This is a genomic window from Mycobacterium timonense, assembly GCF_025821985.1.
In the GTDB taxonomy this organism is placed as follows: Bacteria; Actinomycetota; Actinomycetes; order Mycobacteriales; family Mycobacteriaceae; genus Mycobacterium; species Mycobacterium avium.
On sequence record NZ_JACKSY010000104.1, the window covers coordinates 569,162 to 626,437 of the forward strand.

Genomic DNA, 57,276 nt, shown 5'->3' on the forward strand with positions numbered 1-57,276 from the left:
GTGGGCCAGCGGCGCGGGCAGGCCGGTCACCGCCGCGCACAGATCGGCGTCCAGCGCCAGGCGCAGCCGGTCGCCCAGGATCGCCTGATGGGCGGCGGCCAACCCGGACGACAACGTCACCGACGGCGCCCAGTCGAACACCTGCCCCACCGAGAGGTCGTCGAAGTACGGTCCACCCTCGCGAATTCGCGCATACCCGTCACTGGTCACAACGCCACATGCTGGCAGGCTGTGGAATCGAGGGTCAATCCGGATCGGACCCCAACGTCGACTTGTGGGCGCCAATTCGCGGGTTTTCGCCCGGCAAGTCGACGTTCGGCGCGAATCGGTGAGGTGGGCACAGGTGAATGACGAAGAGGACATGCTGGTCGCCACGGTGCGGGCGTTCATCGACCGCGAGGTCAAACCGACCGTGCGCGAGGTGGAGCACGCCGATGCCTATCCCGAGGCGTGGATCGAGCAGATGAAGCGGATCGGGACCTACGGGCTGGCGGTGCCCGAGGAATACGGTGGTTCGCCGGTGTCCATGCCGTGCTACGTGCGGGTCACCGAGGAGCTGGCGCGCGGCTGGATGAGCCTGGCCGGGGCGATGGGCGGGCACACCGTGGTGGCCAAGCTGCTAACGCTGTTCGGCACCGAGGACCAGAAGCGGGCCTACCTGCCGCGGATGGCCAGCGGCGAAATCCGGGCCACCATGGCGTTGACCGAGCCCGGCGGCGGCTCGGACCTGCAGAACATGTCGACCACCGCGCTGCCCGACCCCGACTCCGACGGCCTGGTGATCAACGGGGCCAAGACCTGGATCAGCAACGCCCGCCGTTCCGGCCTGATCGCCCTGCTGTGCAAGACCGACCCGAAGGCGACGCCGCGGCACAAGGGCATCTCGATCCTGCTCGTCGAGCACGGGCCCGGCCTGACGGTGTCGCGGGACCTGCCCAAGCTGGGCTACAAGGGCGTCGAGTCCTGCGAGCTGTCCTTCGACAATTTCCGGGCGCCTGCGACGGCGGTGCTGGGCGGTGTTGCGGGCCAGGGTTTTTCGCAGATGATGAAGGGTCTGGAGACGGGCCGCATCCAGGTGGCCGCCCGCGCGCTGGGGGTGGCCACCGCGGCGCTCGAGGATGCGCTGGCCTATGCCCAGCAGCGGGAGAGTTTCGGGCAGCCGATCTGGCAGCATCAGTCGGTCGGCAATTATCTGGCCGACATGGCGACCAAGCTCACCGCGGCCCGCCAGCTCACCCGCTATGCCGCCGAGCGTTACGACAGCGGCGAACGCTGCGACATGGAAGCCGGGATGGCGAAACTGTTCGCCTCCGAGGTCGCCATGGAGATCGCGCTGAACGCCGTGCGCATTCACGGCGGCTACGGCTATTCACAGGAATACGACGTCGAACGGTATTTTCGTGACGCGCCCCTGATGATCGTCGGCGAGGGCACCAACGAAATCCAGCGCAACGTGATTGCCCGGCAACTGGTGACCCGCGGCGGGATCTGACGGCGCAATCGGGGCCGACCCGCAAAGTTTGGGAGTATATTTGCCTGACTTCTGAACCGAAGGGAAAGGCAGCAGCCATGACTAATCCCCCCGCGCCGCCCGGAGGTTCGCCGGAATGGCAAGGCCAGCAACCGGAATGGCAGCAGCCGGAAGGCCAAGGCCAGCAACCGCCGTGGCAGGGCCAGCCGCCGCCGGCCTGGCAGGCGCCGCAGCCGGGCGGCTGGCCGGGCCAGCAGCCCGGGTCCTGGCCCCCGCCCCAGCCCGGCTGGCAGGTCGCGCCGGAGCCGGAGAACTATCTGGTCTGGGCGATCCTGTGCACCGTGCTGTGCTGCCTGCCGTTGGGGATCGTGTCGATCGTCTACTCCACCAAGGTCTCCGGGCTGTGGGCGCAGGGCCGCTACGCCGAGGCGCAGGAGGCGGCCAACAACGCCAAGAAGTGGGCCATCATCGGTGCCATCGTGGGCGCCGTCGCCGCCGTGATCTTCGTGCTCATCTACGTCGTCGCCGGGGTTTTCGTGGTCTCGCACCTGCCGTCGACGACCACCACCACCTATTCGGGCTTCTGACGTCAAACGGGGTCGTCGTCCTCGCGTAAGTGTAGGAACGGGACCGACAAAAACCGCCGCCCTGTGGCCACTCCAAGCCACAGTGACACAACGGATTACGACGAGGCCGTTGCCGCTTCCACCTCGTCCACCAGCCCCCAGGACAACGCGGTCGCGGCGCCGACCGTGCGGCCCGACAGCACGAGATACGCCGTGCGCCAACGCCCGATCCGCCGGGTGATGCTGACGGTGCCGCCCGCGCCGGGGATCAGCCCCAGCGCCAACTCGGGCAGCCCGAACACCGCGTCGTCGCGGGCGCTGACCCACCCGCAGAACGCCGCCATCTCCAGTCCGCTGCCCAGCACCCGGCCGTGCACCTCGGCGCGGCACGCCCGGCCGAACCGGGCGGTCAGCGCGTCGAGCACCAGCGCGGGGCTGTGCCGGGTGCGCGCCAGGTGCGCGCTGGCCGGATCGGCGAAGGTGCCGAATTCGGCGAGATCCCCACCGCTGCAAAAGGACGGGCCGTTGCCGCTCAACACGATTCCGGTCACCGACGGGTCGAGCTGGGCGACCGCCAGCGCCTCCAGCAGCGCGGCGCGCGCATCGGTGGAGAACGCGTTGTGCCGTTGCGGGCGGTTGAACGCGATCCGCAGCACGTCGCCGTCGCGCCGGGCGAGCACCGGGTCGGTGATCTCGGGCATGCGGGCCGGCCCGCGCTCGTCGAGCCAGCGCGCGAACTCCGGGCCGGCCTGCAGCGTCGAATACGCCAGCGACTCAGTCAGCAGCCCTCGCGCCGCCGGCCCCGCGGGATCCACCGCGCGCAACACGTCGTCGCAGATCGCGCTGGCGTGCGGCCACCGCCGGCAGCGTGCCGTCAGCTCGTCCAGCGACGTGGACACCGAATCGACGGTGACGGCGCGACGGTCCGTGCAGGCGTCTTCGGTGAGGGTGAAAGTCGCTGCCTCGAGCCAGAATTCGGACCTGGCGATCTGGTCAGCCGATCCGACGGCGACGATCACGCCCGGTGGTGAGGCGGGGCCGTCCTGCGGCGCGCTGGAGAGGTCGACCACCCGCAGCATCGGTCACACCGAATACTTCTCGATCAGCCCGTTCTTGAAGAGCTTGCCGGTGTCGGTGCGTGGCAGCTGCTCCTCGAATGCGATCGCTCGCGGACACTTGTAGTGCGCCAACCGATCCCGCAGCCACGACAGCAGCTCGGCGCCGAATTCGTCGGTGGCGTCGCCGGGATCGACGGTCTGCACGGCCGCCATCACCCGCTGGCCCATCTCGTCGTCGGGCACCCCGAACACCGCGGCGTCCAGCACCTTGGGGTGGGTGACCAGAAGGTTCTCCGCTTCTTGCGGATAGATGTTCACCCCGCCGGAGATGATCATGTGGTGGCGCCGGTCGGTCAGGTACAGGTAGCCCTCCTCGTCGACGTAGCCGACGTCGCCGACGGTGACCCAGCCGTGCTTGTCGCGGGAGGCGGCGGTCTTGGCCTCGTCGTTGAGGTATTCGAAGGAATACCCTCCGCTGAAATAGATCTCGCCCGCCTGCCCCGGTGGCAGCTCGTTGCCGTTCTCGTCGAGGATGTGGATCTCGCAGGCCATCGGTTTGCCCACCGAACCGGGATGGGCCAGCCACTCCTCCGCGCTGATCAGCGTCGAGCCGATGGCCTCCGAGGAGGCGTAATACTCGTCGATGATCGGGCCCCACCAGTCGATCATCTGCTTCTTGATCTCCACCGGGCAGGGCGCCGCCGCGTGCATCACCCGCTGCAGGCTGCTCAGGTCGTACGAATGACGAACGGCTTCAGGCAGTTTCAGCATGCGGGTGAACATCGCCGGGACGAACTGGCCGTGCGTGACCCGGTGCCGCTGGATGGCGTCCAGGCAGCCCTCGGCGTCGAATTTCTCCATCACCACCGTGGTGATGCCGCCGGCCTGCGCGCTCATCGACCACACCGACGGCGCGGTGTGGTACAGCGGAGCCGGGCTGAGGTAGATCGACTCGGGCGTCATCCAGAAGCCGACCAGCGCCGACATCATGCCTGGGGCTTCGGCCGGATGGACATGCGGCAGTTCGCGTTTGATGCCCTTGGGCCGTCCCGTGGTTCCCGACGAGTACTGCAGCAGGTCGCCCTCGAGCTCGTCGTCGATGGGCGTATCGGGTTCGCCGGCAACGCATTCCGGGTAGCGCTCCCAGCCGTCGAGGTCGCCGTCGGCCATCAGCAGCAGATCCGGCAGACCGCCGGGCAGGTGCTCGCCGAGCCGCGCGCAGGTGTCGCGCAACGCCGCCGAACCGACGATCGCCCTGGCCGAGCTGTTGTCGACGATGTAGGCGGCCTCGGCGGCGGTCAGATGGGTGTTGATCGGCACGTAGTACAGGCCGCTGCGGCGGGCCGCCCACATCACCACGTGAATGTGCTCGTTGTTCTCCATCAGGATGGCGACCGTGTCGCCCTCGCGCAGACCCGCCTTGCGGAACCGGTGGGCCAGCCGATTCGCGCGCGCTTCCAGGTCGTCGAACGTGACGACCGTGCCGGACGGGTAGAGGATGACGGCGGGCTTGCCGGCGCCGAGATACTCGCGGATCTGCATGCGCAGACTGTACCGCCGGCAAACTTGACGGGTGTCAAGTGGTCGGGGCCCAGTCGGCGGCCCGGTCGGCGAGCCGGTCGGCGAGCCGAAGACGGCGCCGATACCTACACTGTCGTCGACGTCAAAAGCTAGCCTTGGCGGGTACGCCGCTTTCGCCGGAGGTGGGGATGACCGCCGAGCAGGTCTCGCAACCTCCCGCATCTGGATCGAGCCGCTTCGCCGTCTACGACTACGTCGACGGGATGGAGCGTCTGGTGCACGCGGTTCAGGAACTGTCCCTGGCGCGCAGCCTGCCGGACATCCAGCGCATCGTCCGCTCCTCAGCGCGCGAGCTCACCGGCTGCGACGGCGCCACCTTCGTGCTGCGCGACAACGACCGGTGCTACTACGCCGACGAAGACGCGATCGCGCCGCTGTGGAAGGGCAGCCGCTTCCCGATGACGTCGTGCATCAGCGGATGGGCCATGCTCAACCGCGACGCGGCGGTGATCCCCGACATCTACCGCGACCCGCGCATCCCGCACAACCTGTACCGCCCCACCTTCGTCAAGAGCCTGGTGATGGTGCCGATCCGCAAACTGGACCCGATCGGCGCGATCGGCAACTACTGGGCCGAGCCGCATCAGCCGTCCGAGCATGAGGTGCGCCTGCTGCAGGCGCTGGCCGACTCGACCTCGATGGCCATGGAGAACGTCGCGATCTACTCGGAGATGGAGCAGCGGGTGCGCGACCGCACCGCCGCGCTGGAGCGGGCCAACGAGGAGATCCGCCGGCTGTCCGTGACCGACGAGCTGACCGGGCTGAACAACCGTCGCGGCTTCTACCTGCTGGCCGGGCAGAAGCTCAGCGGCTCGCACCGGCTGGGCCACGCCTGCGTGCTGGCCTTTCTCGACGTCGACGGGCTCAAGCAGGTCAACGACGAGCAGGGCCACGACGCGGGCGACATGCTGATCAAGGACGTCGCCGAGGTGTTGCGCAGCATCCGGCGCGAGTCCGACATCCTGGCCCGCATCGGTGGCGACGAGTTCTGCGTGATGGTCACCGAAAGCGACCAGGACAGCGCCCCGCTGCGGGAGCGGCTCGCCGAAGCGTTCGCGGCTTTCAACGCGACCGGTGACCGGCCCTACCGGCTCTCGGCCAGCGTCGGCCTGGTGCGCGCACCGGTCTTCGACACCGCCAGCGTGGACGAACTGCTGGCCCGCGCCGACGAGCTGATGTACGTCGAGAAGAAGGCCCGCCGAACCGCCGGCTGAATCGGGCTGAGCCGGGTCAGCCGGCTTCGGACAGCCGCTGCTTGAGCGCCTCGAACTCGTCGCGGACGCCGGTCGGCAGCTTCTCGCCGACGAACTCGAACCACTCCTCGATCTGCGGCAGCTCCTCGCGCCACTCGTCGGGGTTGACCGCCAGCGCCTTGGCGACGTCGTCGACGCTGACGTCCAGGCCGTCCAGGTCGAGGTCCTCGGCCTTGGGCACGATGCCGATCGGGGTGTCCTGGCCGCCCGCCTTGTGCTCGATGCGGTCGACGATCCACTTGAGCACCCGGCTGTTCTCGCCGAAGCCGGGCCACAGGAAGCCGCCGTCGTCGCCGCGGCGGAACCAGTTGACGAAGAACACCTTCGGCAACTTGGACTCGTCGGAGTTCTTGCCCAGGTCGATCCAGTGCTGGAAGTAGTCGCCGACGTGGTAGCCCAGGAACGGCAGCATGGCCATCGGGTCACGGCGCACCGTGCCGACCTTGCCCTCGGCGGCGGCGGTCTGCTCGCTGCCCATGGTGGCGCCCATGAACACGCCGTGCTGCCAGTCGCGGGCCTGGGTCACCAGCGGCACCGTGGTCTTGCGGCGGGCGCCGAACAGGATGCCCGAGATCGGCACACCCTGCGGGTCGTCCCACTCCGGCGCCAGGATCGGGCACTGCGACATCGGCGTGCAGTAACGCGAATTCGGGTGTGCCGCAGGCGTGTCCGTCTTCCCGGCGTACCAGTCGTTGCCCTTCCAGTCGATCAGGTGCTCGGGCTGGCCCTCCAGGCCCTCCCACCACACGTCGTTGTCGTCGGTGAGCGCCACGTTGGTGAAGACGGTGTTGCCGGCCTCGATGGTCCGCATGGCGTTGGGGTTGGACTTCCAGTTGGTGCCCGGCGCGACGCCGAAGAAACCGAACTCGGGGTTGACCGCGTACAGCCGGCCGTCCTTGCCGAACCGCATCCAGGCGATGTCGTCACCGAGCGTCTCGGCCCGCCAGCCCGGGATGGTGGGCTGCAGCATCGCGAGGTTGGTCTTGCCGCACGCCGACGGGAACGCCGCCGCGAAGTAGTACGCCTTGTTCTCCGGGGAGATGAGCTTGAGGATCAGCATGTGCTCGGCCAGCCAGCCCTCGTCGTGGGCCATCGCCGAGGCGATGCGCAGCGAGTAGCACTTCTTGCCCAGCAGGGCGTTGCCGCCGTAGCCCGAGCCGTAACTCCAGATCTCGCGGGTCTCCGGGAAGTGGGTGATGTATTTGGTGTCGTTGCACGGCCACGGCACGTCCTTCTGGCCCGGCTCCAGCGGCGCCCCCACCGAGTGCAGCGCCTTGACGAAGAACCCGTCGTCGCCCATCTTCTCCAGCGCGGCCTTGCCCATCCGGGTCATCACCTTCATTGAGATGACGACGTACTCGGAGTCGGTGATCTCCACACCCAGCTTCGGATCCTCGGCGCCCAACGGGCCCATGCAGAACGGCACCACCCACATGGTGCGCCCGCGCATGCAGCCGCGGTACAGGTCGGTCATGATGGACCGCATTTCCGTGGGGTCCATCCAGTTGTTGGTCGGCCCGGCGCCGCTTTCCTCTTCGGTGCAGATGTAGGTCCGCGACTCCACCCGCGCCACGTCGGACGGGTCGGACAGCGCCAGGTAGGAGTTGGGGTGCTTCTTCTCGTTCAGCTTCTTCAGCGTGCCCGCCTCGACCAGCTCGGCGGCCAGCCGGTTGAACTCCTCGTCGGAGCCGTCAGCGAAAACCACCCGGTCGGGCTGGGTCAGCTCAGCGACCTCCTGCACCCATGACAGCAGGCCCTGATGGTTCGTGGGTGCTGTGTCCAAACCGGGAATGGTCGCTGAGGTCATCGAACTCTCCTGCTTCGTTGCGTATCGGGCTGATGCTCGGTATGCCTTCGCCCACAAAATTAAGGACTTGGTGGCGTTAACTACAGGTTATCGTGAGGAACTTGTCGGGGAAGTCTCGGGCAGGTATAAGCCTTCTCACAACAACGATTCAGAAGCTCACGGCCGGTCGCCATCTTCGCTCCTCGAAGCGGGTTTTTCGGTTTTCTCACCGCCGGCATCTTCGGCGGGACTTCCGCCCGGTTGTATACCCGGTTCGCCGAGTTCTGCACGCACGGCTTCGAGCGCGGCCGTGACCGCCGGCATCTCCCGATCCCGCGCGGCCGCTGCCCGGGCGGCGGCCAGGGCGTGCTCGCGCAGCTCGGTGTCGATGGCGCTGACCGACGCCGACACCGCCGCGTTCTCGGCCTCGTCCTGGGCCAGCAGCGCCTTGCTCAGCACCGACTCGGCCACCAGCACCCGGGTGGCCACCAGCTCCTCGACCACCGAACGCAGCGACGCCGTCGCGTCACCCGCCCAGCGGTCCAGCAGCGCCCGGTCCCGCAGCAGGCCGCGGATGTTGATCACCAGGAAGGTGAGCGCCACCGAGATCAGCACGCACACCACGGCGGCCGCCACCGCCAGTGCCGGGCTGAGCCGGGACGCCAGCCCGCTCATCAGCCGGCTCAGCGTCAGCGCCACCCCGAGCCCGAACCCGACGCCGAGCAGGATCATCAGCCAGGTTTCCTGCCGGCGTGATTTCAGCGGCGGCGGCGAGACCTCCACCGCCGGCAGCTGCTCGAGGGCCGGCAGGTCCACCGCCACCCCCACCGCCTGCGCGGTGTCGGCGAGCTGCGTGTCGGTGCCGTCGCTGACCTCGGCGACCACCTCGGCCAGCCGGTCGCGGGTGTGCGCCTCGAAGCCGGACAACTTGCCCCGGGACAGGCCCGCCGCGTGCTCCTGCAGCTCGGTGCGCACCGACGCGCACCGGTTGCGCGCGGAGTGCGACAGCGCCACCCGGGCCTGCTGGATCTGACCGCGCAGCGTGATGCTGCGCTCGGTTTTGGCCTGGCGCCGCTGCTGCAGCGCGGTGCTGCGCTCTTCGCGCAGCGCCTCGACCCGGGCCCGCCGGCCGGGGGCCTCGACCTCGCGGTCGAACCGCCGCGCCACCGTCCGTAAGCGGGATTCCCACGCCCGCAACCTGTTTCGCCGGGCCAGATCGGCGTCGTCGAGTTGCGCCGCGACGGTCTTGGCCAGGTCGTCGACGTCGGGTTCGCCGACGTCGGGCAGCGCCGCCGCACCCACCCAGGGCACCCGGGCGTAGCGCGGCGCGTGCGCGGCCAGGGTGTCGCGATTGGCGGCGAGCACCTCACGCCAGCCGCGGTGCACGTCGATCTTGGACACCACCCCCACCACCGCGTCGGTGTGTTCGGTCGCGGCGTCCAGCAGCGCGCAGTCCGAGGGTGTCAGGTGCGCGGCCGCCGACACCACGAACACCACCGCGGTCGGCACCTCGCCGGGCCCGAGGTCCGTCGACTCGACGAACTTGTGCTGCGGCAGCCGCTCCTGCAGCGCGGCGGCCACCGCGGTGACCCCGGCCATCCACGGCCCGGTCACCAGCACCGCGTCGCTGCGGTGCACCGCCGGCGGATCCAGCCCCGGGCTGACGGCTGCCACCAGCGCGTCGACCGCGGCGGCCGGATTGTCGCCGCTCACGCCGGGTCCTCCCGTTCGACGGGCAGTTCGACGGGCCGTTCGCCGGGCAGCGTGGCGCAGGCCTGCGACCACAGCCGCAGCGATCCCCGTGCGATGTCGGCGCCGCACGCGCGGTGCAGGTCGCTGCCCGACGCCCGGCTGTAGCGCTGCCAGCGCACGGCTCGCGCCAGATGACCGGACGGATCGCCCGGCGCCGCCTCCCCGGCCACTTCCCCGGCCATGTCGCCGGCCATGTCGAGAGCCGCCGCCATTCGGGCGACCACGGCGTCGTCCCGGGACAAGAAGCCGCTGATCCGCTCGCCGAGCGCGGCCCCGCCGACCGCCAGCGCCTCCAGTTCCGCGACGGCGCCCAGCACCCGCCGGTAGCGCACCTCGGCGCCCAGCGCGCCGATCTCGGCCAGCACCGCGTCGACGCCGCTGATCCGGCGCAGCATGGTGCGCAGCTGTGCCGGCCCGGCGCCGCGGCGGATCGCGGCGATCGCCAGCGCGGTGCCGAACAGGTCGAGGGTGTCCAGCAGCCGCTCGCGCGCCGCGGCCGGCACGTCGACCCCGGCGTCCAGGAATCCGGTGATCGAGCCGTCGAGGCAGGCCGCAGGGTCGGCGGCCAGCGTGCGCAGCGCCGCCCACAGGTCGTCGCCCAGGTCGTCCAGCGCGGCCACCGCGAGCAGGCCGATCGCCGGCCGGATGGGAACGCCGATCAGCGCGGACAGATCGGCGCACCGGGCCCGCGCCGCCGCGATCGGCCCGTCGCCGCCCCGGCCGGACAGCGAGCCCACCAGATCGGCCTTACTCAGCACGGCCAGCACCGGGTGACCGGCGGCGCGCGCGGTCGAGATGGCCTGGGTGTCTTCGGGCTTGGCCACCTCGGCGGTCACGTGCACCACGACGTCGGCCGCGTCGGTGGTCACCGCGATGCCGGTCGCGCGTCCGGCCCGGTCCAGGGCGCGGGCCAGCGTGCGGCGGCCGACCCCCCGGCGGCCGCGAACCACCACCCGCAGCGGCGCGGCGGCGCGCTGCGCGATCGCCGTCACCCGCGGGTCGGCCTCGGCGGCGGCAAACCGTGCCAGTTCGTCGACGAAAATCTGGTGTCCTTGTCCCCTCATATCCCGCCTGTCCGGTCGAAAATGACCCGATCGCCCGATCGATCGGCCGCTACCGGGTGCAGCGCCGGGGCCGGGCGGCCCCACCGAATGGTGGCACTCACGTCGTCAAGATGCGAGCCACCGTCTATGAGTTACCAGCTCAAGGCAACTGTTGGGTATCAATCCGGACCAGGGGCGGCTACATCCGGGGTTTATGGGCCACCATGGACAAATGCATGCGCAGCACGGGGTGACGATGCCTGCCGACTCACCGACCGGGCAACCGGACCGCTCCGAGCAGCGTTATTTCCCGGCCACGGCGTTCCGCACCCGGCGATCCACCCTGTCCGATGCCCAGCGCCAGACCTGGGACCGCCGCTGGCCCGAACTGGGCCTGTCGGTGGGCCCGGCCGAGGATCCCGACCGCCCCGGGCCGCCGCTGGACACCGACGCCTGGTTCGGCCGCAAGGCCCCGGTGGTGCTCGAAATCGGTTGTGGCAACGGCACTTCCACGCTCGCGATGGCGAAGCAGGAGCCCGGCGTGGATGTGATCGCGGTGGAGGTCTACCGGCGCGGCCTGGCGCAGCTGCTGTGCGCGATCGACCGCGACAACGTGACCAACATCCGGCTGATCCGCGGCAACGCCCTCGACGTGCTCCAGCGGCTCATCGCGCCGGCGTCGCTGACCGGGGTGCGGGTGTTCTTCCCCGATCCGTGGCCCAAGGCGCGGCACCACAAACGAAGGTTCCTGCAGCCGGGCACGGTTGGCCTGATCGCCGACCGGCTACTCCCTGGTGGTGTCCTGCACGTCGCGACGGACCACGCCGGCTACGCCGAGCACATCGCCGACGTCGGCGCGGGCGAGCCCCGGCTGCGCCCGGCCGACCCGGACAGCCCGCTGCCGATCTCGGTCGCCCGCCCGACCACCAAGTACGAGACGAAGGCTCAGGACGCGGGAAGTGCGGTCACCGAATTCATTTGGCTTAGACGGTGAACGGCTTCGACGAGATGAGTAGGCGATGAGGTATGAGCCTGACTGAAGCGACCGCCGCGGGCGCCGAACCCGTCGCGCCGCCGGCGGTGCTGTCCGGTGACGCGCTGGGCGGCTTCCCGCCCTCGGGCGGACGGGTGCTGCTGGTGTGGGACGCCCCCAACCTCGACATGGGGCTGGGCTCGATCCTGGGCCGGCGCCCCACCGCGCTGGAGCGCCCGCGGTTCGACGCCCTGGGGCGCTGGCCGCTGGCCCGCACCGCCGAGGTCAGCGCCGAACGCCCGGGCGTCGTCGTGGAACCGGAGGCCACCGTCTTCACCAACATCGCGCCGGGCAGCGCCGAGGTCGTCCGGCCCTGGGTGGATGCGCTGCGCAACGTCGGGTTCGCGGTGTTCGCCAAGCCCAAGATCGACGAGGACAGCGACGTCGACCGCGACATGCTGGCCCACATCGAGCTGCGGCGCACCGAAGGGCTGGCCGCGCTGGTGGTGGCGTCGGCCGACGGTCAGGCGTTCCGTCAACCGCTGGAGGAGATCGCCCGCAGCGGGGTCAGCGTCGCGGTGATCGGATTTCGCGAACATGCGAGTTGGGCGCTAGCGTCGGATACCTTGGACTTCGTTGATCTGGAGGACATCTCCGGTGTCTTCCGGGAGCCGTTGCCGCGGATCGGCCTAGATTCGCTGCCTGACCAGGGTGCGTGGTTGCAGCCGTTCCGGCCGCTGTCCGCGCTGTTGACCGCGCGTGTGTGACACTGGAAAACCGATGCGTGGGTCGCTGCAGACTAAGTCGATCCAGTAAGGAGCTTGCGTGTTCGCCTGGTGGGGTCGAACTGTGTACCGGTATCGGTACATCGTGATCGGGGTCACGGTAGCTCTGTGCCTGCTCGGCGGCGTTTTCGGCATCAGCCTGGGCAAGCACGTCACCCAGAGCGGCTTCTACGACGACGCCAGCCAGTCCGTCAAGGCGTCGGTGCTCGGCGACCAGACCTACGGCCGCGACCGGACCAGCCACGTGGTGGCCACCTTCACGACGCCCGACGGGAAAACCGTCGACGACGCGGGCTGGCGGGACAAGGTGGTCGCCGAGCTGAACAAGTTCAAGGCCGACCATCCCGACCAGGTCGTCGGGTGGGCCGGCTGGCTGGCGGCGCCGGACAGCACCAACCCGGTGATCAAGGGCATGGTCAGCGAGGACAAGAAGCACACCTTCGTGTCCATCCCGCTCAAGGGCGACGACGACGACACCATCCTGAACAACTACAAGGCCATCGCCCCGGATATGCAGAAGCTCAACGGCGGCGCCGTGCAGCTCGCCGGGCTGGAGCCGATCGCCAACGCGCTGACCGGGACCATCGCCACCGACCAGCGCCGCATGGAGGTCCTCGCGGTGCCGATGGTGGCGGTGGTGCTGTTCCTGGTGTTCGGCGGCGCGGTCGCCGCCGGCCTACCGGCCATCGTGGGCGGTCTGAGCATCGCCGGCTCGCTGGGCATCCTGCGGCTGGTCGCCGTGTTCGGCCCGGTGCACTACTTCGCCCAGCCGGTGGTGTCGCTGATCGGCCTGGGCATCGCGATCGACTACGGGCTTTTCGTGGTGAGCCGGTTCCGGGAGGAGATCGCCGAGGGCTACGACACCGAGGCCGCGGTGCGAAGAACCGTGATGACGGCCGGGCGCACGGTGACGTTCTCGGCCGTGCTGATCATCGCGTCGAGCGCCAGCCTGCTGGTGTTGCCGCAGGGCTTCGTGCACTCACTGACCTACGCCATCTTCGCCGCGGTGGGCCTGGCCGCGCTGCTGTCGATCACGTTCCTGCCGGCCTGCCTGGGCATCCTGGGCCGCCACGTCGACGCGCTGGGGGTGCGGACCGCGTTCCGGGTGCCGTTCCTGCGGAACTGGAAGTATTCGCGGGCCTACCTCAACTGGCTGGCCGACCGGCTGCAGAAGACCAAAACCCGCGAAGAGGTCGAGGCCGGCTTCTGGGGCAAGCTGGTCAACTGGGTGATGCGCAAGCCGCTGGCGTTCGCCATCCCGATCGCCGTGGGGATGATCCTGCTGGTCATCCCGCTGGGCAACCTCTCGTTCGGCGGCATGAGCGAGAAGTACCTGCCCCCCAACAATCCGGTGCGCCTGGCCCAGGAACACTTCGACAAGCAGTTCCCCGGCTACCGCACCGAGCAGCTGACCGTGGTGATCCAGAGCGACAACCACAGCAAGGTCACCGACCAGCAGGTGGCCGACATCCGCAACCGGATCTCGGGGATCGGCGGCTTCACCGACAAGACCTGGCAGGAGCGGCCCTGCCCGACCATCGCCGGGAACCCCTGCATCCCCGGCCCGAACGGCACCACGGTGCCCAAGGACGGCTCGGTGCGGGTGATCCAGAACGGCCTGGCCAACCGCAATGATGCCGCCAAGAAGATCGCCGAACTGCGGGCGGTGAACCCGCCGAAAGGCCTGAACCTGTATGTCGGCGGCACGCCGGCACTCGAGCAGGACAGCATTCACAGCCTGTTCGACAAGGCTCCGTTGATGCTGGTGCTGCTGCTGGGCGCCACGCTGCTGCTGATGTTCCTGGCGTTCGGGTCGGTGGTGCTGCCGATCAAGGCGGTGTTGATGAGCGCGCTCACGCTGGGATCGACCATGGGCATCCTGACGTGGATCTTCGTCGACGGTCACCTGTCGGGGGTGCTGAATTTCACCCCGACGCCGCTGATGGTGGTGGTGATCGCGCTGGTCGTCGCCGTCGGTTTCGGCCTGGCCACCGACTACGAGGTGTTCCTGGTCTCGCGGATGGTCGAGGCGCGCGAGCGCGGCATGTCGACGGCCGAGGCCATCCGGATCGGCACCGCGACCACCGGGCGGCTGATCACGGCCGCCGCCATGGTGCTGGCCGTGGTCGCCAGTTCGTTCGTGTTCTCCGATCTGGTGCTGATGAAGTACCTGGCCTTCGGTCTGATGGCGGCGCTGCTGCTGGACGCGACCGTGGTGCGGATGTTCCTGGTGCCCTCGGTGATGAAGCTGCTCGGCGACGACTGCTGGTGGGCCCCGCGCTGGGCCCGCCGGCTGCAGAACAAGATCGGGCTGGGCGAGATCGACCTGCCCGACGAGCGCAAGCGGCCCACCCTCAACGGCCGGCCCGCCCGTCCGCCGGTGGCGGCCAGCCTGGTCGCCACGGCGCCGCGCCCGCCGCACGACCCCACCCACCCCGCGGCGCCGGAGCCGTCGCGGCCGGCGCGCCCCGCTCCCGCGGAGCCGCGGCCCGCGCAGGAACCGGCCGCGAGCACCACCCGCATCCCGGCCCGGCCCAACCAGCCGACCGAGGCCCAGACGACCCGCTTCGCCGCGCCGGGAGCGCCCGGCCGCCAGCGGCCGGCCGAACCGCGCCCGGCCCCCCCGCAGCGCCCGCCCACCCAGGCGGCGCCGCCGTCCGGGGATCAGACCCGCGCCATCCCGGTGCCCGGCAACCGGCCCGACGACGGCGACAGCGACGCGGACGCCGCCGAACCCACCACCGCCCTGCCGAAGATGCGCGCGGAAGGTTCGGGCGGCAGCGAGTCCGATGCGGCCGGCGACCAGGCGAACGCGCGCGGTCAGGGCGAGAACGGCGACCCGGCGCGGCAACGCCGCCGCGCCGGCGGCGGGCTGTCGGCCCAGGACCTGCTGCGCCGCGAGGGCCGGCTGTGAAGGCCTGAAAAACCCTCAGCCGGAACCGTTTTCGGGTTTGTCCGGCTCTGCCTGCAGGATGGTGTTCTGCTCGTCGGACTCTTCTTCCTGCTTGACGGCCTCCGCGGACGGGTTGGGCGCCAGCAGCACCTGGAAGGCGTTGTTGAGGAACGCGACCGTCGGGACGGCCAGCAGGGCGCCGACGATCCCGGCGAGCACGCCGCCGGTGGAGATGGCCAGCACCACCGCGAGCGGGTGAATCGACACCGCGCGGCCCATCACCAGCGGCTGCAGCAGATGCGCCTCGATCTGGTTCACCGCCACCAGCAGGCCCAACGTGATGAGCGCGTACACGATGCCCTTGGCCAGTAGCGCCACCACCACGGCCAGGAAGCCGGCGACGACCGCACCGACCAGCGGGATGAAGGCACCCAGGAAAACCAGCGACGCCAGCGGCAGCGCCAGCGGGATACCCATGATCGCCAGTCCGGCGCCGACCCCCGCCGCGTCGGTCAGCGCCACCAGAAAGGTGGCCCGCACGTAGCCGATCAGCGACCCGTAGCCGGCGCTGCCGGCCTCGTGCACCCGCTCGCGGGCGTGCGCCGGAACGATCTGCACCACGTACCGCCAGATATTGCGCCCGCCGTAGAGGAAGAAGATCAGCGTGAACAGCACCAGCACCGCCGCGGTGACCAGCTCGGTGACGGTGGCCGCGGTGGACAGTGCGCCGCTGGTCAGCTTGGCCTGGTTGTTGTGCAGCGCCTCGATGGCGGCGTTGCCCGCGCTGTCGATCTGCTCGCTGCGCAGATGCGCCGGCCCGTTGATCAGCCAGCGGCGCGTCGACTCGATGCTCTGGGTCACCTGCTCGGTCAGGCCGGGCAGCCCGTCGATGAACTGCAGCACGACGAAGGCCAGGATGCCGCCGAGGATCGCGAAGCCGCCCAACAACACCAGTGCCACCGCGCCACCACGGGGCAGGCCGTGCCGGTCCAGCCAGTCCACCACCGGCACCAGCAGCGCGCTCAACAGCAGCGCGACCAGCACCGGGACGACGATCACCTCCAGCTTGGCCAGCACCCAGAACAGCGCCAGCGCGGCGGCCAGGATGACGAGCAAACGCCACGCCCAGGCGGCGGTCTTGCGGACTATGGGTTCAACCGACGCGTCGTCGACGTTTGCTGACATTTCGCCAGCCTATCCGCAGCGACGCCGCGTCAAACCTGACCGCGGGCGTCTGCGCGTCGCTCGGGGCCGTCGCCGCCGGCACGATCCGGTCACGACCCCAAAACGTCCCTGACACACTCGGCGACGTGCAGCGATCCCCGCGCCACCTGCACCGTTACCCTAAGTCACGTGCCGCACGACGCACCCGCCCACAATCTCGACCTGCCGCGCGAGCAGACCTCGCGCGGCAGGTACTGGTGGGTTCGCTGGGTGATCCTCGGCGTGGTGGCCATCGTGCTTGCCGTCGAGGTCTCGCTGGGCTGGGACCAGCTGGCCAAGGCGTGGATGAGCATGTACGAGGCGAACTGGTGGTGGTTGCTGGCCTCGGTGGTGGCCGCGGCCGCGTCGATGCACAGCTTTGCTCAGATCCAGCGCACGCTGCTCAAATCGGCGGGGGTGCACGTCAAGCAGCTGCGCTCGGAGGCCGCCTTCTACGCCGCCAACTCGCTGAGCACCACGCTGCCCGGGGGGCCGGTGTTGTCGGCCACCTTCCTGTTCCGTCAGCAACGGCTGTGGGGCGCCTCGACCGTGGTGGCGTCCTGGCAGCTGGTGATGTCCGGTGTGCTGCAGGCGGTCGGGTTGGCTTTGCTGGGCCTGGGCGGCGCCTTCCTGCTGGGCGCCAAGAACAACCCGTTCTCGCTGCTGTTCACCCTGGGCGGCTTCGTCGCGCTGCTGCTGCTGGCGCAGGCCGTCGCGTCCCGGCCGGAGCTGATCGAGGGCATCGGCAGCCGGGTGCTGGCGTGGGTCAACTCGGTGCGCGGCCGGCCGGCCGAGACCGGTTTGGACAAGTGGCGCGAGACGCTGATGCAGCTGGAATCGGTGAGCCTGGGCCGGCGCGATCTCTCGGTGGCGTTCGGCTGGTCGATGTTCAACTGGATCGCCGACGTGGCCTGCCTGGGCTTCGCCGCCTACGCCGCCGGGGACCACGCCTCGGTGGCCGGGCTGACCGTGGCCTACGCGGCCGCCCGCGCGGTCGGCACCATACCGTTGATGCCGGGCGGGCTGCTGGTGGTCGAGGCGGTGCTGGTGCCGGGGCTGGTGTCCAGCGGGATGTCGCTGCCCAGCGCGATCTCGGCCATGCTGATCTACCGGCTGATCAGCTGGCTGCTCATCGCCGCGGTCGGCTGGGTGGTGTTCTTCTTCGTATTCCGCACCGAGAACATCGCCGACTCCGACGACGAGCCGATCACCGGCCCGCTGCCCGTGCTGCCTACACCGGGCGGCCCGCCGGACCCGACCGACACCGCCCTGCAGGGGCCGCTGCCGCCGGACCGGAGTCCGGCCGATCCGAATCCGGACAAAGACGTCTAGCGCCGCGCGTGGCCGCTCGCCGAGCGTGTGGCCTATGCAGCAAAAACGACCGGAAGCCCGACGTAAGGCCCACGGTCGACGGCCGTCACCCGACGGTGTTGCCGCGCGGCGGCCCCGACAGCGGGCCGGCCGGCTGCGGGACGGCGGGCGGGGTGCCCGCCGGACCTGCCGCGCCGCCCAGCGGGGAGGCGCCCGCCGGGTTGCCCGGCAGCGCCGGCAGCCCGCCGGCGGCGCCCTGCGCCTGCTGCACCATGCCCAGCGCCTGCGGGATCGAGATCGGCAGCTTGCACTGCAGCGACAGGCTGGTCAGCGGCTGCGCGATCGACGTCATGTCGCCGGCGACCTTGGGGTTGGCATCGAAGTAGGACTTCAGCCCGTTCACCGACTGCGGCCCGGCCTGCTGCTGCAGCATGCTGGTCATGGCCTGGTTGGTCTCGGGATGCGCGTCCAGGTAGTCGCCCATCGACTTGGACACCGAGCCGATCGTGCGGGCCACCTCGCTGGCCGCGCACGGGTCGTTGGCGCCGGTCGCGGGCGGCCCGGCCAGCACCGCGACGGCGGCGCCGGGCAGGGCGGCGGCGATCAGCCCGGCGAAAATTCTGCGGCGCCGTCCAGCGGAGGCTGACGTCATGGCTAACTCCTTACGGTTTGCGGCGGCCGCCGAAGATCGGCGCCCCGCAAACGGCTGCGATGAACGGCCCCGCTGATCGCCGGATCTGATCGCCGGCTTCCCCGCATTCCCCGGGGCTCGCCGGGCCAACCGACATCGTGCCATCGCCGAGATCACCGCTGCCAGCCGGAACTGCGGATGTGACCGAAATCCCGCCCGATCACCGGTTCACAACGTCTTCGCAGCGTCTTGGCAACAAGGCTGTCGCCGCAGCTCAGGAACCAGATAAGCCAAGATAATCCACAGCGTGCTGCGGTATCGTCGCGAGCACGTTACGCGAGAACCGGGGAGCGACGAAATCCAGCAGTTAATGATGCGCCTGAGCCGCAGCCTGCGTAAGTACCGCTGGTTGGTCTTCGCAGGCTGGTTGTTGGCGTTGGTTCCCGCGGTCTATTTGGCCCTGACCCAGTCCGGCAACCTCACCGGCGGCGGTTTCGACGTCGCCGGTTCGCAGTCGCTGGCGGTGCACGACCAGCTCGAGGATCTCTACCACGACCAGGGCGGGTCGTCCCTGGCGCTGGTCGCCGCCCCCCGCGCCGACGCCAGCTACCAGGACATGAACGACGCCGTCGCGCAGCTGCGCCGGATCGCCGCCGAAGTCCCGGGCACCACCGAGATCCCCAACCCCACCCAGCGGCCCCCGCAGCCGGACCGGCCGTACGTGCTGTCGGTGCGGCTGGATTCCCGCAACACCAGCGACGTGGCCAAGCAGCTGCGCACCAAGGTGGGCATCAAGGGCGACCAGCCCGGCCAGACCGCCAACGGGCGGGTGCGGCTCTACGTCATCGGGCAGGGCGCGCTGAGCGCGGCCGCGGCGGCCAACACCAAGCACGACATCGCCGCCGCCGAAAAGTGGAACCTGCCGGTCATCCTCATCGTGCTGCTCGCCGTGTTCGGGTCGCTGGCCGCGGCGGCCATCCCGCTGGCCCTGGGCATCTGCACGGTGGTGGTGACCATGGGGCTGGTCTATCTGCTGTCCGCGTACACCACCATGTCGGTGTTCGTCACCTCGACGGTGTCGATGTTCGGGATCGCGCTGGCCGTCGACTACTCGCTGTTCATCCTGATGCGCTTCCGCGAGGAACTGCGCAGCGGCCGTCAGCCCCGCGAGGCCGTCGACGCCGCGATGGCCACCTCCGGGCTGGCCGTGGTGTTGTCCGGGATGACCGTCATCGCCTCGCTGACCGGGATCTACGTGATCAACACCCCGGCGCTGAAGTCGATGGCCACCGGCGCGATCCTGGCCGTCGCGGTCGCGATGCTGACGTCGACCACGTTGACCCCGGCCGCGCTGGCCACGTTCGGGCGGGCCGCCGCCAAGCGGTCGGCCCTGCTGCACTGGTCGCGGCGCCCGGAAAGCACCCAGTCGAAGTTCTGGAACCGGTGGATCGGCTGGGTGATGCGGCGGCCGTGGATGTCGGCGCTGGCGGCGTCGCTGGTGCTGCTGGTGATGGCCGCGCCGGCCGCGTCGATGGTGCTGGGCAACAGCCTGCTGCGCCAGTTCGACTCGTCGCACGAGATCCGGGCCGGGGTGGGCGCGGCGGCCCAGGCGCTGGGCCCCGGTGCGCTGGGCCCGATCCGGGTGCTGATCAACTTCCCCGACGGCGGGGCCGCGTCCCCGGAACACAGCCACACCGTCGGGGCGGTCCGCCAGCGGATGGCCCAGGCGCCCAACATCGTCTCGGTGTCGCCGCCGCAGTTCGCCGAGGACAACGGCAGCGCGTTGCTGTCGGCCGTGCTGTCGGTGGACCCCGAGGACATGAAGGCGCGCGAAACCGTGGGCTGGATGCGCGCCGAGCTGCCCAAGGTGTCCGAGGCGGGCACCGCGCGGGTCGACGTCGGCGGCCCGACCGCGCTGATCAAGGACTTCGACGACCGGGTCTCGGCGACCGAACCGCTGGTGCTCGGCTTCGTCGCGCTGATCGCGTTCGTGATGCTGCTGGTCTCCATCCACTCGGTGTTCCTGGCGCTCAAGGGCGTGCTGATGACGTTGCTGTCGGTCGCCGCCGCTTACGGCAGCCTGGTGATGGTGTTCCAGTGGGGGTGGCTGCGCGATCTCGGGTTCGCCCAGATCAGCTCGATCGACAGCACCGTTCCCCCGCTGGTGCTCGCGATGACCTTCGGGCTGTCGATGGACTACGAGATCTTCCTGCTGACCCGCATCCGGGAGCGCTTCCTGCATTCCGGCAACACCCGCGACGCGGTGGCCTACGGCGTCAGCACCAGCGCCCGCACCATCACCAGCGCGGCGCTGATCATGATCGCGGTGTTCGTCGGCTTCGCGTTCGCGGGCATGCCGCTGGTGGCCGAGATCGGGGTGGCCTGCGCGGTGGCCATCGCGGTGGACGCCACCGTGGTGCGCCTGGTGATGGTGCCGGCGTTGATGGCGATGTTCGCCCAGTGGAACTGGTGGCTGCCGCCGTGGCTGTCGCGGGTCCTGCCGTCGGTGGACTTCGACCGGCCGCTGCCGGAGGTCGACCTGGGCGACGTCGTGGTGATCCCCGACGACATCTCGGCGCTCACCGCGCCCAGCGCCGACCTGCGGATGGTGCTCAAGTCCGCCGCCAAGCTCAAGCACCTGGCGCCGGACGCCATCTGCGTCACCGATCCGCTGGCGTTCACCGGCTGCGGCCGCACCACGGCGGCCGGCGCGGACCCGGCCCGGGGCCTGGGGCCCGGGCAGATCCCGCACCAGGTGGCGCTGCGCGAGGAGAAGGTCGGCGTCGCGGCGGGCCCGGGCGAAAAGACCGGCAGCAACGGTCACACCAACGGTTCGGCGGGGGCCAAGAAGCCGGCCGCGCGCAATGGGCGCAACGGCATCGCCAAGGCCATCGCCGGGGCCGACCGGCCCGTGCACCCGGTGACGCTGTGGCGGGGACGGCTGTCGGTGGCGCTGGACGCGCTGCAGACGGACCCGGACAGCGGGGCCGACCGGCCGCGGTTTCGGCGGCGCAGCCCGGTGGAGACCACCAATGTGCAGCTGCCCACCGGCGACCGGTTGCTGGTCCCGACGGGCGCCGAGGCGCTGCGGCTGAAGGGCTATTTGCTCATGTGCCGTAACAGTCGCCGCGATTACGCCGACTTTGCAGACATGGTGGATGCGTTGGAACCCGAGACCGCCGCGGTGGTGCTGGCCGGAATGGACAGGTATTACTGTTGTGAATCATCCAGGCGGCAATGGATCGCCACCCAGTTGGTCCGCCGGCTCGCCGATCCCGATCCGTGCGATTACCCGGATGACCAGGGGCCGGACGCCGACGCACCCGCGGACTGGGAGCAGATCAGGCAGCGCTGCCTGGCCGTGGCCGTCGCGATGCTGGAGGAGGCGAGGTGACGTTGGCACCCGACCGACGCCCGGCTTCGCCGCCGCACCGGCCGGCCCCGGGGGACCAGCGCAACCGCGGCGGCGGGCCGTCCGCCCCGCTGCCGGACCTCGACCAGCCGGTGGAATTCTGGCCGACCGCCGCCATCCGTTCGGCTCTGCAGAGCGGTGACATCGCCACCTGGAAGCGCATCGCCGGCGCGTTGAAGCGCGACCCCTACGGCCGCACCGCGCGCCAGGTCGAAGAGGTGCTCGACGGCACCCGGCCCTACGGCATCGCCAAGGCGCTGTGGGAGGTACTCGAGCGTGCCCGCGCCCACCTGGAGGCCAACGAGCGCGCCGAGGTGGCTCGCCACGTGCGGCTGCTCATCGATCGGTCCGGCCTGGGCCAGCAGGAGTTCGCGTCCCGCATCGGGGTCAGCGCCGAGGAGCTGGGCAGCTACCTGGACGGCAGCACCAGCCCGACGGCCGCGCTGATGATCCGGATCCGCCGGCTGTCCGACCGGTTCGTCAAGGTGAAGTCCGCCCGCTCCGCCGAATCCAACTGAGCCTCATCCGATCGGTCATCTGATCGGCAGCACGTCGGCGACCAGCCAGTCGCCGCCCCGCTTGGTCAGCGTCACCCGCAGCGCCGGCGCGGCCTGGCTGGGCGGCTGCCCGGGCGCGTTCTGGGTCACCCGCAGGATCACCGCCACGCTGGCCGCCGCGGGGCCGAGGGCCTCGACGCCGGCCGACACCGTGGCCGCCTGCGCGGTGACGTTGTGCTGGGCCAGCTCGGCGCTGGACTTGGTGTACTGCTCCTTGAACGCCGCGGCGTGTTCGGGCACCACCATCGCCGCGGCCCGGTCGATGGCGCCGGTCGGTGCGGTCGGGCTGAACGAGGCCATCGACTCGGCCATGCCGGTGGCGATCGCGACGACCTTGTGGGAGTCGTCGGTGAAGTCACGGTCGGCCCTGGTCCAGTGCGTGTAGCCGGTCGCGACGGCCGCCGCCAGCGCGGCCGTGCACAGCAGCACCACCGCCAACCGCAGCCCCGGCGCGTCGTCGTCGGTGCCGAGGCTGACCGAATCGCGGCGCAGCAGCCAGAAATTGATCAGCACGCCCTCGACGATCAACAACACCAGCACCGAGCAGGCCGACACCCACCACAGCGGCCAGCCGAGCACCACGCCGATGGCCAGCAGGGCCGCAATCGCGGCCACCGGGGCCGCGATGTCGAAGGCGAACAACCGCCAGATGTTTCTCATCGCATCTCTCACCTGATCGAGGACAGCCCGGAGATCATCAGCTTGCCGTCCACGTCGGAGACGTCCAGGCGCAGGCTCCAGTGCACGGTCTGCGGCTTGGCGCCGACGTTTTCGCTCACCGAGGTGGCGACCAGCAGCACCGAGTCGGTGCGGGTGGCGAACGGCGGCAGCTTGGTGGTGACCGGCGGCCGCGCGGCGCCCGGCTGGGCGTCCAGGTCGTGGTGCACGGTTTCGATCGCCACCGCGTCCACCCGCCCGCTGCTCTTGGACTGCAGCTTCTCCACCACCGCCCGGTAGGGCTGCACCGCGGCGTCGAAGTCGGTGTTGAGCTCGCCGACCGTGCCGTCGTGCAGCCGCTGCAGGCTGGCGTCGACGTTGCCGCTGTTCATGTTGATCAGCACGTTCGCCCAGTCCGCGGCGGTCCGCATGACCCGGCTCAAATAGCTGCGCTCGGCGACCTGGTCGCGGTGGTCGGACCAGATCAGGGCGGCGAGCACCACCGCGGCCACGGACAGCACGCCGAGAACCGTTGAGGCGACGCCGTAATGGGAGAAGATTCGGCCGTCCGCGGCTTCGGGCGGTTCGTCGGCATCGGAATCTTGTTCGGCAGGTGGCTCGGTTCGCTCGCCGTCGGACATGGCCCGATCGTCGCACCCGGCAGAGATGGAAGGATGGCGGGGTGACGAATACGGCCATCCGCTCGGGGATCGACCTGAGCCATGTCGACGACAGCATCCGCCCGCAAGACGACCTGTTCGGTCACGTCAACGGCCGCTGGCTGGCCGAATACGAGATACCCGCCGACCGGGCCACCGACGGCGCCTTCCGGCAGCTCTACGACCGCGCCGAGGAGCAGGTGCGCGACCTGATCGTCGAGGCCAGCGAGCAGGGTGCGGCCGCCGGCGGTGACGACGCCCAACGCATCGGCGACCTGTACGCCAGCTTCCTGGACGAGGACACCGTGCAGCGCCGCGGCCTGCAGCCCCTGCTCGACGAGCTGGCGCTCATCGACGAGGCCGCCGACGCCGCCGCCCTGGCGGCGGTGATGGGTGCGCTGCAGCGCACCGGCGTCGGCGGCGGCGTCGCGCTGTATGTGGACACCGACGCCAAGAACTCGGCCCGTTACCTGGTGCACGTCACGCAGTCCGGCATCGGCCTGCCCGACGAGTCGTACTTCCGCGACGAGCAGCATGCCGAGGTGCTGGCCGCCTACCCCGGACACATCGCCCGGATGCTGCGCCTGGTATTCGGCGGTTCGGCCGACGACCACGCCGAGACCGCGGCCCGCATCGTGGCCCTGGAGGCCAAACTGGCTGCCGCGCACTGGGATGTGGTCAAGCGTCGCGACGCCGACCTCACCTACAACCTGCGCACCTTCGCCGACCTGCGCACCGAGGGCAGCGGCTTCGACTGGGACGGCTGGCTGCAGGCGCTGGGCGCCACACCCGACGCGGTGGCCGAACTCGTTGTGCGTCAACCCGATTACCTGACCGCCTTCGCGGCGCTGTGGGAAAGCCTGGACCTCGACGAGTGGAAATGGTGGGCGCGGTGGCGAGTCATCCGGGCCCGCGCCGGCTGGCTGACCGACGAGCTGGTGGCAGCCGACTTCGACTTCTACGGTCGCCTGCTGACCGGTGCCGAGCAGATCCGCGACCGGTGGAAGCGGGCGGTCTCCCTGGTCGAGAGCCTGATGGGGGACGCCGTCGGAAAGCTCTATGTGGCACGGCATTTCCCGCCCGGAGCCAAGGCCCGCATCGACGAGCTGGTGAGCAACCTGCGGGCGGCCTACCGGATCAGCATCAGCGACCTGGACTGGATGACACCGCAGACCCGGCAGCGGGCGCTGGCCAAGCTGGACAAGTTCACCGCCAAGGTCGGCTACCCGGCCAAGTGGCGCGACTACTCCGCGCTGGTGATCGACCGGGGCGACCTGTACGGCAACTACCAGCGGGGCTACGCCGTCAACCACGACCGGGAGCTGGCCAAGCTCGGCGGGCCGGTGGACCGCGACGAATGGTTCATGACGCCGCAGACGGTCAACGCGTACTACAACCCGGGCATGAACGAGATCGTGTTCCCGGCGGCCATTTTGCAGCCGCCGTTCTTCGACGCCGAGGCCGACGACGCCGCCAACTACGGCGGCATCGGCGCGGTGATCGGCCACGAGATCGGCCACGGCTTCGACGACCAGGGCGCGAAATACGACGGCGACGGCAACCTGGTCGACTGGTGGACCGACGCCGACCGGACCGAATTCGCTGCCCGCACAAAGGCTCTCATCGAACAGTACGATGCCTACACGCCGCGCGGACTGCCCAGCGGCTACCACGTGAACGGGGCGTTCACGGTCGGGGAGAACATCGGCGATTTGGGCGGCCTGTCGATCGCGCTGCTGGCCTACCAGTTGTCGCTGAACGGGCAGCCCGCCCCGGTGATCGACGGCCTGTCCGGGGTGCAGCGCGTGTTCTACGGCTGGGCGCAGGTGTGGCGAACCAAATCCCGTGAGGCCGAAGCGATCCGGCGACTCGCGGTGGACCCGCACTCACCGCCGGAGTTCCGCTGCAACGGCGTGATCCGTAACATGGACGCCTTCTACGATGCCTTCGAGGGTGCCGACGAGGGCGCGCTGTTCCTGGAGCCCGACCGGCGGGTCAAGATCTGGAACTGACGGGCACGGGTTCGATCCGCGCCGGGACGTGCTTGTGCCACGGTGTGCCGGCGTAGGGGTCGCGCCACTGCGTGGAGGTCAGCGCGTTCGGCGCCACCCCGGGAACGACGGTGCGCCCGTCGTCGCCGACGTAGTCCAGCCCAAAACCGTTGGGCAACGCGGCATGACCGGCCAGCATGGTCTCGCTGATCTCGACGGTGGCCTCGGCGCTGCCCGCCGCGGTGCTGATCCGGGCGCGGCACCCGTCGGCCAGCCCGAGGGCCTGGGCGTCTTCGACGCTGACCCGCAGCGCGCCCTCGGCATCGCGTTTGCGCCAGGACGGGTCGCGGAAGATGTCGTTGGCGGTATAGGCGCGCCGCTCCCCCACCGATAGCACGATCGGGAACTCTTCGGTGGTCAGCCGCGGCGGGCCGCTCGACAGCTTCGCCAATTCCTGTAGCATCGCCGGGATTTCGAGCGCGATCTTGTGGTCGGGATGGCCGATCAGGGTGAAGTCGTCCGCGTAGTCGTGCACGGTGAACGTCACCCCCGACGGGTTGTCCAGGATGGCGTCGAACAGCGCGTTGCCGTCGGCGTGACCGGCGCGGCGCACCGCCTCCGGATAGGTCAGCGCGGTCTTTTGGGCCAGGCCCCACAGCGCGGCGGCGCCACGCAGTCCGTCCGGCAGGGTGGGCCCCAGCGTTTCGTACAGCACAAACGGAAGTAGCTGCGCCACAGTCGGATTGGTGGACACAGCGGTCAGGAACGCTTCGGTGTAGGCGTGCCGGCCGCGCCGCGCGGCGTCGTGCAGCGGCCGCAGATCCGCCTCCGTCACCACGCCGAGCGCCCGCACCAGCCGGGCCCAGATCTCGGGTTCGGGCAGCGTGCCCGGCAGCGGCGTCAGCAGCGGGCGGCGCAGCTGAAAGGTGTTGCGCGGGAACTCCAGGTTGAAGAAGGTGGCCTCGGGCTTCTCGAACTGGGAGGCGGCCGGCAGCACATAGTGCGCCAGCCGGGCCGTCTCGGTCATCGCCACGTCCATGACCACCATCAGTTCCAGCGACGCGAAGGCCTCCCGGCACGCCGCCGAATTGGCCAGCGAGTGCGCGGGATTGCTGCTCTCCACGATCATGGCCCGGAACCGGTCCGGGTGATCGGTCAGGATCTCCTCGGGCACCACGTTCGACGGCACCAGGCCGGAGATGATGGGCGCGCCGGTGACCGGGGTGCGCCCGGAGAACTGGCCGAACAGCGGCGCGAACGACGAATGCAGATGCTGGCCACCGCGTTTCGCGAAGTTCCCGGTCAGGATCCACAGCAGCTTATTCAGGTAGGAGCACAGCGTGCTGTTGGGTGCCTGCTGCACGCCGAGATCCTCGAACACCGCCACGCTGTCCGCGGTGCCGATGCGCCGCGCCGCGGTGCGCAGCAGCTCCTCGTCCACCCCGCAGTGCGCGGCGTACTCGCACACCGCCACGTCACGCAACGCCTGGCGGACGGCGTCGGCGCCGCGCACGTGCTCGGCGAGAAAGGCTTCGTCGCAAAGGTTTTCCTGGACGAGGACCGCGGCCAGCGCGGCCAGGCACCACGCGTCGGTGCCGGGACGCACCCGCAGGTGGAAGTCGGCCATCTTGGCGGTGTCGGTGACGACGGGATCGATGACGATCATCGACCGCGCCGGATCCTTCGCGATCTCGTTGAGCACCACCCGGGCGCGCGGAAAGCTCTGCGACATCCACGGATTCTTCCCGACGAACACCGCGACCTCGGCGTGCTCGAACTCGCCGCGGGTGTGACCGCCGTACAGCTGGCCGTCGATCCAGGACTCCCCGGTTTTCTCCTGCGCCAACGCATTCGACCGGTAGCGCGAGCCCAGCGCCTTCAGGAAGGCGCCGCTGTAGGCCCCGCCCAGATGGTTGCCCTGCCCGCCGCCGCCGTAGTAGAAGATCTTGTCGCCGCCGTAGCTGTCGCGAATGCGCTTGAACCCCTCGGCGATCTCGACGATCGCGGTGTCCCAGTCGATCTCCTCGTAGCTGCCGTCGGGGCGGCGGCGCAGCGGCGAGGTCAACCGGGCGCGGCTGTTCTGGTAGTGGTCCAGCCGCAGCGCCTTGTTGCAGGTGTAGCCCTGCGAGGCGGGGTGCGCCTTGTCGCCGCGGATGCGGGCCAGCCGGCGGTCTTCCACTTGGACGACGATGCCGCAGTTGCATTCACAGAGGATGCAGGCGCTGGGTTGCCATTCACCGGTCATGTCGGGATTTCCTTCCTGCGGCGGTTTCGCCGGCAAGTTCTGCGGCCAGCAGGTCGCGCAGTTGGCGGTGCACGACGTCCAGGGGTGCCGGGTCGCGGCGCGCCCGGGCCAGCACGATCGCGCCCTCCAGCGCGCTGGTGGCCAGCACCGCCAGCTCGGCGGCGCGGCGCCGTCGTATGCCGTCGGCGATGAAGCGCTGCGCGATCAGGTCGGTCCAGCGGTCGAAGGCCGCGGCGGCACGCTCGATCACCGGCCGCTCGGCGTCGGATTGTTCACCCGCTTCCACGGCGACCGCTACCACCGGGCAGCCCGCGCGAAAGTCGCTGTCGCGCAGCTGTTCCCGATAGGTGTCGATCAAGGTGTCCAGCAGCCGGGCGCCGCTCTCGGCCCCGGCGATCACGGCGGCGACGTACTCGCCAGCGAAATCGACTGCCTCACAAAGCAATTGGGTGCGGCCACCGGGAAAGTAGTGGTAGGCCGATCCGCGCGGCGCGCCGCTGTGCTCGAGCACGTCGGAGATCGCCGTGGCGTGCGCCCCGCGCTCCCTGATCAGCAGCGCGGCCGAGACCACCATCTTTTCGCGCGGACTGCGCATCGTCGCTCCTCGGGCCGGATATGTATGATGCTATACATAATCGCGGGCGCCGCGAAAGCCCCAGCGCCTGCTGGGGCAATCCGGAGCTAGCCCGCCGGGCGGTCCAGAGCTAGTTCATCCAGTCGGCGGAGCCGTCGTTCTTCTTGTAGTCGCCGCCGCTGGAGTTCTTCACGATGATCGGGTCACCCGGACCGAAGTTGTCGAAGAACCACTTGGCGTTGGCGGGGCTGATGTTGATGCAGCCGTGGCTGACGTCGCGCTTGCCCTGGTCGTCCACCGACCACGGCGCGCTGTGCACGTAGTCGCCGACGTTGTCGAACCGGACCGCGTCCTCCACGGTCACCTTGTAGCCGTAGGTCGAGTTCACCGGGACGCCGTAGGTCGACGAGTCCATCACCACCGACGCCTTCTTGTCCTGCACGTAGTAGGTGCCGTTGGGGGTCTGGTGGTTGCCGGCCGTCATGCCCATCGACATCGGGAACGTCTTCTCCACGGTCCCGTTGCGGGTGACGGTCAGCTGATGGGTGGCGTCGTCGGCGGTGGCCACCAGCGTGTCCCCGGTCTGGAAGTTGGTCACCGTCCCGCCCGCGTCCACGGTGACCGCGGTGTGGGCGGGCCAGAAGCTCAGCGGGCGCCAGCGCAGCTGGGTCGGGGTCATCCAGTAGAACTTGCCCGGCACCGGCGGCACCGACGAGACGTGCACGGCGCTGATCGCGGCGCCGGCGTCGTCGACCCGGCCCGGGAAGTTGATGATGATCGGCTGGGCCACGCCCACCGTCGAGCCGGTCTTGGGCACGAACGTGGGCGGGCCGAACGGCGGCGTGCCGGTGAACGGGGTGGGGTCCTGTCCGGCGGCCGGGGCGGCGGCCGGTTGCGCGGCGGGGGGCAGCCACGGCGCCGGCGGGGCGGCCGGCGGCGGTGGTGCCAGCGGGTCCGGCGGGGGCGGGGGCGCCAGCGGATCCGGCGGAGCCGGCGGGCCGGGCGGGGCTGCCACCGCGCCCGGATCGGCGGGAGCCGGGTCCGGGTCGGCCAGCGCGGGACCGGCGCTGAGCACCAGCGCCAAGCCGACGACCGACACCACGGCGGCGTTCAGAGCGGCGAAGAGTGTTCCCCTCGTCCAGCCCGACATAGGCATACCTCCACTCATGTTCTCGACCACAGTGTCGCATAGCAGGCTTGCCAGCTACCGTCGCCGACGGCCGCGCCCGCCCCGGAAAGGGCCGTGATTACCGCGTCGAGCAGGGCGGTTATGAATCGCGTGAGCTTGTCGGGGCAACGTCCAGCATCCGCCGGTTGGCGGCGATGCCGACCAGCGCCACCGCCATCAGCACCCCGGAAGCGCTCAGCATCAGGATGACGCTGCGCTCATAGAGCAGCCCGCCCAGCAGCGACCCGGCCATGATGCCCACCTGGAAGGCCGTCACGTACAGCCCCGAGGCGCCGTCCGGGTCGTCGGCCCCGTTGCGCATCGCGGCCGACTGCATCATCGGCGACACCGCGGTGGCCATCGCTCCCCACAGCACGATGGCGGCGGTCCCGATCAGCGCGGTCGTCGCCCCGGTCGGGCCGCCGAACGCCAGCGCGGTCAGCACCGCGAAGGCGGCCGTCAAACCCGTCATGCACAGGATCACCGCACTCTTGGGCCGGTGGTCCAGCGGCCGCGCGACCAGCGGCACCGACAGCAGCCCGGCCAGCCCGTAGGCGGCCAGCACCCAGGCCAGGGTCGGCCCGCGCACCCCGACTACGTTGCGGATGATCTCGACGATGAAGGTGTAGGACACGAAATGGCCGGTCACCGCCACCATGGCCAGCAGGCTCACGGTGATCAGCCGGCCGTTGCGGTGGTGCCGCGAGCGTGGCCCGACGTGCGCCAGCTGATGCTCGGTGAGCACCATCTCCGGCAGCATCAGCCGGGCCACGACGGTGACGACGGCGGCCGCGACGGTGACGCACACGACGGCCAGCCGCCAGCCCCACATCAGGCTCAGCGCCGCGGTCAGCGGGCTGCCCACCACCAGCGCCAGGCTGGTGCCGACGTAGATCGACATGGTGGCGCGCCCGGCGTGGCTGGGCGGCACCAGCCGGGTGGCGATCGGCGCGATCACCGACCACAACAGGCCGTGGGTGATCGCGCACAGCACCCGCCCGGCGGCCAGCACCGCGAAGTTGGGCGCCAGCGCCGAGATCAGCTGGGAGGCGGTCAGGCAGGTCAGGCTCGCCACCAGCACCCGGCGGCGCGGCAGGTGCGCGGTCCAGCGCACCAGCGGGATCGTGGTCAGGGCCGCCACCAGCGCATACCAGGACAGCAGGGTGCCCACCAGGACCAGGCTGACCTGCAGATTGCGGGCGATCGCGGGCAGCGCGCCGACCGGCAGGATCTCGGCGGTGACATAGGTGAAGGCCGCGGCGGCGAGAATGGCGAGCTGAGCCGCGATCCGTGGGGTCCACGTCCGCGCGGCTGCGTTGGCGGTTTCGGCAGTCATCACAGTCATCGCTTGGGTGTGCGCAGTCGGCTAAGCAATGCCGCAAACCAGATCGCGCTCCCCTACCGTACGCATACCGGTCGCCGGTTCATCCATCTTGGCCGGGCAACACGCCCGGGCGATCAGGAGCGAACCAGGCGCGCGATGGCGGCGGACGCCTCGGCGAGCTTCTCGTCCGCGTCGTCGCCGCCGCCGGCCACCGCACGGGTGACGCAGTGGCCCAGGTGCTCGTCGAGCAAATTCAGGGCGACCGAGCGCAGCGCGCTGTTGACGGCGCTGATCTGAGTGAGGACGTCGATGCAGTACTTGTCCTCCTCGATCATCCGGGCGATGCCGCGCACCTGGCCCTCGATGCGCCGCAGCCGCTTGGCGTAGTTGTCCTTCTGCTGCGAGTACCCGTGTTCGTTGGTCATCGTCGTTTCACCCCTGCCGATCTGGCTGCCCCGCGGCGGCATCACCCGGCCCCAGCTTATACCCCGCCCCGGTATAACCCCGGGAGCTGGTATCGCGACTGGCCAGCGCATACTTGAACGATGCCCACCACCGATTCGGCGCGCGCCGCCGACATCAAGCAGCCCGACATCAAGCCGCGCAGTCGTGACGTCACCGACGGCCTGGAGAAGGCCGCCGCCCGGGGGATGCTGCGGGCGGTAGGCATGGGCGACGAGGACTTCGCCAAGCCGCAGATCGGGGTGGCGTCGTCCTGGAACGAGATCACGCCGTGCAACCTGTCGCTGGACCGGCTGGCCAAGGCGGTCAAGGAAGGCGTCTTCGCCGCGGGCGGCTACCCGCTGGAGTTCGGCACCATCTCGGTGTCCGACGGCATCTCGATGGGCCACGAGGGTATGCACTTCTCGCTGGTGAGCCGCGAGGTGATCGCCGACAGCGTCGAGACGGTGATGCAGGCCGAGCGCCTGGACGGCTCGGTGCTGCTGGCCGGCTGCGACAAGTCGCTGCCCGGCATGCTGATGGCCGCGGCCCGCCTGGACCTGGCCTCGGTGTTCCTCTACGCCGGCTCGATCCTGCCCGGGGTGGCCAAGCTGTCCGACGGCAGCGAGCGCGAGGTGACGATCATCGACGCGTTCGAGGCTGTCGGCGCGTGCGCGCGCGGGCTGATGCCGCGCGAGGACGTCGACGCCATCGAGCGGGCCATCTGTCCCGGCGAGGGCGCCTGCGGCGGCATGTACACGGCCAACACCATGGCCAGCGCCGCCGAGGCGCTGGGCATGTCGCTGCCGGGCAGCGCGGCCCCGCCGGCCACCGACCGCCGCCGCGACGGCTTCGCCCGGCGCAGCGGCCAGGCCGTCGTCGAGCTGCTGCGCCGCGGCATCACCGCCCGCGACATCCTCACCAAGGAGGCGTTCGAGAACGCGATCGCGGTGGTGATGGCGTTCGGCGGCTCCACCAACGCGGTGCTGCACCTGCTGGCCATCGCCCACGAGGCCGACGTGGCGCTGTCGCTCGACGACTTCAGCCGGATCGGGTCGAAGGTGCCGCACCTGGCCGACGTCAAGCCGTTCGGCCGGCACGTGATGACCGACGTCGACCACATCGGCGGCGTGCCGGTGATGATGAAGGCGCTGCTGGACGCCGGGCTGCTGAACGGCGACTGCCTGACGGTGACCGGTGCGACGGTGGCGCAGAACCTCGCCGCGATCGCCCCGCCCGACCCGGACGGCAAGGTGCTGCGGGCGCTGAGCGATCCGCTGCACCCGACCGGCGGCATCACCATCCTGCGCGGGTCGCTGGCGCCCGAGGGCGCGGTGGTCAAGTCCGCCGGCTTCGATTCCGACGTGTTCGAAGGCACCGCAAGGGTTTTCGACGGTGAGCGGGCCGCGCTGGACGCGCTGGAGGACGGCACCATCACCAAGGGCGACGCGGTGGTGATCCGGTACGAGGGCCCCAAGGGCGGGCCCGGGATGCGCGAGATGCTCGCCATCACCGGCGCCATCAAGGGCGCCGGGCTGGGTAAGGACGTGTTGCTACTCACCGACGGCCGCTTCTCCGGCGGGACGACGGGACTGTGTGTCGGCCACATCGCGCCCGAGGCGGTGGACGCCGGGCCGATCGCCTTTCTGCGCGACGGCGACCGCATCCGCCTGGACGTCGCCAACCGGGTTCTGGACGTACTCGTCGATCCGGCCGAATTCGACTCTCGGCGAACAGGTTTCACCCCGCCACCGCCCCGCTACAAGACCGGGGTGCTGGCTAAGTACGTCAAGCTGGTCGGTTCTGCGGCGATCGGCGCCGTCTGCGGCTAGCCTGGCCGCCTTGCGCTTTCGGCCTTCGGCGCGAGCGTGCCGTTAGCGACCACGCACGCTCGCGACCGAAAGTGGATCAGCCGGCCGATGCGCGGGTGCGCATGCCGAAGTAGGTGGCGTTGAGACCCAGGAACGTCAACAACGCACCCGCCACGACATTCGACCAGGTCATGCCGGCGGTCAGCACGACGCCCGGCAGGATCCAGGTCGACACGATGACCCACGCGCCCAGCACCGGCAGCGTCCAGGTCATGCCGTGCGCACGGTCCAGCGTCGTCGCGAACCCGTAGGCCAGGAACGCCGCCGCGATCCCGGCGATCAGGTCGGACGTGGCCAGCGATGCCGTCGCGCTGAACCCGACGATCCACGGTGAGGCCGCCACGTACAGGCCGGCCAGCAGCGCAAGACCGAAGGTGAAGTGCGCACTCATCGACTCGGCGACGCGTTCGTAGCGGGCCCGCAGAGCCAACAAATCGGGGTGGTGATCGATTGATGAATGGACTGTACTCATTTTGTGACCTTTCTGTTATGCGGCAAGCCTTTTGAGCGGACCGCACCCATCCATCTGTGATCAAGATTACGCCCGCTCGACGGCCGCCAGCAACGAAAACCGGCGCCGGCCCAGCGCCCCAACCCGCGCCGAGCGTGGGGCCTCAGCGGCGCCGAGCGTGGGGCCTCAGCGGCGCCGAGCGTGGGGGATATGCGGCGCCGAGCGTGGGGCCTCAGCGGCGCCGAGCGTGGGGGATATGCACGCGATTGGGGTCGAATTCGTGCATATCCCCCACGCTCGCGAAACCGGTTCGGCGCCTGCGGCGTAACGTGGCGGGGCATGGACATCGCCGACCGGTTGCGGCTCGATGTTCCGGTCGGGCAGGCCGGGATGGGCGGCGGGCTGGCCGGTGCGCCGCTGGCGGCCGCAGTCGCCGCGGCGGGTGGCCTGGGCACGCTGGGCATCACCACCCCCGGCCGGATCAAAGCCTCGATCCAGCGGGTGCGTGAGCAGGCGCCCGGGCGCGCGGTCGCGGTAAACCTGTTGCTGCCCTTTACCCGTCGCCGCCACGTCGCGGTCTGCGTCGAGGCCCGGGTGGACGTCGTCGTGCTGGCGTTCGGCGAAAACCGCGGGCTCGTCGCGCACCTACGGCAGGCCGGCGCCTTCGTGTTCGTGATGGTCGGCACCGTGGCGCAGGCCCGCGCCGCAATCGCCTGGGGCGCCGACGGTTTGATCGCCCAGGGCCGCGAGGCCGGCGGCCATCTGGTGGGGACCATGGCGGCCCTGGACTTCCTGCCGCACGCGCTCGCCGCGGCCGCCGGCCGCCCGGTGTTCCTGGCCGGCGGCATCGCCACCGCCGCCGACAGCCGCGCCGCCCTGGGCGCCGGCGCCGACGGCGTCATCGCCGGCACCCGATTCCTGCTGACGCACGAGGCCGATGCGAGCCGCGGGTATCAGCAGCGAGTCCTGCAGGCGGACAACACGATCGAAACCAACCTGTTCGGGCTGAGCTGGCCGCTGCGCCATCGGGTGGTGCCCAACGCCGCCACCCGCCGGTGGTGCGGCGCCGACGGCAAGGCCAGGGCGCTGCCCGCCGCGCTCAACGCGGCGAGCCGCCCGCTGTCGGCGCTAGGCTATTTCGACGCGGGCGCAATGCTGCGCCTGCAATCGCCGCGCCGTCCGCTGTTCACCCCGCTGGCACCGGTGGCCGGCGTGCCGGATTCGCTGCTGGACAGCGCCGCGCTCTACGCCGGCGAAACCGCCTCGCGCATCGGCGAACTCACCTCCGCGCGCCAGGCCGTCGCCGACCTCACCCCGCGCTGAGGCCTAGCGCACCACCGCAAACGCGAAGCCGTCCCAGTGCTTGGCGCCGACCGTCTGGATCACCGCGGTGTCCAGCCGCGGGTGCTCGCCCATCGCCTGCAGCGTTTGGCGCACCGCCCGCGCTGGGGCGTCGGCCTCCGGCTCGAGGATCTGGCCCTGACGAATCACGTTGTCCGCCACGATGACCGCGCCCGGGCGGGCCAGCCGCACCGCCCAGTCCAGGTACGCGGGATAGTTCTCCTTGTCGGCGTCGATGAACACCAGATCGAACGGACCGGTCACCGACGGCAGGGTGTCCAGCGCGGCGCCGACGATCACCTCCACCCGATCGGCCAGGCCGGCCCGCTGCAGGTTGGCGCGGGCGACCTCGGCGTGCTTGGGCTCGTATTCCAGCGTCACCACCCGCCCCTGCGGGCCGGCACCGCGGGCCAGCCAGATGGTGCTGAACCCGCCCAGCGTGCCGAGCTCGAGGATGCGTCGCGCACCCATGGCGGTGGCCAGCAGGCTGAGGAACTTCCCCTGCTGCACCGACACCGCGATCGGCGGTAGTCCGGCGGCGCTGCTGGCCTCGAGCGCGTCGATCACCGACGGGTCGCCGCCGACCACCGTGCTGTCCAAGAAGGCGTCGACGTCTTTGGGCGTTGGTTTCTCGGTCATGCGTCCAACGCTAGCCGCACCCGCGACGGTTCGCCGGACCGGTCGATCCGCCCGTTTACTACATACCCGTGGGGGGTATATAGTAGGGGTGCGGTCGACCCGCGCCGCACGAGTCACAACAGGAAGAAATGGGTGAGTCACATGGCAACTTACGAGTCCGGAACCCTGCTGACCTGCGGCCACGAGGGCTGCGGCTGTCGCGTCCGCATCGAGGTTCCCTGCCACTGCTCGGGTGCCGGTGAGGAGTACCGCTGCACCTGTGGCGACGCGCTGACCCCGGTCAAGTAGTCCGTTGACCCGCTCGTACGTTCGGGCGCCTCACCGCCCGAACGTACGAGCGGTCAGCTCGACCGTGGCCGTCGAGCGCAAGGAAGTGGCCGAAATCCCCAGCGCCACCGTATGACTGCCCGCGGCGATCCGCCAGCTTCGGATGCTGCCGTCGTAGTGGGCCAGCAGTCGCGGATCGGCGTCGATGGTCACGTGCCGGCTCTCGCCCGGGCCCAGCTCGACCCGCTCGAATCCCAGCAGCCGTAGGCACGGCTTCCCGGGCATCGCCGTCAGGTACAGCTGCGGTACATCCACCCCGGCGCGATCGCCGGTGTTGACCACGGTGAAGCCGGCGGTGATGGTGTCGCCGCCCCGCACGACCAGGTCGCGGTGTTCAAATCTGGTGTAGGACAATCCATGTCCGAAGGCGAACATCGGGACGTGGCCCTTGGCCGCGAACCAGCGGTAGCCGACGTCGGCGCCCTCGACGTAGTCGATGGTGCTCGGCGTTCCCCACGGTAGCCCGGCGCCGGGCAGCTGCGGGCGCGGCGTCTGGTGCAGGTCGACCGGGAAGGTGATCGGCAGCCGGCCGCCGGGATTCACCCGGCCGGTGAGCACCTCGGCGATGGCCGTGGCGCCGGCCTGACCCGGATACCACGCCTGCACAACGGCATTCACCGCTCCCAGCCACGGCATGGTGACCGGGTTGCCGGTCTGCAGCACCACCACCGTGTTGGGGTTGGCGGCCGCCACCGCGCCGATCAGCTCGTCCTGGCCCGACGGCAGCGACAGATCGGCGAGGTCGAAGCCCTCCCCTTCGGCGCGTACCGCGAACACGATCGCGATGTCGGCGCGTTGTGCCGCCGCCACCGCCTCGGCCGGGCTGATTCCGGGATCGAAGTCAATCGTGTTCTCGGGCAGAAGCTTTCGCAGTTCCTGCAGTGGACTCGACGGCAGCAGGTACAGGTTGCGCAGCCCGGCCTCCAGCCCTGTGCCGCCGATCGGCACCACGGCGGCATACCCGCCCGCCGGAACGACGGTGCTGGAACCGAAACCGGCCGGCACGCCCAGCTGCGCGTACCCGCCGATGACGGCGATGCGCGCCGGCGAGTCGGGGCGCAACGGCAACAACCCGCGGTTGGTCAGCAGCACGATGCCCTGCCGCGCGATGCGCAAGGCAATGTCGTTGTGGGCGTTTAGATCTGGTGCCGGCGCCCGGTCCGACCGGTCGACGCCGACGGCGAAGATGGAGCGCAGGATGCGCCGGACCATGTCCGAGAGCCGATCCTTGGGCAACCGGCCGTCGGCGTAGGCGTCGCGCAGCGGCGCACCGAAGGATTCGGCCTGCCACAGCAGCGCGTCGATCTGGGCGCCGCATTCCTGATCCGGACCGCCCAGGGCGCATTCCCAGCCCGGAGTGGCGCCCCAGTCCGACATCACCCAGCCGCGATACGCCCAGGCGTCCTTGAGGACGTCGTTGAGCAACACACTGTTCGCCGCGGCGTAGACGCCGTTGACCTTGTTGTATGCGGTCATCACCGCCCCGGGCTGGGCCCGTTCGATGGCCAACTCGAAGGCCAGCAGGTCGGATTCGCGGTGCGCGTCGGGGTCGATGACCGCGTCCAGAAAGTGGCGATTCGTTTCGTTGCAATTCAGCGAGTAGTGCTTGACGGTCGAGATGACGCCCTGTTGCTGGATGCCCGCGACCGACTCCGCGACCATGGCGGCGGTCAAAAGCGGGTCCTCGGAAAGGTATTCGAAGTTGCGGCCGTTGCGCGGGTCGCGGGCCAGGTTCATCGCCCCGGCCAGCTGGACGTTGAATCCGCGGCTGCGGGCTTCCCGGCCGATCAGTTCGCCCGCGGCGCGGGCCAGCGCCGGATCGAAGGTGGCGGCCAGCGCCAGGCCGGCCGGAAGCGCGGTGGCGGTGTCACCCGGACGGTAGCCGGGGTTGGTGACACCCAGTCCGGCGTCGCTCATCAGCAGCGGCGGCACGCCGAGGCGCGGCACCCCCGGCACGTAACCCGCGCTCATCGGCACGTCCGCCGGGATGCGCTCGTCGCGCACCGGCCACATGTCGCCGGCGCCCATCACCGCGACCAGCAGCGAGAACCGCTCGTCGTCGGTCATCTGGGCCTCGACCGTGCGCGCCCGCTCGTCCGGATCTTTCATCGCACACCCTCTTTGGCGTAGACGACGCGCAGCACATGCCCGACTTCGGGTCCCATCACCAGCTCCGTCAACTCGCAGATCGTCGCGACGAACTCCGGGCCGTGCGGCGGCCCGGCCCGGCACAAATGATGCGCCACTTCGTGCAGCACCACCAGCTCGCGCAGGGCCCACTCGGCGGTGTCGCGGTCGGGCACCGCGATAACGCCTGCGCCGTAGCGGTTTTCGTAGTGCGCGGCGGTGGCGGCCCGCCGCGGCCGCACCCGCAGCGGCGGCACATCGGGCCACCGTTGCCGCACCGCGGGCAGGGCCAGCACCTGGTCCACATAGCGTTGCACGGAGGGCACCGAGCCGAATCGGCCCTCCGGCGGCAGCGTCAGCCGGGTGCCGAAGAACTCCACCGCGGGTGACCCGTGCTCGGCGGCGCGGTCGAACAGCGTCCGGACGAACTCCTCGGCCGCATAGACCCTGGAGCGCTGAGAATCCCGCGGCGGGGAGTCCCCGGGGCTCACCCGCTCAGCGCGCTCCGCGCCCCGGGCAGCTCGGGGCTGCTGCCCAGCCGCGCCCGCCTTCCGGCCCGATCGCCCGCCCGCCGCGCCGCCGAGGAATATCCGGCCGACGCGCGACTGGCCTGCCAGGTTCCGCGCGCCTTCGACGCGCTGCGGTAGAAGTCCACCAGCTCGATTTCCTTGTCCCGCAAGGCAATAGCGGTGCCCGGCGTGCGACGACGGTCCTTGGTGGCTTCCTGGCGCGCCTGATCGCGGGCCTCGGCCAGCCGCTGGCCGACACGCGCCCCGAAGGCCAGCTGGAAGTTGAGCCGGGCGGTGATGGTCGGGGTCGGGCGGTGCGCTCCCGAGGCGAGGTAGGCGTCGGAGGCGCGGACCATCTGCACGACCAGGCTGGCATACAGGGCGTGACTGGCGTCGATGTCCTCGGCGAACCCGTAGGCGTAGACGAACGTCGAATTGGAGGCCACATCGCAGCGCACGTCGTTGGCCGCCGCGATCAGCACGAACAGCTGCACGTAGGTGCGCAACCCCTTGCTGCCCGCCGCGCCGATGGTGATGGTGCGCTGGGTCGGGGCCTGGGCCGCCGAACGTTGGGCCGAATGCGAGCGGGCCACCGCGAGGTCGATGGATGCGGCCGTCGCGAGCCGCTGCGCGGCCGACATGAACGCGTCGGCCTCGTGGCTGTTGTCGGTGCCTTCGGCCTGCCGCAGCAGCGCGGCGATGCGCGCCAGCATCTTGTCGTCACTCACTTGCGCCGCTCCTCCTCATCGCTGCGCTCTGCATCGTCGCCGGCGGAAATCACCCGCGCCGCTCCTCCTCATCGCTGCGCTCTGCATCGTCGCCGGCGGAAATCACCCGCGCCGCTCCTCCTCATCGCCAGCGGAAGTCATACGCGCCAACTTACGGGAGGGGTCCGACACGGGCGGCCTCACAGCCGAGCGGTGATCCAGCCGACCACATCGTCGAGCACCTGCTCGCGCTCGGGCTCGTTGAACACCTCGTGGTAGAGCCCCGGGTAGACCTTCAACTCGACGTCGGCCGAGCCCACGCATTCGACCAGGCGCCGGCTGCCGGCGACCGGGATCAACCGGTCGTCCGAGCCGTGCACGACCAGCAGCGGCGCCGTCAGCGCCGGGGCCCGCTGCGGCATCGTCTCACCCACCTGCAACAACGCGCGGCCCACGCCGGCCGGGACCTTGCCGTGGTACACCAGGAGATCGTTGCGGTAGGCGGCCACCACCTCGGGGTCCCGGGAGACGGCGTCGGCGTCGAGTTCCTGCGCGGGCAGCCCGGGCACGATCCCGCCGAGCACCTTGGCGGCCAGCGCCAGCAGCGGCGACACCTGGTCCTGGGCCGCCACCGCGGGACCGGACAGCACCATCAGGTCGTAGTTGTCGGGGCGCTCGACGCCGTAGGCGAACACGATCCCGCCGCCCATGCTGTGCCCGACCACGATGCACTTGAGGCCGTGATGCTCCCGGGTGGCGATGCCGACCAGGGTGTCGAAGTCGGTGGTGTATTCGTGGATGTCGCGCACCAACACCCGCTTGCCGCCGGAACGGCCGTGCCCGCGATGGTCCAGCGCGTAGGTGACCAGGCCGGCCGCACCGAAGCGCCGGGCGACGTGGTCGTAGCGGCGGGCATGCTCGCCGAAGCCGTGGGCCAGCACCAGCACCGCACGCGGCGCGACCTCCGGCGTCCAGACGTCATAGACGATGCGCACACCGCCGACGCCGTCGAAACTACGTTCGGTCCGGTTCACTGCGGGTCCCTCATCATTACCGGCAGCGTAATGGCTGCGGGTCCGCGCCGCGCTTGCAGACACTGCGTACGCTCATGCGGGTGAGCCTGCTCGCGCAAACCCCTGAAGGTGACTCGGTGGTGGGCGCCGATTTCACCGCGCACGCCGAACCGTACCGGCGTGAACTGCTGGCCCACTGCTATCGGATGACGGGATCCCTGCACGACGCCGAGGATCTGGTGCAGGAGACGCTGCTGCGGGCCTGGAAGGCCTACGACCGCTTCGAGGGCAAGTCCTCGGTGCGGACCTGGCTGCATCGCATCGCCACCAACACCTGCCTGAGCGCGTTGGAAGGCCGGCAGCGCCGGCCACTGCCGGTGGGACTGGGCGCCCCCAGCGCGGACCCCACCGCCGAGCTGGTCGAGCGTCGCGAGGTGCCCTGGCTGGAACCGCTGCCGGCGCTGTCCGACGACCCGGCCGACCCGTCGGTGATCGTCGGCTCGCGCGAATCGGTGCGGTTGGCGTTCGTTGCCGCGCTGCAATACCTTTCGCCGCGGCAACGGGCGGTGTTGCTGCTGCGCGACGTGCTGGGCTGGCGCGCCGCCGAGGTCGCCGAGGCGATCGGCACCACCACGGCCGCCGTCAACAGCCTGCTGCAACGCGCCCGCGCCCAGCTGGACGCCGTCGGGCCCAGCGCCGATGACCAACCGGCGCAGCCCGATTCGGCCGAGACCCAAGACTTGTTGGCGCGCTACATCGCCGCGTTCGAAAGCTACGACATCGACCGCCTGGTCGAGTTGTTCACCGCGGAGGCGATCTGGGAAATGCCGCCGTACACCGGGTGGTATCAGGGCGCGCGGACCATCGTCACCCTGATCCATCAGCAATGCCCGGCCGAGGGCGCCGGCGACATGCGCCTGCTGCCGCTGATCGCCAACGGCCAACCGGCGGCGGCCATGTACATGCGGGCCGGCGACGTCCATCTGCCCTTCCAGCTGCACGTGCTGGATGTGCGCGGGGACAGGGTTTCGCATGTGGTGGCCTTCCTCGACGACAGCCTGTTCGCCAAGTTCGGGCTGCCCGCCGCGCTGGGTCCCCGGCAGGAAGGTGTGCGCGCATGACGAGTTCCACCGTCGGGGTCACGCCGGTACCCGGCAACCCGCGGCTGTTGCTGAGCGCCTATGACCTTGCGACGGTCGGATACGTCGCCGAGGAGTTCTTCGTGTCCGCGACGGCGTCCCGTTACGGCCCGACGGGCGAGCTGGGCGCCGACGGGTGCTGGGAGGTAACCCGTTGCGGCGCCGCCGATTTCACCACCCGGGTCGTGGTGCTGACGCCCGCCGAGCCGGCCCGGTTCAACGGGACCGTGCTGGTGGAGTGGCTCAACGTGAGCGGCGGCATCGATGCCGCCGCGGTCTGGATGATGGCACACCGCGAGATCCTCCGCGCCGGTTACGCGTACGTCGCGGTGTCGGCCCAGCGGGTGGGCGTCGAGGGCGGCGAGAGCCTGCTCGGCGCGGACATGTCGCTGAAAAGCCAGGACCCGCAACGATATGCGGCGCTGCACCACCCGGGCGACGCGTTCAGCTACGACATCTTCTCCCAGATCGGCGGGCTGCTGAAAACCGGCGGGCACACGGCGATGCTGCGCGGCCTGCCGGCCCGACACGTGATCGCGCTGGGCGAGTCCCAGTCGGCGATGTTCCTCACCACCTACATCAACGCCGTCGACCCGCTGGCCGGCGTCTTCGACGGCTTCCTGGTTCATTCCCGGTTCGGGCCTGCCGCCCCGCTCGACGGGACCTCGATCTTCACCGAATCGACTGAGCCGCAAGCGGTGACATTCCGGCCGGAGCTGCGCGTCCCGGTGCTGACGTTGATCACCGAGACCGATGTGTTCGGCGGTCCGCGCGAGGGCTACTACTTCGCCCGCCAGCCCGACAACCCCAGGCTGCGGGTCTGGGAGATCGCCGGGGCCGCGCACGCCGACAACTACACGATTCAGGTGGCTTTCATCGACAGCGGCTCGGCGCCACTCGAGGACATCGTTTCCGGCTACGCGCCGACCAACATGCTGATGGGCCAGCAGTTGCCGCACTACATCAACTTCGGCCCGCAGCACCACTACGTGGTGCAGGCAGCGCTGGCGGCCCTGAACACCTGGGTCACCGCCGGCCAGCCGGCGCCGGGAGCCGAGCCGTTGCAGGTGCGGGAAGGCCCTGCGCCGCAACCGGTTCTGGACGGCAACGGGCTGGCCCGCGGCGGCCTCCGCACCCCGTGGGTGGACGTCCCGATCGCCCGAACCTCGGGGCTGGGCGGTCAGGAGAGCGTCATGTCGGCGATCTTCGGCTCCGGCGAACCGTTCGACGCCGCCACCCTCGAGCGGATGTATCCCGGTGGGCGGACCGAATATCTGGAGCGCTTCACCGTCGCGCTGGACGCGGCGATCGGCGCCGGGTTCATCCTGCCCGCCGACCGCGCCGAGATACTGCGGCTCGCCGCCGCGACGTTTCCGGGCTAGAACAGCCGGCTGTCCGGCGGTGGCCCCGGCACCGGGCGCACCAGCCCGGCCCCGGTGATCAGCGGCAGGTCCAGCGCCGACAGCAGGCCGGGCGGCGCCGCGCACACCGCCGGGATGGCGTTGACCATCCGCGACGACCCGGCAATCCGGGCTCCCAGATCGTGGTCGTGATCCTCGGCCATCTCGAATTCGCAGCGCATGCTGGGCGAACCCTCGATCTCCACCCGGTACAGACCGCGGCCCGACGCCAGCCCGTAGCCCAGGTCCTTGGGCGCGATAGCAATCCGCGGCTGGGGCCAATCCGGCGCCAGGTCGTCACGCATGCGGGTCACGTGATCGAGCACGAACGTCGGCTTCGCGCCGACGTAGCCGGTCAGCGTCGAGCGCATCGCGGCGATGGTCCCCGCCGCGATGTGACCGGTTGGCGTGTCGAAGGATTCGGGCGCCGGAATGCGCTCGTTGCTCTCCTCGATGTGGTCGATCTCGACGCCCAGTCCGGCGGCCAGCTGGTGCAGCACGGGACCCCAGCCGAAGGTGAAGATGCCCGGCTGGGCCGCGAATGCCGGGTGGTCCGGCGGCTGCCCGAACCCGAGGATCTCGTAGACGGCGGAGGCGTCCGGATAGGTCGCGTAGTTGAACATCTCGGTGACCCGCACCGATTCGATCACCCTCGACACGCCGGTAAGTACCAGTGGCAGAACGTCATTGGCGAATCCGGAGTCGATGCCGGTGGTGAAGAAGGACACCTGCCCCTCGAGCGCGGCCGCCCGCAGCGGCTCGGTGAAGGCGCTGTCGACGGCGTCGGGAAAGACGAGCGGCACCACCGAGCACGACACCACGTTCTTTCCGGCCCGCAGGATCGACACCATGTCCTCGACGGCCTCCAGCGGCCGCAGGTTGGCGCCGGCGGCGTATACCACGGCGTCGGCGTCGCCGGCGAGCATCGCCGCCGGGTCCTGGGTGGCCACCACGCCGACCGGCGCGACGCCGCACAGCTCTCCGGCATCCCGGCCGGCCTTGGCGTCGCTGTGCACCACCAGGTCGACCAGCTCCAGCTGCGGGTGGTCGATCACCCCGCGCAGGGCGATCACGCCCATCGAACCCGGGCCCCACACTCCCACCTTGTACACGCTCTTCTCCTAATATTAGGACGTCTTCTGCGGTATTTTGGACGGATAGTAGGAAGGCGACGGTGGCCAAGTCAATTGGTGAGACCCCGAGCAGGTCGGGCGTGAAATCGCCGCCGACCGCGCGGGTAATGGATGTGCTTGCGGCCGTGGCCGATTCACCCGGCGGCCTGACGTCGGCCGAGCTGGCCAAGGGCTGCGCGATCAGCAGTTCGACCTGCGCGCTGGTGCTGGCCGAGCTGGAACGGCGGGCCTGGGTGACGCGGCGCGACGATCGCCGCTACGTGCTGGGCAGCGGCCTGTTCGGGCTGGTGCACGGGCTGCGCGAGCAGTTCCCGCTGCTGGACCGCGGGCGCGACGCGCTGCGCTTGCTGCACGAGCGGCTCGGCGCGGGCTGCTCCATGTCGAAGATCGGCGCCCGGCACCTGACCACCGTCGACAGCGTCGGCCACGGCACCGACGGCGAACACGCCGTCGGACAGCGCTTCCCCATCGACCCGCCCTTCGGTCTGGTGGCGATGGCCTGGCGCGACGACGATGCCGTCCAGGCCTGGCTGCGTCGCGTGACGCCCCGGCTCACGCGCACCGAGATCGCCCAGCACCAACGGGTGCTCGCCGACATCCGGGCCCGCGGCTACGGCGCGTGGCGGTTCGACGACACGCACCGCTCCCTGCACAATCGGCTGGCCGAGGTGCTGGCATCGCTGGAGCCGACGGCCCAGGTCACCCGGCGGCTCACCACGCTGATGACCATGGTGACCCTGCGCTCCGTCACCGATGTCCTCGAAACAGAGTTGTCCACAACGGAATTCGTGGTGCTTCCGATCTTCGGCCACGACGGCCAGCCGGAATACCAAATCGAGATCCACCTCGGTCACTCGGTCGGCTTGACCCTGCCCGAACTCGACGACGCGCTGGAACAGGCCCGGCGGCTGCTCACCGCCCCGGTTCGCTGAGCCGGGCGGCGACTAGTCTGGGGACATGTCAGCCGGCTTCGAGATTCGGCGGGCGGCGACCCGGGCCGTCACCACCACACCGTGGCTGACATCGCGGCACTCGTTCTCGTTCGGCGACCACTACGACCCGGACAACACCCACTTCGGGCTGCTGCTGGTCAACAACGACGACATCGTCTCCCCGGGAACGGGATTCGACACCCACCCGCATCGGGACATGGAGATCGTGACGTGGGTGCTGGCCGGTGCGCTGGCGCATCAGGACTCGACCGGCAATCGTGGGGTGGTCTATCCCGGTCTGGCGCAACGCATGTCGGCGGGCCGCGGCATTCTGCACTCGGAGCGCAACGACTCCCCCAGCCTCCCGGTCCATTTCGTGCAGATGTGGGTGATCCCCGACGAAGCCGGGATCGACCCGAGCTACCAGCAGCACGAGATCGACGACACCGCGCTGGGCGGCGGCCTGGTGACGATCGCCTCGGGCATACGGGGCCACGACGCGGCGATCAGCCTGCACAACCGCAACGCCGCACTGCACGGCGCCCGGCTGCCGGCGGCCGCCGCCGTTGACCTTCCGGCGGCGCCCTACCTGCACGTTTTCCTCGCCCGGGGCCGGGCCGACATCGAGGATGTCGGGGAACTGCACCCGGGCGACGCGGTGCGGTTCACCGACACCGACGGCCGCCGCGTCACCGGACTCGAGCCGTCGGAACTGCTGATCTGGGAGATGCACGCCCGACTGGGCGGCTGAGGTCATAGAGGGCCGGCGACGCGAGCCCATAGAGTGGGCACGACAGACAGGAGTCGGCATGGCCAGATCGCACCCGCAGCACGCGGCGCCCAACCCCAACCGGAACATCAAGGCGGTCCGCACCGTTCGGTTCTGGGCGGCTCCCCTGGTTATCACGTTGGCGCTGATGTCCGCGTTGTGCGCGCTGTATCTGGGCGGCATCTTGAACCCGACGACCAATCTGCGTCATTTCCCCATCGCGGTGGTCAACGAGGACGCGGGCCCCGGCGGCGCGCAAATCGTCGACCGGCTGGCCACCGGATTGGACCGGAACAAGTTCGACATCCGGGTGCTCTCGCGCGACGAGGCCAAACATCAACTGGACACCGGACGGGTGTACGGCTCGCTGCTGATACCGCCCAGCTTCTCCTCGAAGCTGCGCGACTTCGCCACCAGCGCGGTGTCGCCCGCCCGCCCCGACAAACCGTCGATCACCGTCTCCACCAATCCGCGGGCCGGCACGCTGGGCGCCAGCATCGCTGGGCAGACCCTCAACTCGGCGATGGGGACGGCGAACGGGATAGCCGCGCAACGGGTTATGGCCGAGGTGACGGCGCAGACCGGCGGCACGCCGCTGCCCGGGGCGACCCAGGCCGGCCTCAGCTCGCCGATCGAGATCCAGTCGGTCGTTTACAACCCGCTGCCCAACGGCACCGGCAACGGGTTGTCGGCCTTCTATTACGCGCTGCTGCTGTTGCTGGCCGGCTTCACCGGCAGCATCGTGGTGAGCACCCTGGTCGACGCCCTATTGGGTTACGTGCCGGCCGAATTCGGCCCCGTGTACCGCTTCGCCGAGCAGGTCCGCATCTCCAGATTCCAGACGTTGCTGTTGAAGTGGGCGATGATGGTGCTGCTCGGGCTGCTCACGTCGGCGGTGTATCTGGCGATCGCCAACGGGCTCGGCATGCCCATCGACCTGAGCTGGGAACTGTGGGCCTACGGCGTATTCGCCATCGCCGCAGTGGGTATCACGTCCAGTTCGCTGCTGTCGGTGCTGGGGACGGCCGGCATGTTGGTCAGCATGCTGGTGTTCGTGATCTTCGGGTTGCCGTCCGCCGGCGCCACGGTGCCGCTGGAGGCGACGCCGCCGTTGTTCCGCTGGCTGGCCGAATTCGAGCCCATGCACCAGGTTTTCCTGGGCACCCGCTCGCTGCTGTACTTCGGCGGCCGCGGCGACGCCGGCCTGAGCCAGGCGCTCACCATGACGTCGGCCGGCCTGGTCATCGGGCTACTGCTGGGCGGCATCGTCACACATCTCTACGACCGCAAGGGCTTTCACCGCATTCCGGGCGCGGTCGGATTCGCGATCGCCCAGGACCACCAGGCCCAACACCAGGCCCGGCGCGGCAAGTCCACTCAGCCGCCGGACAGCCCCGTCGAGCCGGAGACCCCGGCCGAGCCGGAGAGCCCCGACGAACCCGAAAGCCCAAGCGCGCAAACGTAATTCGGACGTGCCCGGAACGTCACCGACCCGTTACTTATGTTGACAGTGAGACTTGTGGGGCGGATGATGTGTACGTTGCATTCACTTCATGGCCGAAAGGGCTATCGTGCTGACCCGACGCGCCAGCTTCCGCCGGCTGGCGGCGTGCTGCACCGCCCTGTCCGCCTGCCTCACCCTGGCCGTCACCTCCGGGCAGCCGCTGGCCCGGGCCGCTGACGGCCGCGACCTGCTGGCCAACGCGATCAGCAGCACCCGCGGCTCCTACCTGGTCTACAACTTCGGCCCCGGCCATCCGGCGCCGATGCTCAACGCCGGCGGCAGCTGGTATGAGATGAACAACGGCGGGCACCTGATGATCATCAAGAACGCGGCCGGACGGCTTTCGCCGCACCTGCTGGTCGACACCCACCAGGGCGACCAGGCCCGCTGCGAGAACAACCCCGGCGCGCGCACCGCCGAGGGGCTGTGGCAGGCCTCCGAGCTCTACGCCCCGCTGCAGGCGTGGCAGCGGATGGGCCAGCCGACGATCGCGATCAACGCCAACTTCTTCGACGTGCGCCCGCAGAAGGGCGGCTCCTGGCGCCAGACCGGCTGCAGCTCGCCGCTGGGCGCCTTCGTGGACAACACCAACGGCCGCGGCCGGGCCAACCAGGCGGTCACCGGCACCGTCGCCTACCCCGGCAAGCAGGGCCTGTCCGGCGGCGGGGAGAGCTGGAGCGCGCTGACCACGATGATCCTTCCGTCCGGCGGGGCGCCATATGTGGTGTGGCCCAAGACCAAAAGCGACTACGACGCCGCCACTCCCGTCGTCGCCGACCTGCTGAACAAGAACGAGAAGTTCGTCGCAGTGTCCGGCATCGGCCTGCTGGCACCCGGCAACACCGGGCAGCTGCACGACGGCGGGCCGAGCGCGGCGCGCACCGCGATCGGCTACGCCCGGCAGAAGGACGAGATGTACATCTTCGAGGGCGGCAGCTACACCCCGGACAACATGCAGGACCTGTTCCGCGGCCTGGGCAGCGACAACGCCGTGCTGCTCGACGGCGGGGGCTCGTCGGCGATCGTGCTGCGCCGCGACACCGGCGGGATGTGGGCCGGCGCCGGCTCGCCGCGGGGATCGTGCGACACCCGCCAGGTGCTCTGCGACTCGCATGAGCGGGCGCTGCCTAGCTGGCTTGCCTTCAATTAGCTTCCGCTGCAGAGGGTTTGGCCGCGGGCGGGCCGAACCGGAAGATCAGCAGGCTGGCGGCGATCACCGCCGCCGCGACCACGAACACCGGCGCGACCACATACCGGGACATCGTCGCGCCCAGGAACGCGCCGGCGCACATCGTGGCGACGACGCCGATCCGCAGCCGCTGCCGTTCGCCGGTACCGCCGGCCAGGCGACTGTCCAGGCCGAGGCTGACGATCGTCGACGTCAACACCGTGGTGGACAACTCCTGGATCCCGAACTGCCGCGCACTGGAGTGCTGCAGACCGAACGTCACGGCGAGGATGCCGATCATCAGGAGCTTCGAATCCTGTTGGTAGCTCAGGATTCCCGACCCCGCCAGCACCGACAGTCCCACCAGTAACACGATCTCGGTCGCCAGCACCGTGCTGATCCACGCCCGGACCCGCTCGCCGAAATGCCGTGCCAGCCTGCCGCTGAGGATGGTGGTGCAGGCGAAGGTGGGCAGCGCCACCACGACCGCGGTCAGGTCAATGCTGGTCCGCGGCGCCAGCCAGAACCCCAGGAAGATCACGTTTCCGGTCATGTTGGCGACGAAGACGTGACCGAGCACCAGGATGCTGATCGCGTCGGCCAGTCCGGTCGCGAAGGTCAGCAACAGCAGCGCCGCCACCGTCCACCGTTTCGATACCGGGGAGGTAACGGCCATGGGCTGCAGCCTGTTTCGGTGCGCCGGGTCAGACCTTCGGGGTCAGGTCCAGCGAGGTGATGGTCGTCATCCTGGTGACCAGCCAGCGGCTCTTGGCGCGCTTCATGAACAACCGGTAGGACAGGTATTTCAGCGACGGCACGTTCTTGGTCAGCGGACTGGTGGATGTGGTGTTGGTGTAGACGATGACCACCGCGTTGGTGTCGTCGAGCGATTCGACGGCCGCGCCGGTGACGTCGGTGTGGTTGGTGATCTTGGCCTGTTTGTTCGGTGCCACGATGGCGTCGACGAATTTGCGGTACTGCGCTTCGAAATCGCCGCTGAGGTAGGCGGATGCGCGATCGGCCAGGGTGTCCATGTTTTCCGGCGTGTAAGTCCACAGCGTGGTGATCGCGTTGGCCGCGGTCCGCGCCACCTTCAGTTTCGTCGCGGCGACGGCGCGGTCGGCCAGGTAGGGCTGCACCATCGCGCCGGCGAACCCGGCCGAGCCGACGAAGAGCAGCGCGGCGACCATGGCGGCGACGGCCCAGGCCTTCCCCGCCAGCCGCTTGGTGCGGCGACCGGCGGCCGGCGCGGCACCGGCGGTCTCGACGGTCTCGGCGGAGTGGCTGTCCTCGGCGCCGTCGGCCGGTGCGGCGTCCGAGGTCTTGGCCGCCTCGGATTCCGTTGCCGCGTCACCGTTTTCCCGATCGTCGCCCGCTGCCGCAACCGTCGCCTCATTCTGGTCGGCGGCCGGGTTCTCCTCGGCGGTCAGATCACCTGCTGCAGGCTGCTGATCTTCCACTGGTTCCCTTCCTGCGTGGCGGTTGCCGCCCAACGGTTGGTGTTCTCCAACACCTGTTTCTCATCCGGCGACTTGGTGGTGATTGCCGTGGCCACCATGACATTGGCGCTGCCGTCGTCGTTCCACCGTTCCAGTCCGGCGTCCAGGACGGTGCCGGTGGCCGGCTCGGCCCGGGCGACCTGGAGCAGGATCTCGTTGGCGTTCTTCTCGTATTGCTTGGCGAAGTCGCCGGTCGCCTGGGCCAGGATCCGATTCACGTAATCGTTGGCGTGAAAGGGATCGATGGAGGTGAATTGGGTCATGAAGCCGCTGACGTAGCTGAGCACCTCGCGATCCTTCGAGGCCGCCCGCTCCCGGGATTCGTGCGAGACCAGCATCAGCGCGCAGAGCGTGACCGCCGTGACCATGAGCAGCGCGGCGGCCGTGCCGGCGAGCGGCAGCAGCCATCCTCGCGGCGGCCGGACCGGGCGCGCGACGAGCAGTGGCCGCTCGCCGGGCGCGAACTTGCGGCGCGGACTCATTTCGCCCCGCCCGGCGGTTTCGGCTTGGTCAGGACGGTGAGATCGTCGACCCGCCAGGTGTTTTCGCCAACCTTGGCGAAGCTCACCCGCACGGTGGCGCTGATGTAGCGCACCTCGGGTGCGGCGCCGCGGCGGCCTTGCATGAACAGCAACATGGTCGCACGGTCGCGGCTCGCGGACTCGATCGAGCTATTGGTCACCCAATATTCGTTGATCACCGGGTTGCCCTTCTGCACCACGTCCTGCTGGGTCTGGAGCTGGCGCCGATACTTGTCGGTGGCCAGCGACTGGGCCCGGGCGAAGTCGTCGTGCAGCGACTTCGGGTCGTACGTCAGCATCTGGGCCACGATTTTCGGCCCCTGGGTGGCGATCTGCGCGCGGGTCTGATCGGAGGCCCGATCCGCGGAGTACACCACGCCGTAACTCATCGCGGCACCGCCCAGGCACACCGCCGCCGCGCCCAGCACCGCGGCCGCGGCCCAGCGGGTGATGTGCGGCGGCACCTGCTCCGGCGCCAAGCGCCGCACTTCGGTGCCAGCCAGCATGTCGGCGAACGTGCGGCGGCGTGAATCCCACAGCGGCCAAAGCCATCCCACGATCGACGCGGTGTCGAGCAGGTGCGCCAGGTCGCGCAGCAGCAGCCGCCACGGCCCCGGGGCCGCGCCCGTGCGGGGGGTCACCGCGATGCCGGCCAGTGCGCGGCCCAGGCTCCACCCGGTGATCACCGGCAGCAGCAGCCGGTTGACCAGTACCAACAGCGTGACGACGCCCAGCACGCAGACGCCCACCCACCACCACACGCCGCGGGCCGGCACCGTGAAGGACACCAGCGCCATGGTGGCGATGACGGCGGCACCCGGTGCCACGTCGATGGCGAAGGCGCCGACGCGAGAGTGCCAGGGCGCCAAGGCTTCTCGCACTGGTTCCGGCGTGCCCGTGGTCGCGGTCTGTTCGACCAGCACCGTCACTTCGTCACCTGGTCGAGCTTGGAGATCTTGTACTGCCCTTCGGCGAGGGCCATTTTCACCCGCAGCCGGTAGCCGGATTCGTTCTGCGACTGGTCGCTGGCCACCTTGACCCGCAGCGCGACCAGGATGTCGATCGAACCGTCGGGGTTGTTGCGCTCGACCGCGGCCCGCACGTCGGACACCTGGACGTGAACGTTCGCGGACTGGTACGCCTGCACCAGCATGCTGGTGTACAGCAGCGCCTGCGAGCGGTAAGCGTCTGTGCCGCAGTCGATGATCTTCTGCTCGCTGGCGGTCATGGCGTTGGTGTCCGGCGCCTGGGTGGCCTCGACGCAGTCCACCGCCGCCTTCAGCGCGGCGGCGTTGTTGCGGGCGATCACCTGGCTTTCGTGGTGGTAGCGCAGCGCCAGGTAGCCGCCCGCGCCGATGCCGGCGGCGCACAGCACCAGCACCGCGGCGATGGCGGCCAGCCACCCGCGCCCCAGCCGGGAGGGGCCGCGCGGAACGGCCGCAACGGGCACGGCGTCGTCGGCGTCATCGGGTGCGGATTCCCCCGCCACCCCGGGAGCACCCTGCGAACCGGTCTGCTCGTCGGTGCTTGCGGGTGCCGTCGAATCCTCGTCCTTGTCCTGGGGGCTCAACGAATCGTCGTCCGTGTCGATGGGGTTCAGCCGGCTGGCGCCAGCATCTCCTTCCATCCGTCGTCTCCTGTTCTGGTCGAGTTCTCGACGGAGTATTTCACCCCGTCCGGCCCCACCAGTTCACCGCTTTGGGGACTGTAGACCGCGGTGGGCGGCCCGCTGGGCTTGTAGACACACGGGTTGGGCTGCTGGCCGTTGCACTGCACCGTACCCGACCCCGGCCGCGACAACGGGTCGCTGACCGGCGGGGGTGTGCCGGCCACCCGGTCCGAGGGCGCCGGGTTCAACCCGTTGTCCACCGACGGCGCCGGGATCACCATGCCGGGCTTGACCGGCTGGTCGCAGCGCGCGGCCGGTGCGGGGCAGGTCAGGATCTGGTTGGGGTCGCCGTACCAGGGGTTGGTGCCGGCTGGCACGTAGGGCTTGGGGTCGCGGCATTCCCGCGGGGTGGCAGCGCGTTTGCCCGGGATGTCGGTGCAGGGGATGTTGCGCGACCCGCGCACGCTGTTGGCCGGGGTGTCCATCGGGATCTTGCAGTAGGTGCCCGTGGGCAGCGGCTGGAGGCTGGTGTCCGCCGGGGAGCGCCACTCCGAGGCCGGGATGAACCCGGTCAGGCACGGCGGCGGCTGGTTGATCGACAACGCCAGGTCCAGCGCGGCCATGTTGGGGAACGGTGCGGCCACCGTCTGGGCGATCGATGCGCCCTGCGGCAGGAACACCAGCACCTGCTCGACACCGGTGTGGTAACGCTTGAGCAGGTCGATGACCACCTCGAGGTTGGCCAGCGTCTGCGGCAGCGATTCCCGCACGTCGTTGAAGACGTCGTTGACCTGGTCGGCCGTCGGCGCCGCCTGGCGCAGCAGGCTTTTCAGGTGCGAGTCCTCCTGCGCGGACTGGGCGCCCAGCCGGTTCAGGTTGCGCGCCCAGCGCTCGATGGCGTCACCGGATTTGACCTGGCTGTCGATCACCGGCCCGGAGTGCTCGATGATGTCGTTGACGTCGGTGATCTGGTTCTTGAAGTCGCCGACGATGGCCTGGGTGGCGTCGACCAGCCGCTGCAGGTTGGGGCCCAACCCGCCGACGGACTGCGCCGTCTCGTCGAGCAACTGGCCGATCTTCTCCTTGGGCAGCACCGCCAGCCCGCGGTTCGCGGTGTCCAGGGCCGGCCCGATCTCGGCCGGCACCGTGCCCTTGGTGATGGTCTGCCCGGACGACAGGTACTTGCCCGGGTTTCCGCTCGACACCAGGTCCAGGTACTGCTCGCCGACCGCCGACACCGAGTGCACGTTGGCCACCGCGTCGATCGGGATCTTGTAGTGGCTGTCGATGCTCATGGTCGCCTCGGCGCCGTGCTCGGTGGGCTCGACGTCGGTGACCTTGCCGATGGTGATGCCGCGATAGGTGACGTTGGCCGTCGGGTACAGGCCGCCCGACGCCGGCAGCTCGGCCTTGAGCGTGTACCGGCCGATCCCCACCAAGCTCGGGATCTGCAGGTAGTAGATGCCGAGCACGAGCAGCGAGATGACGGTCAGGATCCCGAAGGCGACCAGTTGGCGTCGGACGAAGGGAGTCAGCAATTCCGGTCCCCCCTTTCCACCAGCGGGCCACCCGGCGCGTCGTTCGGGTTCGGCGTGTAGCGCACGTCCGGGATCATCGTCTCGGGGTCACGGCCGTAGGACTGCTCCAGCGCCCGCAGGGCTCCCGACAACCCGGTCCCGGTGAGGAACGCGTTGTCGACGGCGCTGTAGGTCAGGTCCAGCGTCAGCGAGATGTTGATGTAGTCGCCGCGGAAGATCTTCGGCACGGTGTCGATGTCGAACGGCTGGGTCAGGATCAGCTTCAGCGCGCCGATCAGGTACGGCGAGGCCTTGCCGAGCTCCTTGAGCGGGCACTGCAGCGCCTGCAGGTCGGTGTGCAGCGGCCCGCGCGCCTCCGACAGGTACTGGTCGGCGGCCTGGCTCAGCCGTCCCACCGAGTCGACGGCGTTGATCAGCAGCTGCTTGGTGTCGGCGAAATGCTTGATCAGCGGCGGCACGTCGGTGAGCAGCCGGTCCACCACGTCCGCGCGGCCACCCACGTAGGTGAGGAGCCGGTTGGTGGAGTCGATGGCGTGGGTGATGTCGTCGCGCTGCTGGTTGAGCTGGTTGGTGAAGGTGTCCAGCTTGCCCAGCAGCGCCCGGATCGCCTCGCCGCGCCCGTTGAAGATGTTGTAGACCTCGTTCTGCAGCACCTCCAGGTTGGGGATGCCGCCGCCGCGCAGGATCAGCGACAGGCTGGCCAGCGTCTGCTCGGTGGTCGGGTAGGACGACGAGTTCTTCAGCGGAATGGTGTCGCCGTCCTTGAGCAGCTCGGGTGACGGGTTGGGCGGCGCGGCGAGTTCGACGTGCTGAGAACCCAGCAGCGAGGTCTGGCCGATCTTGGCGGTGGCGTTCTTGGGCAGCTTGACGTTCTTGTTGATGCCCAGCGTCAGCGTGGCGATCCAGTTCTTCAGCTGGATGGCCTTGATCGAGCCGACGAACACGTCGGCGACCATCACCTTGCTGTTGCCGTTGATGGCCAGGGTGTCGGGCACCTGCACGTAGATGTTGTAGGAGTTGGGCCCGCTGCCGGGACCGCCCGGGATGGAGACGTTCGAAATGCCTTTCCAGCCACAGGACGTCAGCACCATCGCGGCCACCAGCAGCGTCAGCCCCTGCCAGGACCGGCGCCGGATCGCCCGAATCGCGCCCATGGCGCTCGTCGCGCGCCTCACTGGCCACCTCCGAAGTCAGCCGGGGCCGCCGGGCCGCCCGCGTTGGGTGCGGGGGCCGACACCGGCGCCGGCGTCGGCGCCACCGGGCCCGGGGCCACGCCCGGCCCGGGCGGTGGCGGCGGGATCGGCACCGGGGCGTTCAGACCCATGGGCGGCAGGATCGGGTTCTCGTCGTAGGCGTTCGGCGGACCCGGCGGGGTCTGCAGATTCGACTGGACGGGGGCGATGTTGGGTCCTCCCATGAGCTCTTCCAGCGAGTCGGGCGTCATCAGGCCCGCGGTGATCGGCCCGACCTGCTGGCCCTGCATGCCCGGGGCGACGATCCAGCCCGGCTGGGTGTTGCGGTGCGACGTCGGGGTGTCCGGCACCCAGATACCCGGCACGGTGGTGTCCTTGTAACCGTTGGGCGGCTGCAGCCGCGGCTCGGAGTAGGCGACTTCCTTGGGCAGCGTCTCGGCGGTGGAGAACAGGTTCAACCCGAACGGCGGGTAGTTGAACTTGATCGCGTCGAGGATCGGCGCCAGGTACTGCGCGCACAGTTCCGCCGACTCCTGGTAGCCCAACCGGCTGCCGGCCTGGATCGCGCTGCAGATGAACTGCATCGGGTTGGCGAAGTTGGTGATCGACGGAATGGCGACCACCGACCCGTGCGACGGGTGATAGATCTGGTTGATGTTGGCCGCGGCCGTCGGCAGCACGTGCAGCGCGGTCTCCAGCCCGTTCAGCGGGTCCGGTTGCAGCAGCGCGTTGGTCGCCGTCTCCAGGTTCTTGACGTCGTAGGTCAGCACCCCGCGGTTCTTGTCCAGCCACGGGCGCACCGTGGTCAGCAGGCTGTCGAACTGCTCGATCGCGTTGGCCAGGTCGCCGTCGGAATGCGCCAGCCGGGTGGTGAAGTCCGCCAGGTTCTGGTTGAGCGCGACGAACTGCTGGTCGTCCTGGTGCAGCGCGTTGACGAACAGCGCCAGGCTGCGCACCACCGCGAAGAAGTCGCCGCGCCCCTCGTTCAGCGCAGTCAACGCCCGCGACAGGTTGGTCAGCGTCGTGTTGAACTGCTTGCCCTTGCCGGCCAGCCCGTCCGCGAACGACTCGATGACCTCACCGAACGGGCCCTTGGGCTGCTCGGCCGTGGGACCCAGCTTCGAGATGATGTTGGTGATGCTGTTGCGCAGCTGGTCCCACTCCACCGGCACCTGGGTGCGCTCCTCGGGGATCACCGCGTTGTCGGCCAGCACGGGTCCGCCCTTGTACGGCGGCTCCAGCTGAATGGCCCGCGACGCCACCAGGGTCGGGTTGAGGATCACTGCCGACGCGTTGGCCGGCACCCGGTACTTGTTCTGGTAGTGGAAGGTGACCTTCATCTTGTCGCCGGACGGCTCGATCTTGTCGATCGCGCCCACCCGCAGGCCCATGATCTGGACCTTGTCACCCGGGTAGAGGGCGTTGGCGGCCGGGAAGTAGGCCACCACGGTGTTGTTGGTCAGCTTCTCGTACAGCCGCCAACCGACGTAGCCGACGACCAGCGCCAGCACGATCACCAACGCCCCGAGAATCACCGACGTCCGGGACAGCTTCGGCAGCCGGATGTTGCGGATGTCAAAGATGGTGCTCAATTCTGGCTACCTCCCCCCGCTGCGCCGCTGCCTCCGGTCCCGCCGGGGTTGATGAACGGCGCCGGCAACTGGTTGCCCGGCCCGGGGGGTGCCGGCGGACCCGGCGGCAGCCCCGGCGCGAACGTCGACGGCGGCGGCACCGGTCCGGCCGGTGCGAGGTTCTCGGTCCGGGCGCCCGGCGGCGCCTGCGTCGGCAGCGGCACCGGCGTGCCCGGAACGTCCGGCGGCGCGTCGCCGGGCCGGCCCGCGATCGGGATGCCGGGCGTGGGCGGCAGGCCGGCGGGGTTGGGCGGCGACGTCATCACGTCGACCGGCGCCGGGAAGCCCGGCCCGCCGAACGGGCCCGTCACCGCACCCGCGCAGGGCAGCGGGTTGTCGGGGCGGGGCAGCCCGTCGGCCGCCGGCGTGTACGAGCAGGGCGACCCCGGCGGCACGGCCGGGCCCGGGTGGTCCGGGGTGCCCTCGAGCACCGGCGGCGCCGGCGGCGGCGCGCCGTTGGGGAACCGGGTGCCGTTGGGGTCGGGGAACCGGTAGGCCGGCAACCCGGCGCTGCGCCAGAAGTCCTCCGGGTCGATGCCGCGCTTCTTGAACGCGGCGTCCACCCACGGCTGCGAGATCTGGTACAGGGCAAGGTTGTGCAGGACCACCTTGAAGAACGGGCCCGACGCGATGGCCTCGTTCAGCGACGGCAGGAACTTGCCGACCTCGGTCAACCCGTTGGCCAGGTCGTCCTTGCGCTGCACCAGGATGTCGCTGACCGTGCGCAGCTGCTCCAGCACGTGGTTGAGGTTGGGGTTGTCGTTGATCAGGCCCTTGACCTGTTCGGAGAACGCGGCGATGTTGCCCAGCAGGGCGTTGATGGCCTGCCCGCGTTCGTTGAAGGCGGCCAGCAGCGTCTTGGTGTTGACCAGCAACCGGTCGATCTGGTCGCTGCGATCACCCAGCACGCTGGCCACCTGG

49 protein-coding genes and 2 pseudogenes (2 of these 51 only partly in view) are annotated in these 57,276 nt (G+C 69.9%); 19 read left to right on the forward strand and 32 right to left on the reverse strand.

The features are described from left to right. Window positions 1-210: the 5' portion of a MaoC family dehydratase gene (locus H7I87_RS25225; protein ID WP_023860772.1), read on the reverse strand. Its footprint begins 813 nt before the window's first position; only the first 210 of its 1,023 coding nucleotides appear in the window; its start codon is at window positions 208-210; the stop codon falls past the left edge of the window. A 133-nt stretch (window positions 211-343) separates the two neighbouring features. Between H7I87_RS25225 and H7I87_RS25230 the strand changes: the two genes are divergently transcribed. Together H7I87_RS25230 and H7I87_RS25235 are read left to right on the forward strand one after the other, a co-directional pair. Continuing rightward, complete coding sequence (locus H7I87_RS25230) at window positions 344-1,492, forward strand: acyl-CoA dehydrogenase family protein (RefSeq protein WP_224111009.1); 1,149 nt, start codon at window positions 344-346, stop codon at window positions 1,490-1,492. A gap of 77 nt (window positions 1,493-1,569) precedes the next feature. Continuing rightward, entirely contained in the window at window positions 1,570-2,058 is a 489-nt protein-coding gene (locus H7I87_RS25235) for a CD225/dispanin family protein (protein ID WP_033717437.1), read from the forward strand. 95 nt (window positions 2,059-2,153) lie between these two features. Here H7I87_RS25235 and H7I87_RS25240 read toward each other — a convergent pair whose 3' ends face one another. Then, complete coding sequence (locus H7I87_RS25240) at window positions 2,154-3,116, reverse strand: enoyl-CoA hydratase/isomerase family protein (protein ID WP_009979672.1); 963 nt, start codon at window positions 3,114-3,116, stop codon at window positions 2,154-2,156. 3 nt (window positions 3,117-3,119) lie between these two features. Continuing rightward, window positions 3,120-4,637 carry a fatty-acid--CoA ligase FadD4 gene (fadD4, locus tag H7I87_RS25245; protein WP_011726355.1) on the reverse strand — a complete coding sequence of 506 codons (1,518 nt, stop codon included), beginning with the start codon at window positions 4,635-4,637 and terminating at the stop codon, window positions 3,120-3,122. A gap of 167 nt (window positions 4,638-4,804) precedes the next feature. Between fadD4 and H7I87_RS25250 the strand changes: the two genes are divergently transcribed. Continuing rightward, a complete protein-coding gene (locus H7I87_RS25250) occupies window positions 4,805-5,890 on the forward strand; it encodes a GGDEF domain-containing protein (protein ID WP_011726356.1) in 1,086 nt (361 codons plus the stop codon). A 16-nt stretch (window positions 5,891-5,906) separates the two neighbouring features. Here H7I87_RS25250 and H7I87_RS25255 read toward each other — a convergent pair whose 3' ends face one another. The 3 genes from H7I87_RS25255 to H7I87_RS25265 form a co-directional block, all read right to left on the reverse strand. Next, on the reverse strand, window positions 5,907-7,736 hold the full coding sequence (locus tag H7I87_RS25255; protein ID WP_009979676.1) for a phosphoenolpyruvate carboxykinase (GTP): 1,830 nt from the start codon (window positions 7,734-7,736) through the stop codon (window positions 5,907-5,909). A 156-nt stretch (window positions 7,737-7,892) separates the two neighbouring features. Next, entirely contained in the window at window positions 7,893-9,428 is a 1,536-nt protein-coding gene (locus tag H7I87_RS25260; protein ID WP_009979677.1) for a hypothetical protein, read from the reverse strand. Further along, window positions 9,425-10,531, reverse strand: a complete 1,107-nt coding sequence (locus tag H7I87_RS25265) for a hypothetical protein (protein WP_011726357.1) — start codon at window positions 10,529-10,531, stop codon at window positions 9,425-9,427. The genes H7I87_RS25260 and H7I87_RS25265 overlap by 4 nt, the downstream gene beginning before the upstream one ends. Window positions 10,532-10,724: 193 nt before the next feature. Here H7I87_RS25265 and trmB point away from each other — a divergent pair, with 193 nt between their 5' ends. From trmB to mmpL3, 3 genes are read left to right on the forward strand one after another with little or no spacing between them, the layout of a single operon-like run. After that, on the forward strand, window positions 10,725-11,504 hold the full coding sequence (gene trmB / locus H7I87_RS25270; protein ID WP_011726358.1) for a tRNA (guanosine(46)-N7)-methyltransferase TrmB: 780 nt from the start codon (window positions 10,725-10,727) through the stop codon (window positions 11,502-11,504). A gap of 32 nt (window positions 11,505-11,536) precedes the next feature. Then, a complete protein-coding gene (locus H7I87_RS25275; RefSeq protein WP_009979681.1) occupies window positions 11,537-12,250 on the forward strand; it encodes an NYN domain-containing protein in 714 nt (237 codons plus the stop codon). A 58-nt stretch (window positions 12,251-12,308) separates the two neighbouring features. Then, the gene (gene mmpL3 / locus H7I87_RS25280) at window positions 12,309-15,182 is read left to right on the forward strand and encodes a trehalose monomycolate exporter MmpL3 (protein WP_033717441.1); all 2,874 of its coding nucleotides are present in this window, start codon (window positions 12,309-12,311) and stop codon (window positions 15,180-15,182) included. A 15-nt stretch (window positions 15,183-15,197) separates the two neighbouring features. Here mmpL3 and H7I87_RS25285 read toward each other — a convergent pair whose 3' ends face one another. Then, a complete protein-coding gene (locus H7I87_RS25285) occupies window positions 15,198-16,346 on the reverse strand; it encodes an AI-2E family transporter (protein WP_011726360.1) in 1,149 nt (382 codons plus the stop codon). Between the two features lie 168 nt (window positions 16,347-16,514). On the opposite strand from H7I87_RS25285, the gene H7I87_RS25290 reads away from it, so the two are divergent. Then, window positions 16,515-17,696, forward strand: coding sequence for a lysylphosphatidylglycerol synthase transmembrane domain-containing protein (locus tag H7I87_RS25290; protein WP_011726361.1), 1,182 nt, complete (start codon window positions 16,515-16,517; stop codon window positions 17,694-17,696). Between the two features lie 85 nt (window positions 17,697-17,781). On the opposite strand, the gene H7I87_RS25295 is transcribed toward H7I87_RS25290, so the two are convergent. Then, window positions 17,782-18,327, reverse strand: coding sequence for a hemophore (locus H7I87_RS25295; protein ID WP_003874098.1), 546 nt, complete (start codon window positions 18,325-18,327; stop codon window positions 17,782-17,784). 349 nt (window positions 18,328-18,676) lie between these two features. Between H7I87_RS25295 and H7I87_RS25300 the strand changes: the two genes are divergently transcribed. Both H7I87_RS25300 and H7I87_RS25305 read left to right on the forward strand, forming a co-directional pair. Further along, window positions 18,677-21,700, forward strand: a complete 3,024-nt coding sequence (locus H7I87_RS25300; protein WP_011726363.1) for an MMPL family transporter — start codon at window positions 18,677-18,679, stop codon at window positions 21,698-21,700. After that, window positions 21,697-22,236: a helix-turn-helix domain-containing protein gene (locus tag H7I87_RS25305; protein ID WP_009979691.1), complete on the forward strand. Its 540-nt coding sequence runs from the start codon at window positions 21,697-21,699 to the stop codon at window positions 22,234-22,236. The genes H7I87_RS25300 and H7I87_RS25305 overlap by 4 nt, the downstream gene beginning before the upstream one ends. Window positions 22,237-22,251: 15 nt before the next feature. Here H7I87_RS25305 and H7I87_RS25310 read toward each other — a convergent pair whose 3' ends face one another. Both H7I87_RS25310 and H7I87_RS25315 read right to left on the reverse strand, forming a co-directional pair. Next, window positions 22,252-22,935 carry a hypothetical protein gene (locus tag H7I87_RS25310; RefSeq protein ID WP_009979694.1) on the reverse strand — a complete coding sequence of 228 codons (684 nt, stop codon included), beginning with the start codon at window positions 22,933-22,935 and terminating at the stop codon, window positions 22,252-22,254. An 8-nt stretch (window positions 22,936-22,943) separates the two neighbouring features. Then, window positions 22,944-23,573, reverse strand: a complete 630-nt coding sequence (locus H7I87_RS25315) for a hypothetical protein (protein WP_009979696.1) — start codon at window positions 23,571-23,573, stop codon at window positions 22,944-22,946. A 41-nt stretch (window positions 23,574-23,614) separates the two neighbouring features. Between H7I87_RS25315 and H7I87_RS25320 the strand changes: the two genes are divergently transcribed. Next, window positions 23,615-25,603, forward strand: a complete 1,989-nt coding sequence (locus H7I87_RS25320) for a M13 family metallopeptidase (RefSeq protein WP_019733154.1) — start codon at window positions 23,615-23,617, stop codon at window positions 25,601-25,603. Here the strand turns inward: H7I87_RS25320 and H7I87_RS25325 are convergent. The 5 genes from H7I87_RS25325 to ricR all read right to left on the reverse strand — a co-directional run bounded on the left by H7I87_RS25325 (window position 25,587) and on the right by ricR (window position 31,318). After that, window positions 25,587-27,827, reverse strand: a complete 2,241-nt coding sequence (locus tag H7I87_RS25325) for a molybdopterin oxidoreductase family protein (RefSeq protein WP_019733153.1) — start codon at window positions 27,825-27,827, stop codon at window positions 25,587-25,589. The genes H7I87_RS25320 and H7I87_RS25325 overlap by 17 nt on opposite strands. Then, window positions 27,817-28,422 (reverse strand): TetR/AcrR family transcriptional regulator, encoded by a 606-nt coding sequence (locus H7I87_RS25330; RefSeq protein WP_009979706.1) that lies wholly within the window; start codon window positions 28,420-28,422, stop codon window positions 27,817-27,819. The genes H7I87_RS25325 and H7I87_RS25330 overlap by 11 nt, the downstream gene beginning before the upstream one ends. A 109-nt stretch (window positions 28,423-28,531) precedes the next feature. Continuing rightward, window positions 28,532-29,551, reverse strand: a complete 1,020-nt coding sequence (locus H7I87_RS25335; protein WP_003874102.1) for a L,D-transpeptidase — start codon at window positions 29,549-29,551, stop codon at window positions 28,532-28,534. 118 nt (window positions 29,552-29,669) lie between these two features. Next, window positions 29,670-30,905: an MFS transporter gene (locus H7I87_RS25340; RefSeq protein WP_019734316.1), complete on the reverse strand. Its 1,236-nt coding sequence runs from the start codon at window positions 30,903-30,905 to the stop codon at window positions 29,670-29,672. Between the two features lie 122 nt (window positions 30,906-31,027). Then, the gene (ricR, locus tag H7I87_RS25345) at window positions 31,028-31,318 is read right to left on the reverse strand and encodes a copper-sensing transcriptional repressor RicR (protein WP_003874104.1); all 291 of its coding nucleotides are present in this window, start codon (window positions 31,316-31,318) and stop codon (window positions 31,028-31,030) included. A 120-nt stretch (window positions 31,319-31,438) separates the two neighbouring features. On the opposite strand from ricR, the gene ilvD reads away from it, so the two are divergent. Continuing rightward, window positions 31,439-33,166, forward strand: a complete 1,728-nt coding sequence (gene ilvD / locus H7I87_RS25350) for a dihydroxy-acid dehydratase (protein ID WP_003874105.1) — start codon at window positions 31,439-31,441, stop codon at window positions 33,164-33,166. A 76-nt stretch (window positions 33,167-33,242) separates the two neighbouring features. Here ilvD and H7I87_RS25355 read toward each other — a convergent pair whose 3' ends face one another. Beyond that, on the reverse strand, window positions 33,243-33,677 hold the full coding sequence (locus tag H7I87_RS25355; protein ID WP_003874106.1) for an SPW repeat protein: 435 nt from the start codon (window positions 33,675-33,677) through the stop codon (window positions 33,243-33,245). Window positions 33,678-33,995: 318 nt separating this feature from the next. On the opposite strand from H7I87_RS25355, the gene H7I87_RS25360 reads away from it, so the two are divergent. Beyond that, complete coding sequence (locus tag H7I87_RS25360) at window positions 33,996-34,979, forward strand: NAD(P)H-dependent flavin oxidoreductase (RefSeq protein ID WP_023860782.1); 984 nt, start codon at window positions 33,996-33,998, stop codon at window positions 34,977-34,979. A 3-nt stretch (window positions 34,980-34,982) separates the two neighbouring features. Here the strand turns inward: H7I87_RS25360 and H7I87_RS25365 are convergent, their stop codons facing one another. Beyond that, complete coding sequence (locus H7I87_RS25365; protein WP_019733626.1) at window positions 34,983-35,636, reverse strand: O-methyltransferase; 654 nt, start codon at window positions 35,634-35,636, stop codon at window positions 34,983-34,985. Between the two features lie 141 nt (window positions 35,637-35,777). Here H7I87_RS25365 and mymT point away from each other — a divergent pair, with 141 nt between their 5' ends. Continuing rightward, on the forward strand, window positions 35,778-35,924 hold the full coding sequence (gene mymT, locus H7I87_RS25370; protein ID WP_042791826.1) for a copper-binding metallothionein MymT: 147 nt from the start codon (window positions 35,778-35,780) through the stop codon (window positions 35,922-35,924). A gap of 30 nt (window positions 35,925-35,954) precedes the next feature. On the opposite strand, the gene H7I87_RS25375 is transcribed toward mymT, so the two are convergent. From H7I87_RS25375 to H7I87_RS25390, 5 genes and pseudogenes are all read right to left on the reverse strand, one after another. Continuing rightward, on the reverse strand, window positions 35,955-38,072 hold the full coding sequence (locus H7I87_RS25375) for a beta-glucosidase (RefSeq protein WP_033727404.1): 2,118 nt from the start codon (window positions 38,070-38,072) through the stop codon (window positions 35,955-35,957). Continuing rightward, window positions 38,069-38,581: a TIGR04338 family metallohydrolase gene (locus H7I87_RS25380; RefSeq protein ID WP_009979718.1), complete on the reverse strand. Its 513-nt coding sequence runs from the start codon at window positions 38,579-38,581 to the stop codon at window positions 38,069-38,071. Before H7I87_RS25380 ends, H7I87_RS25375 begins: the two co-directional genes overlap by 4 nt. After that, window positions 38,578-39,327 carry a DUF2786 domain-containing protein gene (locus tag H7I87_RS25385; protein ID WP_011726375.1) on the reverse strand — a complete coding sequence of 250 codons (750 nt, stop codon included), beginning with the start codon at window positions 39,325-39,327 and terminating at the stop codon, window positions 38,578-38,580. The genes H7I87_RS25380 and H7I87_RS25385 overlap by 4 nt, the downstream gene beginning before the upstream one ends. 13 nt (window positions 39,328-39,340) lie before the next feature. After that, window positions 39,341-39,414, reverse strand: a pseudogene (locus tag H7I87_RS29275) (hypothetical protein); the annotation flags it as partial. 92 nt (window positions 39,415-39,506) lie between these two features. Next, complete coding sequence (locus H7I87_RS25390; protein ID WP_372454838.1) at window positions 39,507-40,301, reverse strand: alpha/beta hydrolase; 795 nt, start codon at window positions 40,299-40,301, stop codon at window positions 39,507-39,509. Between H7I87_RS25390 and H7I87_RS25395 the strand changes: the two are divergent. After that, window positions 40,294-41,440, forward strand: a pseudogene (locus tag H7I87_RS25395) (sigma-70 family RNA polymerase sigma factor). The gene H7I87_RS25390 and the pseudogene H7I87_RS25395 sit on opposite strands and share 8 nt — an antisense overlap. Beyond that, window positions 41,437-42,840: an alpha/beta hydrolase domain-containing protein gene (locus H7I87_RS25400; protein WP_009979722.1), complete on the forward strand. Its 1,404-nt coding sequence runs from the start codon at window positions 41,437-41,439 to the stop codon at window positions 42,838-42,840. Before H7I87_RS25395 ends, H7I87_RS25400 begins: the two are co-directional and overlap by 4 nt. Here H7I87_RS25400 and H7I87_RS25405 read toward each other — a convergent pair. Beyond that, window positions 42,837-43,970 carry an NAD(P)H-dependent amine dehydrogenase family protein gene (locus tag H7I87_RS25405; RefSeq protein WP_009979723.1) on the reverse strand — a complete coding sequence of 378 codons (1,134 nt, stop codon included), beginning with the start codon at window positions 43,968-43,970 and terminating at the stop codon, window positions 42,837-42,839. The two genes, H7I87_RS25400 and H7I87_RS25405, sit on opposite strands and share 4 nt — an antisense overlap. A gap of 62 nt (window positions 43,971-44,032) precedes the next feature. On the opposite strand from H7I87_RS25405, the gene H7I87_RS25410 reads away from it, so the two are divergent. From H7I87_RS25410 to H7I87_RS25425, 4 genes are all read left to right on the forward strand, one after another. Further along, the gene (locus H7I87_RS25410) at window positions 44,033-44,923 is read left to right on the forward strand and encodes a MarR family transcriptional regulator (RefSeq protein WP_019732227.1); all 891 of its coding nucleotides are present in this window, start codon (window positions 44,033-44,035) and stop codon (window positions 44,921-44,923) included. 25 nt (window positions 44,924-44,948) lie between these two features. Next, window positions 44,949-45,674, forward strand: a complete 726-nt coding sequence (locus H7I87_RS25415; protein WP_011726378.1) for a pirin family protein — start codon at window positions 44,949-44,951, stop codon at window positions 45,672-45,674. 58 nt (window positions 45,675-45,732) lie between these two features. After that, the gene (locus H7I87_RS25420) at window positions 45,733-47,157 is read left to right on the forward strand and encodes a YhgE/Pip domain-containing protein (protein ID WP_011726379.1); all 1,425 of its coding nucleotides are present in this window, start codon (window positions 45,733-45,735) and stop codon (window positions 47,155-47,157) included. Window positions 47,158-47,236: 79 nt separating this feature from the next. Further along, entirely contained in the window at window positions 47,237-48,346 is a 1,110-nt protein-coding gene (locus H7I87_RS25425; RefSeq protein ID WP_085978618.1) for a phosphodiester glycosidase family protein, read from the forward strand. Here H7I87_RS25425 and H7I87_RS25430 read toward each other — a convergent pair. The 9 genes from H7I87_RS25430 to H7I87_RS25470 all read right to left on the reverse strand — a co-directional run. Continuing rightward, the gene (locus tag H7I87_RS25430) at window positions 48,339-49,004 is read right to left on the reverse strand and encodes a YoaK family protein (RefSeq protein WP_011726381.1); all 666 of its coding nucleotides are present in this window, start codon (window positions 49,002-49,004) and stop codon (window positions 48,339-48,341) included. The genes H7I87_RS25425 and H7I87_RS25430 overlap by 8 nt on opposite strands. A 64-nt stretch (window positions 49,005-49,068) precedes the next feature. Beyond that, entirely contained in the window at window positions 49,069-49,824 is a 756-nt protein-coding gene (locus tag H7I87_RS25435; RefSeq protein WP_009979731.1) for a hypothetical protein, read from the reverse strand. Then, a complete protein-coding gene (locus tag H7I87_RS25440) occupies window positions 49,791-50,345 on the reverse strand; it encodes an Rv1363c family protein (protein ID WP_003874123.1) in 555 nt (184 codons plus the stop codon). The genes H7I87_RS25435 and H7I87_RS25440 overlap by 34 nt, the downstream gene beginning before the upstream one ends. Next, on the reverse strand, window positions 50,342-51,313 hold the full coding sequence (locus H7I87_RS25445; RefSeq protein WP_011726382.1) for an RDD family protein: 972 nt from the start codon (window positions 51,311-51,313) through the stop codon (window positions 50,342-50,344). The genes H7I87_RS25440 and H7I87_RS25445 overlap by 4 nt, the downstream gene beginning before the upstream one ends. Next, entirely contained in the window at window positions 51,310-52,011 is a 702-nt protein-coding gene (locus tag H7I87_RS25450; protein WP_011726383.1) for an Rv1363c family protein, read from the reverse strand. The genes H7I87_RS25445 and H7I87_RS25450 overlap by 4 nt, the downstream gene beginning before the upstream one ends. After that, a complete protein-coding gene (locus tag H7I87_RS25455) occupies window positions 51,981-53,531 on the reverse strand; it encodes a virulence factor Mce family protein (protein WP_003874126.1) in 1,551 nt (516 codons plus the stop codon). Before H7I87_RS25455 ends, H7I87_RS25450 begins: the two co-directional genes overlap by 31 nt. Further along, window positions 53,525-54,685 carry a virulence factor Mce family protein gene (locus tag H7I87_RS25460; protein ID WP_033727406.1) on the reverse strand — a complete coding sequence of 387 codons (1,161 nt, stop codon included), beginning with the start codon at window positions 54,683-54,685 and terminating at the stop codon, window positions 53,525-53,527. Before H7I87_RS25460 ends, H7I87_RS25455 begins: the two co-directional genes overlap by 7 nt. 17 nt (window positions 54,686-54,702) lie before the next feature. Then, complete coding sequence (locus tag H7I87_RS25465; RefSeq protein ID WP_011726386.1) at window positions 54,703-56,316, reverse strand: virulence factor Mce family protein; 1,614 nt, start codon at window positions 56,314-56,316, stop codon at window positions 54,703-54,705. Then, window positions 56,313-57,276 carry the 3' portion of a virulence factor Mce family protein gene (locus tag H7I87_RS25470; RefSeq protein WP_011726387.1) on the reverse strand. The gene runs 602 nt beyond the window's last position, so only the last 964 of its 1,566 coding nucleotides appear in the window; its start codon lies beyond the right edge, outside the window; its stop codon occupies window positions 56,313-56,315. Before H7I87_RS25470 ends, H7I87_RS25465 begins: the two co-directional genes overlap by 4 nt.

What these genes read in the sequence shown, in the direction of transcription:
- H7I87_RS25235 (WP_033717437.1), top strand. Translation starts at nt 1,570, where the DNA reads ATGACTAATCCCCCCGCGCCGCCCGGAGGTTCGCCGGAATGGCAAGGC.
- H7I87_RS25240 (WP_009979672.1), bottom strand. Translation starts at nt 3,116, where the DNA reads ATGCTGCGGGTGGTCGACCTCTCCAGCGCGCCGCAGGACGGCCCCGCC.
- fadD4 (WP_011726355.1), bottom strand. Translation starts at nt 4,637, where the DNA reads ATGCAGATCCGCGAGTATCTCGGCGCCGGCAAGCCCGCCGTCATCCTC.
- H7I87_RS25250 (WP_011726356.1), top strand. Translation starts at nt 4,805, where the DNA reads ATGACCGCCGAGCAGGTCTCGCAACCTCCCGCATCTGGATCGAGCCGC.
- H7I87_RS25255 (WP_009979676.1), bottom strand. Translation starts at nt 7,736, where the DNA reads ATGACCTCAGCGACCATTCCCGGTTTGGACACAGCACCCACGAACCAT.
- H7I87_RS25265 (WP_011726357.1), bottom strand. Translation starts at nt 10,531, where the DNA reads ATGAGGGGACAAGGACACCAGATTTTCGTCGACGAACTGGCACGGTTT.
- trmB (WP_011726358.1), top strand. Translation starts at nt 10,725, where the DNA reads ATGGGCCACCATGGACAAATGCATGCGCAGCACGGGGTGACGATGCCT.
- H7I87_RS25275 (WP_009979681.1), top strand. Translation starts at nt 11,537, where the DNA reads ATGAGCCTGACTGAAGCGACCGCCGCGGGCGCCGAACCCGTCGCGCCG.
- H7I87_RS25285 (WP_011726360.1), bottom strand. Translation starts at nt 16,346, where the DNA reads ATGTCAGCAAACGTCGACGACGCGTCGGTTGAACCCATAGTCCGCAAG.
- H7I87_RS25295 (WP_003874098.1), bottom strand. Translation starts at nt 18,327, where the DNA reads ATGACGTCAGCCTCCGCTGGACGGCGCCGCAGAATTTTCGCCGGGCTG.
- H7I87_RS25300 (WP_011726363.1), top strand. Translation starts at nt 18,677, where the DNA reads ATGATGCGCCTGAGCCGCAGCCTGCGTAAGTACCGCTGGTTGGTCTTC.
- H7I87_RS25310 (WP_009979694.1), bottom strand. Translation starts at nt 22,935, where the DNA reads ATGAGAAACATCTGGCGGTTGTTCGCCTTCGACATCGCGGCCCCGGTG.
- H7I87_RS25315 (WP_009979696.1), bottom strand. Translation starts at nt 23,573, where the DNA reads ATGTCCGACGGCGAGCGAACCGAGCCACCTGCCGAACAAGATTCCGAT.
- H7I87_RS25325 (WP_019733153.1), bottom strand. Translation starts at nt 27,827, where the DNA reads ATGACCGGTGAATGGCAACCCAGCGCCTGCATCCTCTGTGAATGCAAC.
- H7I87_RS25330 (WP_009979706.1), bottom strand. Translation starts at nt 28,422, where the DNA reads ATGCGCAGTCCGCGCGAAAAGATGGTGGTCTCGGCCGCGCTGCTGATC.
- H7I87_RS25335 (WP_003874102.1), bottom strand. Translation starts at nt 29,551, where the DNA reads ATGTCGGGCTGGACGAGGGGAACACTCTTCGCCGCTCTGAACGCCGCC.
- H7I87_RS25340 (WP_019734316.1), bottom strand. Translation starts at nt 30,905, where the DNA reads ATGACTGCCGAAACCGCCAACGCAGCCGCGCGGACGTGGACCCCACGG.
- ricR (WP_003874104.1), bottom strand. Translation starts at nt 31,318, where the DNA reads ATGACCAACGAACACGGGTACTCGCAGCAGAAGGACAACTACGCCAAG.
- ilvD (WP_003874105.1), top strand. Translation starts at nt 31,439, where the DNA reads ATGCCCACCACCGATTCGGCGCGCGCCGCCGACATCAAGCAGCCCGAC.
- H7I87_RS25355 (WP_003874106.1), bottom strand. Translation starts at nt 33,677, where the DNA reads ATGAGTACAGTCCATTCATCAATCGATCACCACCCCGATTTGTTGGCT.
- H7I87_RS25360 (WP_023860782.1), top strand. Translation starts at nt 33,996, where the DNA reads ATGGACATCGCCGACCGGTTGCGGCTCGATGTTCCGGTCGGGCAGGCC.
- H7I87_RS25365 (WP_019733626.1), bottom strand. Translation starts at nt 35,636, where the DNA reads ATGACCGAGAAACCAACGCCCAAAGACGTCGACGCCTTCTTGGACAGC.
- mymT (WP_042791826.1), top strand. Translation starts at nt 35,778, where the DNA reads ATGGCAACTTACGAGTCCGGAACCCTGCTGACCTGCGGCCACGAGGGC.
- H7I87_RS25375 (WP_033727404.1), bottom strand. Translation starts at nt 38,072, where the DNA reads ATGAAAGATCCGGACGAGCGGGCGCGCACGGTCGAGGCCCAGATGACC.
- H7I87_RS25400 (WP_009979722.1), top strand. Translation starts at nt 41,437, where the DNA reads ATGACGAGTTCCACCGTCGGGGTCACGCCGGTACCCGGCAACCCGCGG.
- H7I87_RS25415 (WP_011726378.1), top strand. Translation starts at nt 44,949, where the DNA reads ATGTCAGCCGGCTTCGAGATTCGGCGGGCGGCGACCCGGGCCGTCACC.
- H7I87_RS25420 (WP_011726379.1), top strand. Translation starts at nt 45,733, where the DNA reads ATGGCCAGATCGCACCCGCAGCACGCGGCGCCCAACCCCAACCGGAAC.
- H7I87_RS25440 (WP_003874123.1), bottom strand. Translation starts at nt 50,345, where the DNA reads ATGAGTCCGCGCCGCAAGTTCGCGCCCGGCGAGCGGCCACTGCTCGTC.
- H7I87_RS25450 (WP_011726383.1), bottom strand. Translation starts at nt 52,011, where the DNA reads ATGGAAGGAGATGCTGGCGCCAGCCGGCTGAACCCCATCGACACGGAC.
- H7I87_RS25460 (WP_033727406.1), bottom strand. Translation starts at nt 54,685, where the DNA reads ATGGGCGCGATTCGGGCGATCCGGCGCCGGTCCTGGCAGGGGCTGACG.